This is a genomic window from Sulfuricella sp. T08, from assembly GCF_000971475.1.
Classification (GTDB): Bacteria; Pseudomonadota; Gammaproteobacteria; order Burkholderiales; family Sulfuricellaceae; genus Sulfuricella.
This window is the reverse complement of the sequence record NZ_DF967522.1, coordinates 85,403-142,830: the sequence shown is the minus strand read 5'-3', so window position 1 is coordinate 142,830 and position 57,428 is coordinate 85,403. Positions and strand designations below refer to the sequence as shown.

Annotated in this window: 58 protein-coding genes and 1 riboswitch; of the genes, 48 read left to right on the top strand and 10 right to left on the bottom strand. The window is 54.5% G+C overall.

All coding sequences use genetic code 11. The annotated features are described in order from the left end of the window. Positions 1-184 precede the first annotated feature (184 nt). Both SCT_RS01095 and SCT_RS01090 read left to right on the top strand, forming a co-directional pair. Positions 185-814, top strand: coding sequence for a cytochrome c (locus SCT_RS01095; protein ID WP_088178617.1), 630 nt, complete (start codon positions 185-187; stop codon positions 812-814). 98 nt (positions 815-912) lie between these two features. Continuing rightward, a complete protein-coding gene (locus tag SCT_RS01090; RefSeq protein ID WP_059417928.1) occupies positions 913-1,626 on the top strand; it encodes a c-type cytochrome in 714 nt (237 codons plus the stop codon). 13 nt (positions 1,627-1,639) lie between these two features. Here SCT_RS01090 and SCT_RS01085 read toward each other — a convergent pair whose 3' ends face one another. The 6 genes from SCT_RS01085 to SCT_RS01060 all read right to left on the bottom strand — a co-directional run bounded on the left by SCT_RS01085 (position 1,640) and on the right by SCT_RS01060 (position 8,440). Beyond that, complete coding sequence (locus tag SCT_RS01085; RefSeq protein ID WP_059417927.1) at positions 1,640-2,794, bottom strand: hypothetical protein; 1,155 nt, start codon at positions 2,792-2,794, stop codon at positions 1,640-1,642. A gap of 277 nt (positions 2,795-3,071) precedes the next feature. After that, positions 3,072-4,334 carry a VWA-like domain-containing protein gene (locus tag SCT_RS01080; protein WP_059417924.1) on the bottom strand — a complete coding sequence of 421 codons (1,263 nt, stop codon included), beginning with the start codon at positions 4,332-4,334 and terminating at the stop codon, positions 3,072-3,074. Positions 4,335-4,344: 10 nt separating this feature from the next. Then, positions 4,345-5,391: an AAA family ATPase gene (locus tag SCT_RS01075; RefSeq protein ID WP_059417922.1), complete on the bottom strand. Its 1,047-nt coding sequence runs from the start codon at positions 5,389-5,391 to the stop codon at positions 4,345-4,347. A 281-nt stretch (positions 5,392-5,672) separates the two neighbouring features. Beyond that, complete coding sequence (gene hemL, locus SCT_RS01070; RefSeq protein WP_059417920.1) at positions 5,673-6,962, bottom strand: glutamate-1-semialdehyde 2,1-aminomutase; 1,290 nt, start codon at positions 6,960-6,962, stop codon at positions 5,673-5,675. Positions 6,963-6,972: 10 nt separating this feature from the next. Then, entirely contained in the window at positions 6,973-7,617 is a 645-nt protein-coding gene (gene thiE / locus SCT_RS01065; protein WP_059417918.1) for a thiamine phosphate synthase, read from the bottom strand. Further along, positions 7,601-8,440 (bottom strand): hydroxymethylpyrimidine/phosphomethylpyrimidine kinase, encoded by an 840-nt coding sequence (locus SCT_RS01060; RefSeq protein ID WP_059418289.1) that lies wholly within the window; start codon positions 8,438-8,440, stop codon positions 7,601-7,603. The genes thiE and SCT_RS01060 overlap by 17 nt, the downstream gene beginning before the upstream one ends. A 295-nt stretch (positions 8,441-8,735) precedes the next feature. On the opposite strand from SCT_RS01060, the gene SCT_RS01055 reads away from it, so the two are divergent. The 5 genes from SCT_RS01055 (at position 8,736) to SCT_RS01035 (ending at position 17,979) form a co-directional block, all read left to right on the top strand. Next, complete coding sequence (locus SCT_RS01055) at positions 8,736-9,101, top strand: PleD family two-component system response regulator (protein ID WP_059418284.1); 366 nt, start codon at positions 8,736-8,738, stop codon at positions 9,099-9,101. A gap of 11 nt (positions 9,102-9,112) precedes the next feature. Beyond that, positions 9,113-9,478, top strand: a complete 366-nt coding sequence (locus SCT_RS01050; protein ID WP_059417910.1) for a PleD family two-component system response regulator — start codon at positions 9,113-9,115, stop codon at positions 9,476-9,478. 44 nt (positions 9,479-9,522) lie between these two features. Beyond that, the gene (locus tag SCT_RS01045; RefSeq protein WP_059417908.1) at positions 9,523-10,041 is read left to right on the top strand and encodes a chemotaxis protein CheW; all 519 of its coding nucleotides are present in this window, start codon (positions 9,523-9,525) and stop codon (positions 10,039-10,041) included. A gap of 71 nt (positions 10,042-10,112) precedes the next feature. Further along, on the top strand, positions 10,113-12,263 hold the full coding sequence (locus tag SCT_RS01040) for a methyl-accepting chemotaxis protein (RefSeq protein ID WP_059417906.1): 2,151 nt from the start codon (positions 10,113-10,115) through the stop codon (positions 12,261-12,263). Between the two features lie 13 nt (positions 12,264-12,276). Continuing rightward, complete coding sequence (locus SCT_RS01035) at positions 12,277-17,979, top strand: Hpt domain-containing protein (protein WP_059417904.1); 5,703 nt, start codon at positions 12,277-12,279, stop codon at positions 17,977-17,979. On the opposite strand, the gene SCT_RS01030 is transcribed toward SCT_RS01035, so the two are convergent. Next, on the bottom strand, positions 17,960-18,787 hold the full coding sequence (locus SCT_RS01030; protein ID WP_059417902.1) for an undecaprenyl-diphosphate phosphatase: 828 nt from the start codon (positions 18,785-18,787) through the stop codon (positions 17,960-17,962). The genes SCT_RS01035 and SCT_RS01030 overlap by 20 nt on opposite strands. Positions 18,788-18,790: 3 nt before the next feature. Then, positions 18,791-20,662: a phosphomethylpyrimidine synthase ThiC gene (gene thiC / locus SCT_RS01025; RefSeq protein WP_059417899.1), complete on the bottom strand. Its 1,872-nt coding sequence runs from the start codon at positions 20,660-20,662 to the stop codon at positions 18,791-18,793. Positions 20,663-20,835: 173 nt separating this feature from the next. Further along, a riboswitch (TPP riboswitch) is annotated at positions 20,836-20,939 on the bottom strand. A 68-nt stretch (positions 20,940-21,007) separates the two neighbouring features. Between thiC and SCT_RS01020 the strand changes: the two genes are divergently transcribed. Together SCT_RS01020 and SCT_RS01015 are read left to right on the top strand one after the other, a co-directional pair. Then, positions 21,008-21,667 carry a protein-L-isoaspartate O-methyltransferase gene (locus tag SCT_RS01020; RefSeq protein ID WP_059418281.1) on the top strand — a complete coding sequence of 220 codons (660 nt, stop codon included), beginning with the start codon at positions 21,008-21,010 and terminating at the stop codon, positions 21,665-21,667. Between the two features lie 84 nt (positions 21,668-21,751). Next, positions 21,752-23,086 (top strand): TolC family outer membrane protein, encoded by a 1,335-nt coding sequence (locus SCT_RS01015; protein ID WP_082098119.1) that lies wholly within the window; start codon positions 21,752-21,754, stop codon positions 23,084-23,086. A 145-nt stretch (positions 23,087-23,231) separates the two neighbouring features. Here the strand turns inward: SCT_RS01015 and waaA are convergent, their stop codons facing one another. Both waaA and waaC read right to left on the bottom strand, forming a co-directional pair. Further along, a complete protein-coding gene (waaA, locus tag SCT_RS01010; protein WP_059417897.1) occupies positions 23,232-24,533 on the bottom strand; it encodes a lipid IV(A) 3-deoxy-D-manno-octulosonic acid transferase in 1,302 nt (433 codons plus the stop codon). Then, entirely contained in the window at positions 24,530-25,573 is a 1,044-nt protein-coding gene (gene waaC, locus SCT_RS01005) for a lipopolysaccharide heptosyltransferase I (protein WP_082098118.1), read from the bottom strand. The genes waaA and waaC overlap by 4 nt, the downstream gene beginning before the upstream one ends. Positions 25,574-25,891: 318 nt before the next feature. Here waaC and SCT_RS01000 point away from each other — a divergent pair, with 318 nt between their 5' ends. From SCT_RS01000 to SCT_RS00810, 39 genes are all read left to right on the top strand, one after another. After that, entirely contained in the window at positions 25,892-26,653 is a 762-nt protein-coding gene (locus SCT_RS01000; protein WP_059417894.1) for a glycosyltransferase family 2 protein, read from the top strand. Further along, complete coding sequence (locus tag SCT_RS00995; protein ID WP_059417892.1) at positions 26,650-27,669, top strand: NAD-dependent epimerase; 1,020 nt, start codon at positions 26,650-26,652, stop codon at positions 27,667-27,669. Before SCT_RS01000 ends, SCT_RS00995 begins: the two co-directional genes overlap by 4 nt. Beyond that, positions 27,666-28,736: a dTDP-glucose 4,6-dehydratase gene (rfbB, locus tag SCT_RS00990; RefSeq protein WP_059417890.1), complete on the top strand. Its 1,071-nt coding sequence runs from the start codon at positions 27,666-27,668 to the stop codon at positions 28,734-28,736. Before SCT_RS00995 ends, rfbB begins: the two co-directional genes overlap by 4 nt. Next, complete coding sequence (rfbA, locus tag SCT_RS00985) at positions 28,733-29,608, top strand: glucose-1-phosphate thymidylyltransferase RfbA (RefSeq protein WP_059417887.1); 876 nt, start codon at positions 28,733-28,735, stop codon at positions 29,606-29,608. The genes rfbB and rfbA overlap by 4 nt, the downstream gene beginning before the upstream one ends. After that, positions 29,608-30,153: a dTDP-4-dehydrorhamnose 3,5-epimerase gene (gene rfbC / locus SCT_RS00980; protein ID WP_059417885.1), complete on the top strand. Its 546-nt coding sequence runs from the start codon at positions 29,608-29,610 to the stop codon at positions 30,151-30,153. Before rfbA ends, rfbC (SCT_RS00980) begins: the two co-directional genes overlap by 1 nt. A 174-nt stretch (positions 30,154-30,327) precedes the next feature. After that, complete coding sequence (locus SCT_RS00975; protein WP_059417881.1) at positions 30,328-30,732, top strand: nucleotidyltransferase domain-containing protein; 405 nt, start codon at positions 30,328-30,330, stop codon at positions 30,730-30,732. Beyond that, positions 30,722-31,135 carry a DUF86 domain-containing protein gene (locus tag SCT_RS00970; protein ID WP_059417879.1) on the top strand — a complete coding sequence of 138 codons (414 nt, stop codon included), beginning with the start codon at positions 30,722-30,724 and terminating at the stop codon, positions 31,133-31,135. Before SCT_RS00975 ends, SCT_RS00970 begins: the two co-directional genes overlap by 11 nt. 10 nt (positions 31,136-31,145) lie before the next feature. Then, positions 31,146-31,463 (top strand): nucleotidyltransferase domain-containing protein, encoded by a 318-nt coding sequence (locus SCT_RS00965; RefSeq protein ID WP_059417877.1) that lies wholly within the window; start codon positions 31,146-31,148, stop codon positions 31,461-31,463. After that, positions 31,460-31,924 carry a hypothetical protein gene (locus tag SCT_RS00960; protein WP_059417875.1) on the top strand — a complete coding sequence of 155 codons (465 nt, stop codon included), beginning with the start codon at positions 31,460-31,462 and terminating at the stop codon, positions 31,922-31,924. Before SCT_RS00965 ends, SCT_RS00960 begins: the two co-directional genes overlap by 4 nt. 23 nt (positions 31,925-31,947) lie before the next feature. Then, entirely contained in the window at positions 31,948-32,265 is a 318-nt protein-coding gene (locus SCT_RS00955) for a nucleotidyltransferase domain-containing protein (RefSeq protein ID WP_059417873.1), read from the top strand. Further along, a complete protein-coding gene (locus SCT_RS00950) occupies positions 32,258-32,644 on the top strand; it encodes an HI0074 family nucleotidyltransferase substrate-binding subunit (protein WP_082098117.1) in 387 nt (128 codons plus the stop codon). The genes SCT_RS00955 and SCT_RS00950 overlap by 8 nt, the downstream gene beginning before the upstream one ends. 12 nt (positions 32,645-32,656) lie before the next feature. Then, positions 32,657-33,664 (top strand): dTDP-4-dehydrorhamnose reductase, encoded by a 1,008-nt coding sequence (rfbD, locus tag SCT_RS00945; RefSeq protein ID WP_059417869.1) that lies wholly within the window; start codon positions 32,657-32,659, stop codon positions 33,662-33,664. Between the two features lie 201 nt (positions 33,665-33,865). Further along, on the top strand, positions 33,866-34,120 hold the full coding sequence (locus SCT_RS00940; protein ID WP_059417867.1) for a type II toxin-antitoxin system Phd/YefM family antitoxin: 255 nt from the start codon (positions 33,866-33,868) through the stop codon (positions 34,118-34,120). Next, a complete protein-coding gene (locus tag SCT_RS00935) occupies positions 34,117-34,395 on the top strand; it encodes a type II toxin-antitoxin system RelE/ParE family toxin (RefSeq protein WP_059417865.1) in 279 nt (92 codons plus the stop codon). The genes SCT_RS00940 and SCT_RS00935 overlap by 4 nt, the downstream gene beginning before the upstream one ends. Before the next feature lie 90 nt (positions 34,396-34,485). Continuing rightward, positions 34,486-34,785 (top strand): nucleotidyltransferase domain-containing protein, encoded by a 300-nt coding sequence (locus SCT_RS00930; RefSeq protein ID WP_202812093.1) that lies wholly within the window; start codon positions 34,486-34,488, stop codon positions 34,783-34,785. 101 nt (positions 34,786-34,886) lie between these two features. Next, positions 34,887-35,135, top strand: coding sequence for a DUF4160 domain-containing protein (locus SCT_RS00925; RefSeq protein WP_059417862.1), 249 nt, complete (start codon positions 34,887-34,889; stop codon positions 35,133-35,135). 12 nt (positions 35,136-35,147) lie between these two features. Next, a complete protein-coding gene (locus SCT_RS00920; RefSeq protein ID WP_059417860.1) occupies positions 35,148-35,423 on the top strand; it encodes a DUF2442 domain-containing protein in 276 nt (91 codons plus the stop codon). Positions 35,424-35,651: 228 nt separating this feature from the next. Next, positions 35,652-35,927 (top strand): UDP binding domain-containing protein, encoded by a 276-nt coding sequence (locus SCT_RS00915; protein ID WP_059417857.1) that lies wholly within the window; start codon positions 35,652-35,654, stop codon positions 35,925-35,927. Between the two features lie 165 nt (positions 35,928-36,092). Continuing rightward, the gene (locus SCT_RS00910) at positions 36,093-36,929 is read left to right on the top strand and encodes a Wzz/FepE/Etk N-terminal domain-containing protein (protein WP_059417856.1); all 837 of its coding nucleotides are present in this window, start codon (positions 36,093-36,095) and stop codon (positions 36,927-36,929) included. Positions 36,930-37,497: 568 nt separating this feature from the next. Then, positions 37,498-38,268: a glucose-1-phosphate cytidylyltransferase gene (gene rfbF / locus SCT_RS00905; RefSeq protein ID WP_059417854.1), complete on the top strand. Its 771-nt coding sequence runs from the start codon at positions 37,498-37,500 to the stop codon at positions 38,266-38,268. Then, a complete protein-coding gene (gene rfbG / locus SCT_RS00900; RefSeq protein WP_237759540.1) occupies positions 38,232-39,332 on the top strand; it encodes a CDP-glucose 4,6-dehydratase in 1,101 nt (366 codons plus the stop codon). The genes rfbF and rfbG overlap by 37 nt, the downstream gene beginning before the upstream one ends. 2 nt (positions 39,333-39,334) lie before the next feature. Continuing rightward, entirely contained in the window at positions 39,335-39,898 is a 564-nt protein-coding gene (rfbC, locus tag SCT_RS00895; RefSeq protein WP_059417850.1) for a dTDP-4-dehydrorhamnose 3,5-epimerase, read from the top strand. After that, positions 39,895-41,121, top strand: coding sequence for a class I SAM-dependent methyltransferase (locus SCT_RS00890; protein ID WP_059417848.1), 1,227 nt, complete (start codon positions 39,895-39,897; stop codon positions 41,119-41,121). Before rfbC (SCT_RS00895) ends, SCT_RS00890 begins: the two co-directional genes overlap by 4 nt. Positions 41,122-41,148: 27 nt before the next feature. Then, a complete protein-coding gene (locus SCT_RS00885; RefSeq protein WP_059417845.1) occupies positions 41,149-41,694 on the top strand; it encodes an ORF6N domain-containing protein in 546 nt (181 codons plus the stop codon). Between the two features lie 119 nt (positions 41,695-41,813). Then, positions 41,814-42,674: an NAD(P)-dependent oxidoreductase gene (locus tag SCT_RS00880; RefSeq protein ID WP_202812092.1), complete on the top strand. Its 861-nt coding sequence runs from the start codon at positions 41,814-41,816 to the stop codon at positions 42,672-42,674. After that, the gene (locus SCT_RS00875; protein WP_059417843.1) at positions 42,671-43,735 is read left to right on the top strand and encodes a class I SAM-dependent methyltransferase; all 1,065 of its coding nucleotides are present in this window, start codon (positions 42,671-42,673) and stop codon (positions 43,733-43,735) included. The genes SCT_RS00880 and SCT_RS00875 overlap by 4 nt, the downstream gene beginning before the upstream one ends. Beyond that, the gene (locus SCT_RS00870; RefSeq protein ID WP_059417841.1) at positions 43,725-44,459 is read left to right on the top strand and encodes a cephalosporin hydroxylase family protein; all 735 of its coding nucleotides are present in this window, start codon (positions 43,725-43,727) and stop codon (positions 44,457-44,459) included. The genes SCT_RS00875 and SCT_RS00870 overlap by 11 nt, the downstream gene beginning before the upstream one ends. Before the next feature lie 30 nt (positions 44,460-44,489). Then, positions 44,490-45,977 (top strand): oligosaccharide flippase family protein, encoded by a 1,488-nt coding sequence (locus SCT_RS00865; RefSeq protein WP_059417839.1) that lies wholly within the window; start codon positions 44,490-44,492, stop codon positions 45,975-45,977. Then, positions 45,978-46,898, top strand: a complete 921-nt coding sequence (locus SCT_RS00860) for a glycosyltransferase family 2 protein (protein WP_059417837.1) — start codon at positions 45,978-45,980, stop codon at positions 46,896-46,898. It abuts the gene before it with no gap. 150 nt (positions 46,899-47,048) lie between these two features. After that, complete coding sequence (locus tag SCT_RS00855; protein WP_059417835.1) at positions 47,049-48,275, top strand: oligosaccharide repeat unit polymerase; 1,227 nt, start codon at positions 47,049-47,051, stop codon at positions 48,273-48,275. Then, on the top strand, positions 48,272-49,486 hold the full coding sequence (locus SCT_RS00850; RefSeq protein WP_059417834.1) for a glycosyltransferase family 4 protein: 1,215 nt from the start codon (positions 48,272-48,274) through the stop codon (positions 49,484-49,486). Before SCT_RS00855 ends, SCT_RS00850 begins: the two co-directional genes overlap by 4 nt. Positions 49,487-49,665: 179 nt before the next feature. Further along, positions 49,666-50,826, top strand: a complete 1,161-nt coding sequence (locus SCT_RS00845) for a glycosyltransferase (protein ID WP_059417832.1) — start codon at positions 49,666-49,668, stop codon at positions 50,824-50,826. 10 nt (positions 50,827-50,836) lie between these two features. Beyond that, positions 50,837-52,066: a glycosyltransferase family 4 protein gene (locus tag SCT_RS00840; protein ID WP_059418261.1), complete on the top strand. Its 1,230-nt coding sequence runs from the start codon at positions 50,837-50,839 to the stop codon at positions 52,064-52,066. A gap of 11 nt (positions 52,067-52,077) precedes the next feature. After that, on the top strand, positions 52,078-52,917 hold the full coding sequence (locus SCT_RS00835; RefSeq protein ID WP_237759539.1) for an SDR family oxidoreductase: 840 nt from the start codon (positions 52,078-52,080) through the stop codon (positions 52,915-52,917). A 14-nt stretch (positions 52,918-52,931) separates the two neighbouring features. Continuing rightward, a complete protein-coding gene (locus SCT_RS00830; RefSeq protein ID WP_059417828.1) occupies positions 52,932-53,942 on the top strand; it encodes a polysaccharide biosynthesis protein in 1,011 nt (336 codons plus the stop codon). Then, positions 53,935-55,065, top strand: a complete 1,131-nt coding sequence (gene wecB, locus SCT_RS00825; protein WP_059417826.1) for a non-hydrolyzing UDP-N-acetylglucosamine 2-epimerase — start codon at positions 53,935-53,937, stop codon at positions 55,063-55,065. The genes SCT_RS00830 and wecB overlap by 8 nt, the downstream gene beginning before the upstream one ends. Positions 55,066-55,096: 31 nt before the next feature. Further along, complete coding sequence (locus SCT_RS00820; RefSeq protein ID WP_059417825.1) at positions 55,097-55,531, top strand: hypothetical protein; 435 nt, start codon at positions 55,097-55,099, stop codon at positions 55,529-55,531. A 14-nt stretch (positions 55,532-55,545) separates the two neighbouring features. Continuing rightward, a complete protein-coding gene (locus tag SCT_RS00815; protein ID WP_059417823.1) occupies positions 55,546-56,106 on the top strand; it encodes a sugar transferase in 561 nt (186 codons plus the stop codon). Between the two features lie 168 nt (positions 56,107-56,274). Then, positions 56,275-57,428 (top strand): polysaccharide biosynthesis protein (locus tag SCT_RS00810; protein WP_237759538.1); only part of this gene is annotated, 1,154 nt, incomplete at its 3' end.

Sequence of the window (57,428 nt, the reverse complement as noted above, 5' to 3'; positions counted from 1 at the left end):
TAGAGAATGGGTGGCGCGAGCCACCCTTTTTTTGTCAGTTAGGGTCCCCATTCAAGCAATGTGCACACCGTTTTTCAGAGCCGTTTATGAGCGGTTGGGTTCAATGCATTGTTTTAAGGTAAAATAATTACTAATAATTCCTGATTTTTAGAAGCATTGCGGCGGTTATTAGGGGGAATGAAACGTGAAAAAGTTCGTAATTCTCGCAGCGATGGTTGGTTTAACGGCATCCTGGTGGGTAATGGCCGCTCCCCCCAAGGGCGACCCGGAAAAGGGCAAGCAGATTGCTTCTCAAGTCTGCCTGGCCTGTCATGGCGTAGATGGCAACGGCACCGAGCCGACCAACCCGGAATTTCCCAAGCTGGCGGGCAAGCAGCCAGAATACCTTCTCAAACAGCTCAAGGATTTCAGGTCGGGCAAGCGCAAGAACGAGATCATGGCCGGCATGGTGGCGAACCTGACTCCCGATGACATGGCCAACCTTGCCCTCTATTACGCAGGCCAGAAAGCCAAGCCTGGCGTGGTCAAAAACCCTGCCCTGGTGGCCCAGGGGAAAAAGATTTACATGGATGGCAATCCGGATGCCGGCGTGCCGGCCTGTGCCGGCTGCCACGAAGTGGATGCCTTGGGGTATGGCTTTTTCCCCCACCTCGCAGGACAGCATACCGAGTACACTTTGTTGCAGCTAAAGCGTTTCAATACCGGCGAGCGCGATAACGACAAAGGGCTGGCGATGCAGTCGGTAACGGCTAAAATGACAGAGCAGGAAATGAGGGCCGTGGCGGAGTATCTTGCGGGTGTCCAATTAAAATAAGCGAAACCATTTAGCCCCATGCCAGTTAAAGAGTGTCGGCTAATCTGCGCGTCCTGCCGGACCGCACGGGGCATTAATCGTAGACAAGGAAACCGATAATGAAAAAACTTAGCTTCCTGGCGCTGGCATTGACTTTGGCACTGGCCATACCTGTCTTGGCCGGTGCGCCTCAGCAGCCCAAGGCGCCGGGGATCGAATCCAAGGACTATGTCTGGAATGAACCGGCTGGTGAAAAGGCCGAAATCCTCAAATTGAAGGGCGACGCCGAGCGCGGCCGTAACGCCTACCGCGTTTGCCAAGGCTGCCACAAGCCGAATGGCGCCGGACTGTCGGACGGGACCTACCCGCAGTTGGCGGGCCAGCACGCTACCGTGCTGATCAAGCAGATGGCCGACGTGCGCGATGGGCGCAGGGAAAACCCAAAGATGTTCCCATTCGCCGGCAAGCACATCATCGACATGCAGGAAATCGCCGATGTCGCCATTTACCTGCAGAACATGAAAATTCCGCACGACAACGGCAAAGGTCCGGGCACCAGCCTGGATCGCGGCAAAGCGCTATACAAGAACGACTGCCAGGTCTGCCACGGTGAAAACGGCGAGGGCAACGAGAAGAAGTTTTACCCTGTTCTGGCGGGGCAGCATTACAAATACATGCTGCGCCAGATCATGAATATCCGCGATGGAAAGCGCGGGAACGCCAACCCCAAGATGGTGAAAGTGGTGCAGAATTACGCCGACCCGGACATGGAAGCAGTGGTGGACTATATGTCCCGGCTTTCCATGCCGGAGCGCAGCGCCGCCAAGAGGTGATTTATTCCCTGAATTAGCGCCGCCGTCTCGGGTGGGCGGCGTTGAAAGGCTGTCCCCTCAACACGGCCAGTTGCTGCAGGATGGGGATAGCAACCGGTTCCAGCTTCTTGCGCATCAAGGTGCCGGCGGCGGTTGTTCGCGCCAGCACCGGCGTGGCCACCTGCGCATCCATGCGCGCCAGCGCCAGCATTGCGCTCACCTCCCCGGCTAATTCAGGTGCGGTGTTCAGAAGCTCGCACAGTTCTGCCGATTGAGCCTTTCCGACCTCCGCCGCCGCATCGGCAAGAATCGCTTCCATTGAGTTCCCATTGCAACCTGCTTGCCGTATCGTGGCAAAATAGGCTGCAATCGCGTTCAACAGGGCGACGACAACGTCCTGATTTTCCGGGCGACGCAATACTTCCTCGCTAGTCTGGAGGAAGGCTTGGCCCGGCCCGGATAGAAATCGCTCCAACTGACGGGCGTAAGTATTGCCCTGTGCAATTAGGGGTGTTAGCTTTGCCCGTTGTGCCTCCCAATCGGCGCGTGGAGCGTGCTGTTCCGGCAGATCGTCTGGCATGCGCTCGAGAAAGCCGATGTAATAGGCATTGTCGTAGGCGCCTTTTTTCCACAGGCGCTGTCGGGCTGCCGCATCGGTCAATCCCGGTTGGAGCACGATCCGCACGGTGTCGATGATGATATGTGGTTCGTTTTCGAAGGGTAGATGTTCGATCAGGTATTCTGCCAGAACTTTGCCCATTTTCCCTTGTACGACACATTCTCTCTCCAGCATGCGGCGGGCGTTGTCAGCGGTCGGCATGGCCCACCAGGCGAAGCGCGCCAGTTCGTCGGTGAGGCCGTTGGAATAGGCGACTGATACCACCGCCTCGGGTTCGCCGAGTAGCAGCAGGCGATCCAGTCCCTTGTCGCGCGCCTGTCCCATGCGCGTCCAGCGCTGTATATATACCGGATAGCCGCCAGGCGAGCCGATGGCGTGGCCCGCAAGCAGTTCGCGTACCCGGCGCAGGTACTGGTCGCTGCGCCCGACCGGATGCAATTTGACCGCTGCTTCGCCACGTGGGGACAAGCCGAGAACCGTCATGTTGGCTTCGTCGATGCGGATTGCCTGGATTTCTCCTGCAAGCAGTACGTTGAGACGCAGGGCGTCTTCGGGAGTGAGTTCGGACATGGGTAGGCTAGGGTGTGTTAACACTAATTTCGCGTCTGCGACGGGGGCGATTTGGGATGCAGCCCGCGAAGCAAGACACGACGTGGTGCAAGCCACCACAAGTGGCTTGCGACAAAGGGGGGCGCCCAAATCGCCCCCGTCCCGTAGGGTTGCTGCGAGAAAAGCGCGTCTGCGTCGTTGCAAGGCTTGCGAATGGAACAACCATTCGCCGCGCCTTGCGCCTAGCATCCATCGCTTTCTCGCAGCAACGCAGGCGTGAAATTAGTGTTAACACGCCCTAATTCAGTTGAATGCGTTGTCCCCATGGCACCGGTGCCTTGCCTTTGACCAGCCAGATTACGGGGTAATGAGGCTCTGATGGCGGGAAATCGCCCTCGGCATCGGTAAAATAAAGCAACAAGTCGGGCGATCGCCCCTGTTGCTCGACCCATTTGAATACTGGTCGGAAGTCGGTGCCGCCACCACCCTTAAATTCCTTGGGCAGCTTGAATTCCTCCCAGGGTTCGAAGACCCACGGACCCCCGTCGGCAAGAGCGGTGTCGCAGGCATGCAGGGTGACCCGGGCACGCAACTGGCCTTTGAGCGTGTTAATTTCGGCCAGAAATTCGTTCAGTTCCTCGGTGTTGACCGAGCCGCTGGTGTCGAGCGCAACCACGATATCAGCCTGGGAACTTCTCAGGGAGGGCAGGATCATCTGCCCTTCACGCCGCGAAGGGCGCATGTAGCTGTAATCATCCCGGGCAACCTGGGTCATGTAGCGTGCAAGCAGCATGCGCCAGGGGAGCTTTGGTTGCAGCAGTTCGCCCACCATGCGCGCCAGCAACCCACCGAGTTTGCCGGCCTGCTGCGCCTGCTGGGCAGCGCCGGCGAGGCGCTGCTGCCACTGCGCGCTCAGCTCCTCGCGTTCTGCCGCAGTCAGCGGCTTGGGCTGGGGTGCGCCGCCAGACTGATCATCCTTCTGCTGACCTTGCGAACTGCCGCCGGACTGGGATTGGTTTTGCGGATCGGATTGCTGGTCTTGCTGGCTTTGGCCGCCTTCGCGCTGCTCGTCCCCCTTTTGCTGGCCGCTGCTGGTTGGGTCTATGTCCTCGCCGTCATAGATGTGCTGATCCATCGGTTCATCGGTGTTGTTCTCATCGATGCAGGGGTAGATCTCTTCTGCAGTCATGCCTTCGTAAAGATCCAGAACTAGGGCGCCGGGCGGTGCCCTGAGGCCATCCTTGATCAGCAGGGGGTTGATGGCAAAGTCGCAGGCGACGTCCCAGCGCTGTTTGATGCGATGCTGGCGCCGCGCGAAATGGGACAGTGCGCAGTGCAGCGCCTCGTGCGCCAGTACGAACTGGGTTTCGTCCAGGCTCAGCGCCTGGATGTATTCCGGGTTGTAATAGAAGTTGCGGGCATCGGTGGCCGTGGTGCGGCACCATTTTGGATTGGCGGCGATCATCGGCAGGCGCAGGGCGAGAGCGCCGATAAATGGCTTGTCCAGGATCAGCCGGGTGCGAGCGGCAGCCAGCTTGGTTTCGAGATCTCCCCCTGCCATGACGGTGACCTTACATTTCGTACAGCATCAGGTCAGAGACGGCATTCGCCCACTTGGAGAACTGGGGTACGGCGAACAGGTTCTGGCCGACGGCGCGGTGCATGTCGGACACCAGCATGATGCCCATTTCCTTGAGCGGGAAACGGCTGGCGTAGTCGAGGATGTGGCCGTAAATATCGCGGGCATTGGCGTTACTTTTGGCGCGGATCGCCCGTCCTACCAGGGCGGAGGCGACGGCATACTGCAGGTCTATTTCGCGCGGTACGGCGACTTCTTCGCCGCGCAGGATCGCGTCCAGATCCGGCATCCGGTCGAGATTTTCGATGAAGGCGTTGAGTTCAAGGCCGGCTGCCGGGCCGACGCAGGCTTGCAGAGTGGGCAGCAATAACTCCGGGTGATCGCCGAATTTTTGCAGTGCGCGGTGGGAAAATTCCCACGAACGCGGGCTGGGGAAGGCGACGGGGTTGTGCGCCGGGTCAAAATCGAACAGCAGTTCGGGACGAAAGCGCAGAAAGCCGATCAGGCGCTCGTCGATTTTGTTGGCGTAAGCCCAGGCGACCCAGTCGTCGAGATTGGCCTCAACCTCGAAATGAGAAAATCGGTTGGCCAGCGGTGCCGGCATGGTATAGGTGACGCCACGGTCGCCCTGACGGTTGCCGGCAGCAAAAATCGCCCAGCTTTCCGGGATTTGATAGGCGCCCAGGCGTCGATCGAGAATCAGCTGGTAGGCTGCCGCGGAAACACTGGGCGGGGCCGAGGTGATTTCATCCAGAAACAGGATGCCTTGAGGACCATGCCTCTTGGTATCGGGCAGCATCGAGGGGATCGCCCATTCAACACGATCCTCGATTCGAAATGGGATGCCGCGCAGGTCGGAGGGCTCCATTTGCGACAGTCGTATATCTATCATCGGTACGCCGTGGCGTGCCGCAACCTGAGCGATGATCTGGGATTTTCCCACGCCCGGGGGACCCCATAACATGACGGGTGTGTGATGCCCATCCTGGGCGCTAAGAAATTCGCGATCCAGAATGATGGAGAGTTGGGCCGGACGCATGGTGCATTCCTCAATTTAGACTAAGTTTAATTATATCGGAGTTCGAGAGCAAAATACTATACACAGACCTGCTATGTGTGGCGTGCAGAGGTTCACTTCAAGGGGGGCTATGCCACAAACCACGAAGCATTGACTTGATCACCTTATGGTATGACTTCTCTCATACATCACTGCACCGGCACGAAGTCCTGTTTCCCGCCTTGTATTTGGTGATGATCGGATTGCGGCACCGCTTAATCGGTAGTCGGTGTAATCGTAGCAAGAGGCATGAGCTGGTATCGTCAAAGCCGGGACATTTCCCCAAACACTTCGTCTGCGGCTTGCAAGGTTTTCCCGATTTCCACGTCGGTGTGGGCAGCCGAAACGAATCCTGCCTCGAATGCGGAAGGCGCAAGATAGATGCCTTTATCCAGCATGGCGTGGAAGAAATGATTGAAGGCGGTCTTGTCGCATTCCATCACTTCGGCATAGCTGGTCGGGGGCGTGGCACGGAAGTAGACGCCGAACATGCCGCCGACGGACTGTGCCGAAAAAGTTACTCTATGCTTCTTGGCTGCCGCGGTCAGGCCATCGATTAGCTTGTGGGTTGCTGCAGCCAGTCTGTCGTAGAAGCCCGGGGCCTGCACCAGCCTGAGCGTGGTCAGCCCTGCCGCTACCGCCACCGGATTGCCGGACAGGGTGCCTGCCTGGTAGACGGGGCCAAGCGGAGCGAGCTTCTGCATGATGTCGCGGCGGCCACCGAATGCCCCGACCGGCATGCCGCCACCGATCACCTTGCCGAGCGTGGTCAGGTCGGGAACGATGCCGAACAGGCCTTGGGCGCACTTCGGCCCAACGCGGAAACCGGTCATCACTTCGTCGAAAATCAGTACGCTGCCGTGCCGGGTGCACAGTTCGCGCAGCGCCTTGAGGAACTCGGGCTTGGGTGCGACCAGGTTCATGTTGCCGGCCACCGGTTCAACGATCACTGCGGCAATTTCGTTGCCGATTTTCCCGAAAGTTTCTACCAGTGCGGCGCTGTCGTTGTAGGCCAGCACCAGGGTATGCGCCGCAGTTTCTGCCGGCACTCCGCCGGAGCTGGGTTGGCCGAAGGTGAGTGCGCCAGAGCCGGCCTTGACCAGTAGTGAGTCGGCGTGGCCGTGGTAACAGCCTTCGAACTTGATGATCTTGGAGCGGCCGGTGTATCCCCGCGCCAGGCGGATGGCGCTCATGGTGGCCTCGGTGCCGGAGCTGACCAGGCGTACCTGATCCATGCCGGGTAGCAGCGTGCACAAAGCTTCGGCCATTTCCAGTTCCAGCGCGGTGGGCGCGCCGAAGCTCAAGCCATTGGCGGCGGTTTCCTGCACAGCCTTGATCACCTCGGGGTGGGCGTGGCCGAGGATCATTGGTCCCCAGGAGCCGACGTAATCGATATACGCCTGGCCATCCTCATCCCAGACGGTGGCACCTGCGCCGCGCTTGAAAAACACCGGCGTGCCGCCGACCGAGCCGAAAGCGCGTACAGGCGAATTGACGCCACCGGGGATGAACTGCTGGGATTTCTCGAAAAGCTGCTGGTTGCGTGAGGTCATGGTTATTACCTTAGTGCAATGTATGGTGGATTGATTTTTCGAATAACACGGCAAAACGGCTGGCGGCAGCCCTGATATCATCGCTGTCGAATAGCGCAGAGATAACAGCCACGGCGTCGGTGCCGGCTTCGATCAGGGGGGTGACGTTATCCGCGGTAATGCCGCCGATGGCAACGAGCGGTATGTTCAGGCTCCGTTTAGCTTCGTGCAAAAGAGTTAAAGGTGCCGCAGCCGCGTCGGGTTTGGTCGGCGACGGGAAGAAACTGCCGAAGGCAACATAATTTGCGCCATGGGCTTCGGCATCGAGCGCCCGTTGCAAGTCATTATAACAAGATACGCCGATGATTTTATCCGGGCCGAGGATCAGCCGGGCTTCACGCACACCGCCGTCGTCCTTGCCCAGATGTACCCCGTCCGCTCCGGTCAGGTCGGTGAGGCGAATGTCGTCATTGATGATCAGCGGTACATGGAATTGTTTGCACAGCGCTAATAATTCGCTGGCCTGCTCGTGGCGCAATCCAACATCGCCCCCCTTGTTGCGGTATTGCACCAGGTGAGCACCGCCGGACAAGGCCTGTCTGACCTGTTGCACCAGACCTTCGGTGTCGGCGCACTCGGGGGTGATGGCATACAGGCCGCTAATCGCGGGCGGCATCTTCTTCCTCTCGCGCCCAGAAAAGACGGTCGGGAATGTTTTGCCCCATGCCCGGGTGGAAGCCGGCTTTCAATGCTTGCCAGGTGAATTCCTGCGCCTCCTTCACCGCTTCCGGAATATCCAGGCCGTGGGCGATCGAGGCGGCGATCGCTGAGGCCAGGGTGCAGCCCGACCCGTGGTAGCTGCCGGGCAGACGGGACCAGCTGTCGCTACGCAACACGCCGCTTTCGCCGTAGAGGGTATTTACCACTTGGGGTGTGTTTTCATGGGTGCCGGTAATCAGCACGAATTCGCAGCCCATTTCGATTATGCGCCGGGCACATTCGGCGAGATCGGGTTCGGCATCACCATCATCGTCATCGAGCTGTGCGATACGCCTTGCTTCCAGGCTGTTGGGCGTGAGCAGGGTGGTTTGGGGGATGAGCATTTCCTGCAAGGCAGTGAGTATGTCATCGCCAGCCAACTCGTCTCCCCGGCCAGAGGCTAGTACCGGATCCAATATCAGCGGGATATCCGGGTAATCAGCAACCACCTCGGCAATGGCGGCAACATTTTCAACGCTGCCGATCAGGCCAACCTTGAAAACCCCCACCGGCATGTCTTCCAGTACGCAGCGCGCCTGGTCGGCAACCCATTCGGCCTCCATGGCCATCACGTCCTCCACGCCCAAGGTGTCTTGCACCGTGATGGCGGTGACCACTGACAGGGGATGGCATCCCATGCTGGATAAGGTCAGGATGTCAGCTTGCAGGCCGGCGCCCCCACTCGGATCGGAAGCGGCAAAAGTAAGGACGATCGGGGGTGTTTCGCGCGTGTTTGCCATGAGTACGGACATTGTCATGCTGGAAAAAATCGAGTGGTACCTACGGTGGTAGAGGTTGATCGAAAGACAGTATCTTAACCTAAATTGACATGGAGATTCCCGGCATTTTGCCGAATGAGTTATGGTAAGGCGCTTTACCTGAAGAGAATTTATTATACAATGCTCCAAAATAGTGTCTTCATATAAACTCAAAGGCTGATACCATTACCCGGACAGGGTGGATAGTCTTGGGTAATAAAAAGCTTGGAGGAGGCGAGTGAGCGGAGAAACACAAACCCTTGCGGGAACCAAGGTGATGGTGATTGATGACAGTAATACCATTCGCCGCAGTGCCGAGATTTTTCTGGTGAAGGCCGGTTGTGAGGTTATCCTCGCAGAAGATGGGTTTGACGCTCTATCCAAGATTGCCGATCACCAACCCGATGTCATTTTCGTTGACATCATGATGCCGCGCCTGGATGGCTACCAGACTTGTGCGCTGATCAAGAAAAACCCAAAATTCAAAGTCACTCCCGTTATCATGCTATCCAGCAAGGATGGTTTGTTCGACCGCGCTCGAGGCAGGATGGTGGGATCCGATGAGTATTTGACCAAACCTTTTACCAAGGAAAGTCTGCTTAAAACCGTGGGTCAGTACATGGCTCAGCGCAGTGTCAGCTAGAGAGGGAACAAATGGCTATCAATAAGATTATGGTCGTGGATGATTCGCCTACCGAAAGATTTTTTCTTGGTGGCTTGCTGACTAAACAGGGCTACCAGGTGGTTACCGCCGAAAGTGGCGAGGAGGCAATCACCAAGGCCAAGCAGGAAAAGCCTGATCTGATCATCATGGATGTGGTGATGCCGGGCCTGAATGGCTTCCAGGCGACACGGGCAATCTCCAAGGATGAAGAAACCAAGCATATTCCTGTCATCATGTGCACCACCAAGGGGCAGGAAACCGATAAGGTATGGGGAATGCGGCAGGGCGCGAAGGATTACATCGTTAAACCGGTGAACCAGGATGAACTGCTGAAAAAAATTACGGCACTCGGTTGATCTCCATGTCAACGTACGTTGCTTGGAGCTTACAAGGATAGCAGATGGCAAGAAAAATCAGCCTGCGAGCATTTCATGAGAGCGTGATGGCCAAGCTGCAGAGCTTGGCATCTAGCGATAAGGCCAACCCCTCCAAGCTGGGTGTCCAGATTGGCTCGCAATTCTGGCTGGTCAATCTTTCCGATATCAGCGAGGCGTTGCCTATTCCAAAGCTGACGCCCGTCCCCCTGGCGCAGTCATGGTTTTGCGGTGTGGCTAATTTTCGCGGCAATCTCTATAGCATTGTTGATTTTTCCCATTTTCTCGGCGGCATACCAACACAATTTGGAGTGGATTGTCGCCTGCTTCTGGTCCACCAGAAATTTTCTGTCAATTGCGGAATCGTCGTCAGCCGCATGCTGGGATTGCGCAATCCCGAGAAAATGCAACGGGTGGAAATAGATGGGGAGGCTCCGCTCTGGGTTGCTGCCGAATATCATGATGAAACCGGACGGAGGTGGCAGGAACTGAACATGCAGGTATTGACCGGTCACGCCCAGTTCTTGAATGTGGGCCTGTCATAAGAGTGTTCGACGGGTACTATGAACGATCATTTCTGTGAGTTGCAAATAAAACTAGGGATGGAGATTTAAGCATGGGATTCAAGTTGCCAAGTTTCAACTTTTTCAAGGGGAAGCCTGGACAGGCTGCTCCGACCGGACCGACGACGAAGTTGGGGCTGAATACCACCTTGGTGATGAAAGGCCTCCAGAAGATGGTCGGCGATACGGGGCAGCCACTGCCGCTTATCGGCGAAAAACCCATGAAGCAGCAGTTGAAGATACTGGGTTCCGCGTGGGCCGTTGCTGTGCTTTTCTCTTTTTCTCCGCTGGTCTGGTACGGTGCGAACCTGTATATCCTGAATCAGCATACAAGTATTTCGACAGAAATGCAGATGTTGTCGCAACGGATCGCGAAGGGCGCACAACAGGCGGCGCAGGGTAGTCCTGTCGCTTTTGCCCAGTTGAAAGAAGCCGACCAGGGCTTTTCTAGAGACATCAAAAATCTGACCCAGGGTGGTGATGGTGTGCTCGCATCATCGTCCGCTGTCCAACCCCTGCTGCAAGAGATGAACAAGCTGTGGGCTAAAATGCGTACAGACATCAGCCAGATTCTAACCCAGGAGAAAAAGCTGGCGGTATTGAGTAACAGTGTTATGGGTATTAATGCCAGTGACGAGACCTTGCTTGAATTATCCGAGCAACTATCGAGCCGGGTGCTTCAGTCGGGTACTGGAGCGCGGGAGGCTGCTGCTGCCCGGGAGTTAGGGATGCTGGCAGAGCGGATTGTGAAGGTTGCCAATGCCTTGCAGTCGAGTGCCAATATCGATCCGGAAAACGCTCTTGCATTGGGCCAGGATATCAGTGCTTACAGGAAGATTGTGGCGGGCTTGCTGAACGGGAGTGACGAACTGCACCTGGGTTCCGTTAAGGATCTAGAGGCGAGGAAAACACTGGAAGAAATTAATGATACGTTCCGGGATTTTGCGGTCCACGTCGATAATATCCTGAAAGAAATTAAGGGTCTGGTTGAGGCAAAAAATGCTCAGCGTTCCTTGTTTAAAGATGGCGACAAGATGCTGGACTTCTCCAGCAAGCTGACTGAGAGTTACAACAAGAATGCCAGCAGCGGTGTGCTGGAAGCATTGCTGACCGTCATCTTTGGCAGCTCTGCATTATTGCTTGCCGTACTCTTTTCAAAGGTGATGCTGGATGATGCCAAGCGTAAGGCGGCCATCAGCGAGCAGGAAAACAAACGAAACCAGGAGGCGATTCTGCGGCTGCTCAATGAAATGGGCGATCTGGCGGAAGGTGACCTGACCGTGAGGGCGCGAGTGACCGAGGATATCACCGGCGCTATCGCGGACTCGATCAACTACGCAATTGACGAGTTGCGATCGCTGGTGGTCGGGGTGAACAAGGCGACAGAGCAGGTGGCACGCGCTTCCCAAGAGGCGCAGGGCACCTCCGAGCATCTGCTGCAGGCTTCGGAAAAGCAGTCGCGTGAAATTGAGGAAACCAGTACTGCGGTGCTGCAGATGGCGGACTCCATTAACGAGGTGTCTGCCAACGCAGCCGAGTCGGCGAAAGTGGCGCAGCAATCCCTGCAGGCCGCGGACAAGGGTGCCGTGGCGGTGCAAAACTCCATTGCCGGCATGAACGAGATTCGCGGCCAGATTCAGGAAACGGCAAAACGGATCAAGCGGCTGGGTGAAAGCTCCCAGGAGATTAGCGAGATCGTGGAGCTGATTTCCGACATTACCGAACAAACCAACATTCTGGCACTGAACGCGGCGATTCAAGCGGCTTCCGCCGGTGAGGCGGGGCGCGGCTTCACCGTGGTGGCGGAAGAGGTGCAGCGGTTGGCGGAACGTTCGGGCGAGGCAACCAAACAGATCGGCGCGATTGTGAAGACCATTCAGACCGATACCCACGATGCGGTGGCAGCTATGGAGCAGAGTACTCAGGGTGTGGTGGAAGGCGCCAAGCTGTCAGATGCGGCGGGCCAGGCTCTGTCCGAGATCGAGCGGGTTACGCGCAGCCTGGCGGATCTGATCGATACTATCTCCAGAGCGACCCAGGCGCAGGCGGAGGCCGCTAGCAAAGTGGCAACGAACATGCAGGATATTCAGAACATTACCAACCAGACTACGGACGGTACCAAGCAGACCGCCGCTTCTGTTGGTCAGTTGACCGAACTGGCTGCCGAGCTGAAAGGCTCGGTGGCAGGTTTCAAACTTGCATAGGTAATCGAAGAGCATGGCCACCGAGTTGGACATCGGCCCACTGAGCTGGGTCAAAGGCGAAATCGACCAGGCATTGGACCAGGCCAAGCAGAATCTGGCGGGATTCTTTGGCAACCCCGACGATCTTTCTCCGCTACGCTATTGCCTGACTCACCTGCATCAGGTGAACGGCGCCATCCTGATGGTCGGCCTGGAAGGGGCTGCGCGCGTTAGCGGTGAAATCGAAAAGCTGGTGGCCGCTCTGGAGAAGCAGGAGGTTACTCCATCCGCCGCCAATATCGAAGTCCTTAACCAGGCCATTGCTGCGCTCTCCAAGTATCTCTCCAGTCTGCTTGATGGCGAGCCGGATGTGCCGCTCAGGCTCTACCCTGTGTATAAAAGTTTGCGCCAGGCACGTAACTCCTCGGATTTTGCCGAAAGCGACTTGTTTTTCCCGGATCTGTCCGCGCGCGCACCGAAGGATGTCAATGCGAAGCCAGTGAGTGAGGCCGAACTGCAAGTGCTGGCCAAGGCTGAGCGTGCGCGCTTTCAGGGGGGGCTGCTTAAATTCCTTCGCACGCCGGGCGACCCGGCGGGAATGGAGGCGATGCGCGAGGCATTGCTGGTCATCGAACGAGCTCAGAGCTTGCCGGCGCAACGAACCTTCTGGTGGTCCGCGGGGGCTCTGATAGAAGGTTTGCTCAACAAGGGTTTGAGTCCCGACTTCGAAGCCAAGCGCCTGCTTGGCAGGATTGATCAGCAGATTCGCAAGCTGGCAGAATCCTCGTCCAAGGTGGCGGAACACCTGCTGCGCGATCTGCTATACCGGGTGGCATGTAGTCAGCCGGTGAGCGAGCGGATCAAGCAGGTCAAGCATGCATTCGATCTGGATAGCTGTTTGCCGCAGGCGGCCACTGCTGCAGCGGTCGATGCAACTCGGCTCCAGCCCCTGCTTCGGGAACTGAAGGAGCTGCTGACGCCGGTCAAGGAGTTGTGGTTGAAATTCACAACGGGCCATAAAGAAAGCCTGAAAAATTTGCAGGAGCCCTTAGGTCGGCTGGTAGAAAAAAGTCTGGTGCTGGATAACCGCCCTTTGCATGGTCTGCTCTTGCAGACGCAAGCGCTCGCAGCAACTCAACCGGGGCAGGACAGTGCCGGGGAAATACTAGCGATAGAAGTGGCTACGGCTCTGCTGCTGGCGGAGAATGTGCTGGAAAACTTTGCCCAGTTCAATGATGAAATGGCAACGCAGCTGGAAATCCAGACCAAGCGTATGTCGGCTGTTTTAAGTGGCCGCCCGGAGGAAATCGATGCAGCGGGAATCCCGCACCTTGGCGACATCAGCCGCAAAGCCCAGGAAAAACTCCTGTTGGCTCAGGTTGCGCATGAAATTCAGGTAAATCTGCGACGGATTGAGGAAGTGCTGGATGTGTTCTTCAGGGACACGACCAAGCGCGAGGGTATTCCCTCTCTCGAATCCGTCCTGAAGCAGATATCCGGTGCCCTGACAATTCTCGACCTTGGAAAGGCGGACAAGCTGCTTGGTATCTGCCATTCCAGTATCCAGCGCTTTGCCGATCCAGCTTATGAGCCGAGCCCGCAGGAGCTGGAGGGGGTGGCTGAAGGCCTGAGCAGCCTGGGTTTTTACATCGAAGAAGTTCAGTATGGACGTGCAGATGCGGAAAATATTATTAGCCGGACTCTGTCTCGCCTGACGGGAGAGCCGGAGGAAAAAACGGCTGCACCTCAAGAAGAAATCGAGGAAACTCGTGCGGATGAAAGTATCGAAGCCAGTCTGTATAAGCAAAAACAACTGGCGCAGGAAAGCTTCCAGGAGTGGCAGGCTAACCCCGAGGATTTGGCAGCACGCCAGAAGCTGGAAAAATCGCTGAACGGACTGGCTCATGACGCCGATCTGGTGGCTGATTTGGAACTGAAGGAACAGGCCGCCACAGCGAGGCGTCTGCTCGATGAAGAGCAGGGAGTGCCCGCTCCCGGGCTGGCGAGCGCGGTTGCTGCCCTGGTCGAGACCAAAATACCCGTAGCGCCATCGCAAGAAACCGAACGTTTGCTGGACGCCTCCGAGGAAGCGGTCGACGCGGAAATGCTCGAGATTTACCTGGAAGAAGCGACCGAGGTACTGGCTACTGTCAGCGAGAATTTGCAGGCCTGCCATGAGCAGCCTCGCGACCGCGAGGCCCTAAACACGATCCGTCGTGGCTTTCACACCCTGAAAGGCAGTGGACGCATGGTCGGTCTGACGGATCTGGGGGAGGTTGCATGGGCGGTCGAACAGGTGATGAACAAATGGCTGCAGGATGAGAGAGGCGCAACACCCGCACTGCTGAATTTTATCGAGCAGGCATGCACTGCGTTCGGGCAATGGGTGGGGCAACTGCAGAGCAAAGGCTCGGTGGTTGTCGAGGCCGATGCCCTGATGGCCTCGGCAGAGCAGTTAAAGAGCTGTGAGGAAATGGCTGAAGTTGTGCCGCAGGTCAGTGCAATGCCAGCTGCCGTCGAGGAGGAACTCGCTCCCGCAGAGGAGTCTTCTGAACCCGCGGAAGAAATTAGCTTGCCAAGCTTCGATGTGGTTGAGGAGGGTACAGCCGAAATTGGCATTCCAGTCATGGAAGAGCCTCTCACCTTCGAACCGCAGCCTGAAGAGGCGGTGACGGAAACTGTCGAGCCGGTCGAGGAAATCAGTTTGCCGGTTATGGACTTCGATTTCATCGAAGAAGCGGCTTCCGAAATGGCTGCACCTGCTGTTGAAGAATCTCCAGGGGCAGAAGCGTTGCCTGCTGAAGAGATTATGCTTGAAGCTCCGGAGCTGGATGAAGAAATTAGCCAGCCTACCTTCGAAGCCATTGAAAAGGATGAAATAGAGGCGCCAGTCATTGAGGAGCATACTTCTGTGGTCCCTGATTTGGGGGCGGACGAGATAGCACCTGAGTTGTTGCCAGAATCCGAGATTGTGATTGGCGATGTCACCCTGCCGAGTGCGCTTTTCGACATTTTCATGAGCGAAGCCAAGCAGCGGGTTGCGGTTCTGCGGGAAGAACTGGCGCGTCTGGAAGATCAGCCGGACATGCCGATTCGGGAAGATTTCATGCGCGCAGCCCATACCCTGTGCGGCATTTCCCGCACCGTGGGATTTCCGGCATCGGCCCAGCTTAGTTTTGAACTGGAGGAATGGCTCAGGGAAATGCTGGAGCACCCACGGCCGGCCAATGGGAAGCAGGTCAAAGTGACCGGTGACGCCGTCATCGCGCTGAATAAGATGGTGCAGACGGTCGAAGACCAAAAAATGCCGAAACCGGCAAAGCAGGTAGTGCGTTCGCTGCAAGCGTTGGTTAAAAAATCGCGTGCGGACGGCGAAAAGGCCGCATCATCGGCTCTGGCAGGGCGCGCGACAGCAGCATTCGTGAAGCCAGCCGAAATCGTGGAGCCAATTGCCTCATTCCCCGAGGTGGAGAGGCGAGCCGAAGTGGTTCGGACAGCGGCGTTTGAGGTGCCGATGCCGACATCCCGCGATGACATCGATTTGGATATCCTGCCCCTGTTTCTGGAGGAAGCGCAGGACCTGTATCCGCTGGTTGGTACTCAGGTACGTACTTGGCGGGAGAAACCTGCGGACGGGCAGACGCCGCAAGATCTGCAGAGGTCGCTGCATACCTTCAAGGGCAGTGCCCGTATGGCCGGCGCGTTGCAGTTGGGTGACCTGGTACACAACATGGAAACCCGGGTGGTTGATTCAACGGAGGCAGGGGCTCCGGCTGCCTCCTTGTTCGATGAACTCTTCACCTATTTTGACAAGATCGGCGACTTGCTGGACCGCCTGCAGGCTGGGCCAGAAGCTCCAATATCTGCGGAAATCGAGGCGGGTCAACCGGATATCCAGCCGCTTCCATCATCGGTAAAACCTGGCGCGCAACATTTGCGGGTGCGTGCAGATATTCTGGACCGGCTGGTCAACGAAGCGGGTGAGATCAGCATTGCGCGCTCCCGTGTCGAAGGCGAGATGCAGGGCTTCAAGCAGTCGTTGCTAGAGTTGACGGAAAACGTCATCCGCCTGCGCAACCAGGTGCGCGAAATTGAAATCCAGGCGGAAAGCCGGATGCAGTCCCAGGCAAATCAGACCGGCGGCGTTGCAGAGACGTTCGATCCGCTTGAGTTCGACCGATTTACCCGTTTTCAGGAGTTGACCCGCTTCCTGGCCGAGAGCGTAAACGACGTCGCTACGGTGCAGCAGAGCTTGCTGAAGAGTTTGGGTGAAGCCGATGCTGCGTTGCTGCAGCAGGCACGGCAGAACCGTGAATTGCAGCAAGAACTGATGCACATCCGGATGGTGCCGCTATCCAGCATTACTGATCGGCTCCATCGCATCGTGCGGCAAACAGCCAGGGAATTGGACAAAAAGGCGAGCCTGGAGATAAAGGGCGGAGACGTGGAGCTGGACCGAAGTGTGCTGGAAAAAATGACGGCACCATTCGAACATCTGCTGCGGAATTCGCTCGCTCATGGCGTGGAAAGTGCTGCAGACAGGATTCGTGCCGGCAAGCCGGAAGCCGGGGCTATCCGCATCGAGGCGCGCCAGGAGGGTAATGAAATTGTGCTGACCCTGGGGGATGATGGGGCCGGATTCAATATGGAAGCGATTCGTAAACACGCAGTCCAAATCGGCAAGCTCGAGGCAGACAGCGATATGCCCCCCGCCCGGCTGGTCGACATGATCTTCGAGCCCGGATTTTCCACCGCCCAGGAGGTGACCCAAGTTGCCGGGCGTGGTGTTGGTCTGGATGTGGTGCGCAGCGAAATCGCCGGTCTCGGCGGACGTGTCGAGGCTGTTCCCGGAGAGCATGGCGGCGCAAATTTCAGCATTTATTTGCCACTTACCCTTGCCGTAGCACAGGCCGTATTGGTACGTACCGGCGAAAAAATTTATGCCTTGCCATCGGCGATGGTGGAGCAGGTTAAGGAGTTCAAAACAGCCGGATTGGAGGAGATTCAGCGGAAAGGTGAGATTGAGTGGCAGAACAACCGCTATCCGCTGTTCTATCTGCCGCGACTCCTGGGCGATCAGGAGCAGATGCCAGAGAAGCATCGTTACGCCATGACGCTGCTGCTCAGGAGCGGTAGCCAACGTGTCGCAGTGCAAGTGGATGAGATTCTGGGCAACCAGGAAATCGTTATCAAGAATATCGGGCCGCAGCTTGCCCGCGTACCGGGTGTTGCAGGGGCGACGGTGCTGGGTAATGGCCAGGTCGCGCTGATTATCAACCCTGCGCCGCTGGTGCAGCGCATTGCTATGCAGGTTCCCTCCACCGGTGCGGTGGCGCCCATGGTGCCGATAGTGGAAGCCGTTGTGCCGACCATCATGGTGGTCGACGATTCCCTGACGGTGCGCAAGATCACCACCCGTCTGCTGGCGAAGGAAGGTTATCAGGTGGTGACTGCCAAGGATGGCGTGGACGCCTTGCAGCACTTGCAGGAGATTCTGCCAGACGTCATGCTGGTGGATATCGAAATGCCGCGCATGGACGGTTTCGAATTGACCAAGAATGTGCGCAGCGACCCAAAGACTGCGCATATTCCGATCATCATGATCACCTCGCGGACTGCGGAAAAGCACCGCAACTACGCTATGGAGCTGGGCGTCAACGCCTACCTGGGCAAACCTTTCCAGGAAGATGAGTTGCTGGGCCACATCGCCGGATTCATCAAGAAACCGACCAGCTGACCACACCGGTGTAGGCGGTCAGCAGTACGATAATGCCGAAACCGATGCGGTACCAGGCAAAGGCAGAAAAGTCGTGGCGGCTGATGTAGCGCAACAACCCCTTTACCGCGAAGAAAGCGCTGATAAATGAGGCCACCCCGCCCACCGCGAACATTCCCAGATCATCCACATTCAGCAGGTGCCGGTATTTGATCAATTCGTAAGCGGTAGCGGCAAATAGCGTCGGGATCGCCAGGAAGAAAGAAAATTCGGTGGCTGCCTGGCGCGAAAGACCGAAGAACAGCCCGCCAATGATGGTCGCACCCGAGCGAGAGGTGCCGGGGATCAGTGCCAGTGACTGCGCCAGCCCGACTTTCAGCGCATCGCGCCAACCCATGTCATCGACCCTCTCGACGCTGATTACATGCTTGCGTCGTTCCGCCCACAGAATCAACAGTCCCCCGACAATGAAGGCCAACGCTACCGGCACCGGCTTGAACAGAAATTGCTTGATCTTGCTGGCGAACAGCAGGCCGAGAATTGCTGCGGGCATGAAGGCCACAGCCAGATTGAACACAAAGCGGCGGGCCTCCTCTGTTCCCTTCCGCAGGCCCGAGGCAACGTCAAACAGCCGGGAACGGAATTCCCAGCATACCGCGAGGATCGCCGCAAACTGGATGACGATCTCGAACATTTTGCCCTTGTCGTCGTTGAAATCGAGCAGGTCGCCCACCAGGATCAGGTGACCGGTGCTGGAAACCGGCAGGAACTCGGTGAGACCCTCGACGATGCCGAGGATCAGGGCTTTGAGCAGAAGTACGGAATCCATTTATCAGGCTTTCTGGTAGAGTTTGGCGCCGGTATTTACGAACTCCACCGACTTTTCCTGCATCCCTTTTTCCAGTGCCTCGTTTTCAGAGACGCCCTGAGCCGCCGCATAGTCGCGTACATCCTGGGATATCTTCATCGAGCAGAATTGCGGACCGCACATCGAGCAGAAGTGGGCGACCTTGGCCGAGTCCTTGGGCAGGGTTTCGTCGTGGAATTCGCGTGCCTTGTCGGGGTCGAGGCCGAGGTTGAACTGATCGTCCCAGCGGAATTCGAAGCGCGCTTTTGAAACCGCGTTGTCGCGGATTTGCGCTCCGGGGTGGCCCTTGGCGAGGTCGGCAGCGTGTGCGGCGATCTTGTAGGTGATGATGCCGACGCGCACGTCTTCCTTATCGGGCAGGCCGAGGTGTTCCTTGGGCGTGACGTAGCACAGCATGGCACAGCCATACCAGCCGATCATGGCGGCGCCGATGCCGGAGGTGATGTGGTCGTAGCCGGGAGCGATATCGGTAGTGAGCGGCCCCAGCGTATAGAATGGGGCTTCTTCGCAGTGCTTGAGCTGGAGCTCCATGTTCTCCTTGATCATGTGCATCGGCACGTGGCCGGGGCCTTCGATCATGGTCTGGACATCGTGCTTCCAGGCGATCTTGGTGAGTTCTCCCAGTGTTACCAGCTCGGCGAACTGCGCTTCGTCATTGGCGTCATACAGTGAACCCGGACGCAGGCCGTCACCGAGGCTGAAGCTGACGTCGTAAACCTTCATGATCTCGCAGATATCTTCGAAGTGGGTGTAGAGGAAATTTTCCTTGTGGTGCGCTAAACACCATTTGGCGAGGATGGAGCCGCCACGCGAGACAATGCCGGTCATGCGCTTGGCGGTCATCGGCACGTAGGCGAGTCGCACCCCGGCGTGGATGGTGAAGTAGTCCACACCTTGCTCGGCCTGTTCGATCAGGGTGTCGCGGAATATCTCCCAGGTCAGATCCTCGGCCTTGCCGTTTACTTTCTCCAGCGCCTGGTAGATCGGCACGGTGCCGATAGGAACCGGTGAGTTGCGGATGATCCATTCGCGGGTTTCATGGATGTTCTTGCCAGTTGATAGGTCCATGACTGTGTCTGCACCCCAGCGGATGCCCCACACCATTTTTTCCACTTCGTCGTGGATCGAGGAAGCAAGGGCGGAGTTGCCTATGTTGGCGTTGATCTTGGTGAGGAAATTGCGACCGAGAATCACCGGCTCGAGTTCGGGATGGTTGATATTGGCCGGGATGATGGCGCGGCCACGGGCAATCTCGTCGCGCACGAACTCCGGCGTAATGATTTTTGGGATGGATGCGCCGAAACTTTCGCCGGGGTGTTGACGGGTGATCAGGTCGGAAAGGTTGTCGCGGCGCTGGTTCTCGCGAATGGCGACAAATTCCATTTCAGGGGTAATGATGCCCTTGCGCGCGTAGTGCATCTGGCTGACGTTCATGCCGGATTTGGCGCGGCGCGGGGTGCGGTGCAGGTTGAAGCGCATGTCTGCCAGGCTGGGATCATCCAGGCGCTTTTGGCCATAAGCTGAAGTCAATCCGGGTAGATTCTCGGTGTCGTCGCGTGATTCGATCCAGGGTGCGCGGATGGCTGGCAACCCTTGGCGGATGTCGATTCTGACTGCCGGATCGGTGTATGCCCCCGAGGTGTCGTACACATAAATCGGCGGGTTTTTTTCTGCGCCCATGCTGGCCGGGGTGTCGGACAGGCTGATTTCGCGCATCGGTACGCGGATGTCGGAGCGAGAACCTTGCACGTACACCTTGCAGGAATTGGCGAAGGGTTGTACCGCAGCTTCGTCGACGCGAGCGGTCTGGTTCAGGAATGTTGGGTTGGCGTTCATGATGGTACTCCTTGGAAAATCGCGAGGAGCATTGTGCCCCGCAAGGGGACTCCGACGTTTCACCCGCAAGGGGTAGGCCGTGGTTGTTGTCGCTTTAGCAGCTATACAACCACGCTCTACGGCCTGATCCTACACGCCCCTTCGGGTCACATAGGACGAGATTCCGTGAAGATCGTCTGGCAACAATACTTCCCTACGACGGCATTACCCGTATCAGGTTCAGAGGGTATTTCTCACCGGCTTCAGGTTGTTTAAGCGCGGACCCCTAGCAAAGTGTGTGAAACTAATGGAAATGTGGAATAATTGCAAGTATTAGCATAACCTTAATTTCGGAGGGATATGAACATGGACATTGAACAGGCCCGTTTTAATATGGTGGAGCAGCAGATTCGTCCATGGGATGTACTGGATCAGGATGTGCTGGACTTGCTGCGCCAGGTTCGGCGCGAGGATTTTGTTTCCGAACAATACCGCGAGCTGGCTTTTTCCGACATGGAAATTCCCCTCGGCCACGGTGAAGCGATGCTGTCGCCCAAGCTTGAGGCAAGAATCCTGCAGGAAGTTGGCGTGAAAGCCACGGACCAAGTGCTGGAAGTGGGCACCGGCAGCGGATACATGACCGCCTTGCTGGCGCGCATGGCCCACAGGGGCTTAGTGCATAGTGTGGAAATCATCCCTGAATTCTCCTCGCGAGCCATGGCTATACTTAGGGAGCATGGCATCACAAATATTACCCTGGAGGTGGGGGATGCCGCCCGTGGATGGAAACAGGGCGGACCCTATGACGTGATTGTGCTTACTGGTTCGGTTCCAGTATTGCCGGAGGCGTTTCAGGCAGATCTGAAAGTTGGCGGCAGACTGTTTGCCGTGGTTGGGGAGTCACCGGTCATGGAGGCCCAATTGATTACCTGCGTTGCCAAAGGCGTGTATCGCACGACCAATTTATTCGAGACCAGCGTCCCGCCTCTGAAGAACGCAATGCAGCCCCAGCGCTTCGTATTTTAAAAAGTTTCTTTGCTGCCAATCAACTGGCTGACCTGTCGGTCAGTATGTGTTGGCCGCTGTCGTCGTTGTTCTGAGGAATAGAAAATGAAGTCTCGCGTGACATTCCGCTTACCGGGCATCAGGATGAAATCCTTGCCTCTCGCGCTTCTTGTGCTGCTCGCCAGCCCTGCCTATGCCGCCAATCTGGTAGAGGTGTATCGCGAGGCGCAGCAGCAGGATGCGGCGTATGCCTCGGCGCGTGCCGCCTATGAAGCTGGCCAGGAAAAGGCGCCACAGGGCTTGGCTTTGCTGCTCCCAACAGCGAGCCTGAGCGCGGATACCACCGGCAACCGGGTGGACCGCGGCGGCACTACCACTGACTTCAATTCCCACAGCTACAGCCTTTCCCTTAGCCAGCCCGTCTACCGCAAACAGAATTTCGCGCAGTACGAGCAATCCAAAAGCCAGGTTGCTCAGGCCGAAGCGCAGTTTGCCATCGCCCGGCAGGACCTGATCGTCAGAGTCGCACAGGCCTATTTTGACGTTCTGCTCGCCCAGGACAATGTTGCCTTGGCCGGCGCACAGAAGGCCGCCATCGGCGAGCAACTGGAAATGGCCAAGCGCAACTTCGAGGTTGGCACAGTCACCATTACCGATACTCACGAGGCCCAGGCGCGATACGATCTCACTACGGCTCAGGAAATTGCCGCGCAGAACGACCTCGAAATCAAGAATCGCGCTTTGCAACTGATCCTCGGCAAAATTCCGGCGCACCTCAATGCGTTGAACAACAAGCTTCCTCTTGTCCTGCCCGAGCCCAATGATATGACGAAATGGGTCGAGCAGGCCGAACAGCAAAGTCCGCAGATCGCTATCCAGCGCGCTGCACTTGAAATTGCCAGCCAGGAAGTTGAAAGAAATCGTGGCGGCCACTATCCCACCCTTGATCTAGTGGCGTCCTATCGGGACAGCACCAACGCCAGCCTGAGTTTTGGTGTTGGCGGCGAGATTAAGAGTTCGGCGATCGCCCTCCAACTCAACCTGCCAATCTACCAGGGCGGAGCGGTGAACTCGCGGGTGCGCGAAGCCTTGGCCAACAAGGAAAAAGCCCGCCAGGATCTGGAACTGGGCAATCGACAGGCCGCATTGCAGACCCGTCAGGCTTTTCTTGGTGTGACCAGTGGCTTGGCTCAGGTGAAGGCTTTGGAACAGGCGCTGGTTTCGAGCCAGAGCTCTCTCGACTCCACCCGGCTGGGCCAGGAAGTGGGGGTGCGTACCAACGTGGACGTGCTCAATGCCCAGCAGCAGCTTTACACTGCCAAGCGTGATTTGTCCCAGGCACGCTACAATTACATTCTCAGCCAGCTCAAGCTCAAGTCTGCGGTAGGCGCGCTGCAAGACGAGGATGTCGAACAGGTCAATCGCTGGCTGGCTGGGTGAGTGAGGGGTGATGAGCGCATGTAGGTTGGGTTAGGCGCGGCTTTTTGCGACGTAACCCAACAAACCCAAACTTCCTTCTAAAGGTGGATTTTGAGGTTTTAGGTTTGTTGGGTTACGCGATGAAGCCGCTAACCCAACCTACATATCACCCCTCACCCAAAAATGTTTCTATCAAAGCCACCAACCGTTCCGTTGCTCCGCGATGTCTGTCGGAAAACGCAAGTGTCGCAACCGACATGGCTTTGATTTTCTCCGGCGCCTTTAGCAAATCCCCAACCGTTAGCACCAATTCATCGGCATTGGCTACGCGTAACGCGGCGCCAGCCTGAACGGCAAGTTCGGAGATTTCCGCAAAGTTGAAAGTGTGGGGGCCGATCAGGACCGGCTTGCCCATCGCTGCCGCTTCGATCAGATTCTGGCCACCGAGCGGCAGCAGACTGCCGCCGACGAAAGCGATATCGCAGGCAGCGTAATAGGCAAACATCTCTCCCATGCTGTCGCCCAATAGGACTTGGGTTTCCGGGGCGACAGGCTGGTCTTGCGAGTTGGGCGACAAGTCGCCCATCCCTGCGAACCCCAGTTCAGAGCGGCGTTGAAAACGGATGTTGCGCTGCGTCAGCATATTCGCCACTAGGTTGAAGCGCTGTGGATGGCGCGGCACGATGACGATGAGCAGGTTGGGGATGTCGATTTTTGCAAACGCTTCCATAATCAGCACTTCCTCGCCTTCCCTCGTGCTGGCGGCAAGGAACACCGGGCGTGTAGTCCCGAACTGTTCCCGCAGGTTTTGTCCCAGGTCGATCGCGCCTTGCGGTACGGCCACATCGAACTTGAGGTTGCCGGTGATTTTCACCGCAGGTGCGCCCAATTCGAGCAATCGGCGTGCATCCGTCTCGGTCTGGGCGGCAATCGCCGACAGTGCTTGCAAGCTGACACGGCTGAGGCTTTTAAAGCGGCCATATTTGCGCGCCGATTTTTCCGACATCCGCGCGTTGACCAGCAATAGCGGCACCCCGACTTCCTTGCAGGTTTGCACCAGGTTGAACCAGATTTCGGTTTCCATCAGCAGCCCGATTTTTGGCTTGAAGTGGCGGAGAAAGCGTTTTGCCGCAAACAGAAAATCATAGGGCAGGTAGCATTGCAGCACGTGATCGCCGAACAGCTGACGGCCGGTTTCCCGGCCAGTGGGTGTCATATGGGTGAGCAGGATACGGTGCCCCGGATAGCGTGCCTGCAATTGGGTGACCAGCGGCACGGCGGCACGGGTTTCTCCCACTGATACGGCGTGCAGCCAGATCAGTGGAGCGGCCGGCTTGCTGCGATAAAAACCAAAACGCTCGCCGATATGGCGCAGGTATTCGGGCTGGCGCCGGGATCGCCATAACAGGTGGAACAGAATGTAGGGCAACAGCAGGTAAAGCAGCAGGGTATAAAGGCGGCGAATCAAAGCAAGCGCCCTTCACGTTTGCTTCCTCTCCCCTCTGGGGAGAGGGTTGGGGTGAGGGGCGGCACCTGAGTGCTTGTAGATAATTTGACCATGCAATTCAGGGCGTCGATCACGCTTTCCGTGTCGGGCGGGGTGCCCGCTCTGCCCAGGTTGATGGCCTGTCCGGAAGAAACATGAAGGCCGGTCAGGCCGGGTTCGGAGGCGCAGTAAATGGCGATGGTCGGCACGTTTAGTGCCGCCGCCAGATGGACCAGGCCGGTGTCCACGCCGACCACTGCGACGGAGTGTGAAAGCAGCGTTGCGGCTTGTCCGAGGGTGAGCGCAGGAGGAACAACGCTCGGTGAGATTTCTCCCTCCAGCCGCTGGCTGCGCAGCTTTTCTGACGCGCTGCCCCAGGGCAAAATGCAGGCAATTCCCTTGTTGGCAAGGGAAGCGCCCAATGCTATCCAGTCGGCTTCTGGCCAGAGCTTGTCGTCGCGGCTGGTGGCGTGCAAAAGGACGACGAAGGGCGTTGTCGGCAGCCAGGGCAGGGAAAGGGATGGTGCCGCGATGCCATAGTTCACCGGGTCATCGGGGGAATAGCCGAAGGTGAGGCCGGCCAGCAGGCGATTTCGCATAACCGCGGGCTGATTTTTTTCGACCCTCAGTGTTTTGTCATAGAACAGCGCAGCCAGTGGTTCGCGGGCGCTTTGTCTGTCGAATCCGCAGTGGGCGCCTTGGGCAAGGCGGGTAATGACTGCGCTTTTGATCAGCCCTTGGGTGTCGAGCACTACGTCATATGTCTTGCCGCGCAGGTGTTTGATGAAGGCCGATATCTCTGCGTGTACGCTGCGGCTGAACAGGTTTTTGCGCCAGCGCCGCACGGCGACGGGAATGATTTCCTTCACGCCCGGATGCAGGGCTGGAATACCGGCGAAGGATTCTTCCACCACCCAGTCGATTTCGGCTTCCGGGAAATGGGCGCGAATGTCGCTGACCACGGGCAGGTTGTGGATCACATCCCCCATCGAGGAGGTTTTGACGAGCAATATCTTCGGCATCGCGGTATTTTAGCCTAGAATATGGGCTTGAGGACTCGCTAATGGATAAGTTGGACATACGTTGCTGCATATTCGGGATGGATGCAAGGCGCGAGGTGCAGCGAATGGTTGTTCCATTCGCAAGCCTTGCAACGCCGCAGACGCCCGAATACGCGACAACCCTTCGGGCTGGGGCTGGTTGGGGTGCATTCCGGTGTTGCGAGCCGCTTGTTGTGAATGGCACAACGGCGCGTCTCGCGCCTAGGACTGCACCCCAACCAGCCCCAGCGTATGCCCAACTTATCCATTAGCGAGTCCTTATTTCGGCAGATAGTGCGGATGCAGCAGAACCCCCCCTTGTCGGTGGTCATCATTGCCCTGAATGCGGCAAGCCAGATCGAGGCTTGCCTGAAAAGCGCCGCTTTCGTTGATGAAGTCGTGGTGGTCGATTCCGGCAGCCGGGATGATACCCGGGAAATCGCGTTAAAATATGGCGCTCGGGTGCTGCACCAGGACTGGCTCGGATTTGGCCGGCAAAAACAATTTGCGGTCGAACAGGCCAGCCATGACTGGGTGCTGTGTCTGGATGCGGACGAGCGGATCAGCGACCCGCTACGCGCAAGCATAGTGGAGGCGCTGCAGGCGCCGCGCTTTCGAGCCTATCGGATGCCGCGCTGCAATCGCTTCATGGGCCGCTGGCTCAGGCATGGCGAGGGCTATCCCGACTGGAGTCTGCGCCTGTTTGATCGACGCGTTGCCAACTGGAGCGAGGACGTGGTTCACGAAAAAGTGCTTACCGATTCACCGGTTGGCAGTTTGCTGGGTGATTTGCTGCATGAGTCGCAGGAAAGCCTCGCCGCCTATCTGGAAAAACAGAATCGCTATACCAGTCTGCAGGCGGACGAGTTGTGCAGGCGAGGAAAACAGGTTTCATTCGGACGATTGGTGGCCAGTCCGTTGCTTAGATTTGTGAAGTTCTATTTTCTCCGGCTCGGCTTTCTCGATGGCTTTCCGGGGTTGGTGCATATCGCTATAGGATGTTTCAACAGTTTTGTGAAATACGCGAAACTGTATGAATTGAACAAAAAGGGGAAATCTTGAAAGTTTTAATTACCGGCGTGGCCGGCTTTATCGGCATGCATGTTGCCCAGCGTTTGCTGGCGCAGGGTGTCGAGGTGGTCGGCATCGACAACCTCAACGATTACTACGATGTCCAGTTGAAGGAAGATCGCCTGAAGCAGCTCATGCCGCTCCCGGGCTTCCGCTTCGTCAGGCTGGACATGGCCGAGCGCGCTGCAATGGAAGCGCTGTTCGCCACGGAAAAATTTCAGCGCGTCGTCAATCTTGCGGCACAGCCCGGCGTACGCTATTCGATAATAAATCCCCATGCCTACGTCAACACCAACATCGTGGGTTTCTTGAACGTGCTCGAAGGCTGCCGCCATAATGGTGTGGAGCACCTGGTTTACGCCAGCAGCTCCAGCGTCTATGGTTCCAATACGCATATGCCGTTCAGCGTGCATGACAACGTCGATCACCCGGTTAGCCTCTACGCCGCCACCAAAAAATCCAACGAACTGATGGCCCACACCTACAGTCACCTTTATCGTTTGCCGACCACCGGGCTGAGATTTTTCACCGTTTACGGGCCTTGGGGCCGGCCGGATATGTCGCCTTCCCTGTTTGCCAGCGCGATTCTTGAAGATCGGCCGATCGACGTATTCAACCAGGGCAAGATGCAGCGCGATTTCACCTATATTGACGACATCGTAGAGGGCGTGGTGCGGGTACTGGATAAAGTTGCGGAACCCAACCCGTCATTCGACCGGGATGCCCCCGATACCGCCAGCAGCGATGCGCCTTACCGGATCTACAATATCGGCAACCATGAGCCGGTGGAGTTGATGACATTCATCGAAACCATCGAAAGCGCCTGCGGCAAGAAGGCCGTCAAGAACATGCTGCCGATGCAGGATGGCGATGTGGTCGCCACTTATGCGGATATCGAGGAACTGAGCCAGGCGGTTGGCTTTGCACCGCACACGCCGTTGAGCGAAGGGGTAGCGAAGTTTGCCACTTGGTTCAAGGGTTACTACGGGGAGCGCGCGACAAAATGATCCTGGTTACCGGCGGTGCGGGCTTTATTGGCTCGAATTTTATCCTGGACTGGATTTCAGCTACCAGTGAATCAGTCGTCAATCTGGATAAACTGACCTATGCCGGCAACCTGGAAAATCTCGCCAATCTGAAAGACGATCCTCGGCATGCTTTCGTCCAGGGCGACATCAACGACCGAACACTGGTGGCCAAGCTGCTGAGCCAACACCAGCCCCGCGCCATAATTCATTTCGCCGCGGAAAGCCACGTCGACCGATCCATCCACGGCCCTGGCGAATTCATCCAGACCAACATCAACGGCACCTTCAGCCTGCTGGAAGAAGTGCGGGCTTACTGGCAGGTGTTGCAAGGTGAAGAAAAAGCCGCATTCCGCTTCCTTCACGTTTCCACCGACGAGGTGTACGGTTCGCTTGGTGCTAACGATCCGCCGTTCACTGAAACCACGGCATATGCGCCGAATAGCCCCTACTCCGCCTCCAAGGCGGCGTCCGATCACCTGGTGCGGGCTTACCATCACACCTACGGGCTACCAACGCTGACCACCAACTGCTCGAACAATTACGGTGCATACCAGTTCCCGGAAAAGCTGATTCCCCTGATCATCCTTAATGCCCTGAACGGCAAGCCATTGCCGATTTACGGTGACGGAATGAATGTGCGCGACTGGCTTTACGTAGGTGATCATTGCGCCGCAATCCGTACCGTGCTGAGCGGTGGCCGGTTGGGCGAAACCTATAACATCGGCGGCTGGAACGAGAAAACCAACCTCGATGTGGTGAACACCGTGTGCGCAATTCTCGACGAGCTGAAGCCCGCTGCTGACAGCAAACCCTATGCTTCCCTGATCACTTATGTGAAGGATCGTCCCGGCCACGATCGCCGCTATGCCATCGACGCGCGCAAAATCGAGCGCGAGCTGGGCTGGAAGCCGATGGAAACCTTCGAGACCGGCATCCGTGAAACCGTGGCATGGTACCTCGACAACATGGGCTGGGTGGAGAGCATCGTCAGCGGCGAATACCAGAAATGGATGAAAGCGAATTACCAGAATCGGGAGGTTCCATGAAAGGAATTGTCCTCGCCGGGGGCTCCGGCACACGCCTGCATCCGGTCACCCTGGCGGTTTCCAAACAGTTGCTGCCGGTGTACGACAAGCCGATGATTTATTACCCCCTGTCCACGCTGATGCTGGCCGGGATACGCGACATCCTGATCATTTCCACGCCTCAGGATACGCCGCGCTTCGAGCAATTGCTGGGCGATGGTGCGCGCTGGGGTCTCAACATCCGCTACGCGGTGCAGCCTGAGCCGGAGGGCATTGCCCAGGCGTTCATTATCGGCGCGGATTTCATTGGCGATGAACCGTGTGCCCTGGTGCTGGGCGACAATATCTTTTACGGCCACGAATTGGCGGATGATTTGCAGGCCGCGGCGAAAAAGGACAGCGGGGCGACGGTATTCGCCTACCCGGTGCAAGACCCCGAACGCTATGGCGTGGTGGAATTTGATCAAGCCGGCCAGGCTCTTTCCATTGAGGAAAAACCACTCAAGCCGAAATCCCGCTATGCGGTGACCGGCCTGTATTTCTATGATAATCGAGTGGTGGAAATAGCGCGGTCGCTCAAGCCTTCTCCCCGAGGCGAGCTGGAGATTACCGACGTCAACAGGCTATACCTGAGCCAGGGGCGGCTGGAAGTGGCGGTCATGGGCCGCGGCATGGCCTGGCTCGATACCGGTACGCACGAATCCCTCCTGGAGGCATCTCAGTTCATCGAGACGATTGAAAAGCGCCAAGGCCTCAAGATCGCCTGCCCGGAAGAGATCGCTTACCGCATGGGCTATATTTCAGCGGAGCAACTGGAAAAACTGGCTATCCCATTGAGCAAAAATGGCTATGGGCGTTATTTGCAGGGGCTGCTGCAGGAAAGACTATTCTGATGAAGGTTATTCGGAGCACCATCCCTGATGTATTGATCCTCGAACCCAAAGTGTATGGCGACGAGCGCGGCTTTTTTTTCGAGAGCTACAATGAGAAAGTACTGGCGGAGGTGGCGGGGATTACGGCACATTTCGTTCAGGACAACCACTCCCGCTCGGCAAAAAATGTGCTGCGCGGCCTTCATTACCAGATCAAACAGCCGCAGGGAAAACTGGTGCGAGTGATTGCAGGCGAGGTGTTCGATGTTGCGGTGGATGTCCGCAAGAGCTCGCCCACCTTCGGGAAATGGGCGGGGTTCAACCTGTCGGCGGAAAACAAGCGCATGGCCTGGATTCCCCCGGGTTTCGCGCATGGCTTTCTGGTGTTGTCCGACTATGCTGAATTCTTGTATAAAACCACTGATTACTGGGCGCCTGAGCATGAACGCTGCATTGTCTGGAATGATCCGGACTTGGGTATACAGTGGCCGCTTGAAAACTCGCCAGTGCTTTCTGCGAAGGACTCGTTGGGCTCCCGTTTGCCAGATGCTGAAGTGTTTGCCTGAGTCCCTCTCATCAATCCTCTCCCGCTCGCAGGAGAGGAGGAAAACGTGAACGGCGCTGGTTTTGATTGGCGTTGGTTGTGATTTATAAGATGCAGATAGTATTATTGTGAGCGACCAACTATAAGCCTTTTTTGGAAAAGGCCATTTGGTGTTTCCCTAGGCGTCTCATACCCGATGAATAAATTGCAGTCCCAAATTATCGAAATGCTTCTTAATAGTCTGCCCGGCGTATTGGCGGTTTATCGTTTTGGTAGCTGGGGAACTCAGCAGGAGCGAAGGGAGAGCGATATCGATTTGGCGGTGTTGCCATTACAGCCCTTGCCCCCCCTTGTCCGCTGGGAAACAGCCCAAAAATTGGCGAAAATGCTTTCACGTGACGTGGATTTGGTAGATTTGCGAGCAGCATCAACAGTGATGAGGTCGCAGGTTGTGGCGCAAGGAGAGCGGCTCTATTGTCGCGATGAGGCTGTGGTTGGATTATTTGAGACCACGGTTTTTTCGGAATATGCCAGATTAAATGAAGAGCGGCGCGAAATCCTGGCGGATATCCGGGCAAGGGGAAGCGTGTATGCCGGATGACGTTTTGCTCAACAAGGCTGGAATTATTGAGCGGTGCCTTGCACGAATCGACGAAGAATATCGAGACCACGAAAATGAACTCGATACAGACTTCACGCGGCAGGACTCGATCATCCTTAATTTGCAGCGTGCTTGCGAGGCGGCTATCGATGCGGCAATGCATATTGTCCGTCTGAGGCGCCTCGGGGTTCCCCAGGAAAGTCGGGATGCCTTCGTTATGCTACATCAGGCGGGGATTCTGCCGAGCGATCTGTCCGAACATCTCCAGGCGATGGTTGGGTTTCGTAATATCGCAGTGCACGATTACCGGAAGCTTAATCTCGATATTCTACGAAGCATCCTGCAGCACCGCATTTCCGACTTCTTGGAGTTTTCGAAGATCATTCTGAAAATTGCTTTATGAAAGCAAAGATATGAGATTGCAGCCAAAAGAAGTGGATGCCATCGTGCAAGCTGCTCGCGATGCCTTCGCCCCCGGAACGGCGGTGTTTCTCTTCGGCTCGCGGTTGCAGGACGCGGCGCGCGGCGGTGACATTGATCTCCTGGTAGAAACGCCGGAGGCCATGTCGCCAGCTGAACTGGTGCAGCGCCGCACCCGTTTCGTATCCCGTATTTATCGAGCACTCGATGAGCAGCGCATCGATGTCGTGATTGCCACACGGGGCCAGAAAGACTCGCGTGCGGTGGTGGCTATGGCGAAACGTGATGGCCTGAAGGTGGCACAGGTATGAGTGCGACGGACAAGATCAAGGCGGCGATCTGGGAGGCGGATCGCCACGTGGAAACGCTCGCTGAAGCGCTTGCCGAGTGGGATCGTTCGCCAGCCACCTCATGGGAGGTGTTAGAGGCTGATCGTGTCAGGGTACGGATTGTCGACCAACTTCTTTTCCGCTTCATCAAATTGCAGGACACGGTAGGGGAGCGCCTGATTCCGGCAACACTCTCCATTCTGCGCGAGCCTTTTGAAGAGTGGCCCATGCGCGACCGGCTTAACCGCCTGGAAAAGATGGGTTACCTCAATGTTGAAAACTGGCTGGACTGGCGCGAGGTTCGCAACCGCATGGCTCACGAATATCCTGACCAGCCAGAGGTTCGTTTCGCCGCGCTAATGGCGGCAATTGACGCAGCCCGGTCTCTGGCCGCGCAGTACCAGGATTGGCTAGGCCGTCTGGGCGCCGCTGGATTGACGTGAAAATCCTTTAGAGGAATGGTGCCATGTTGCATGGTGATAAAGAACGTGAACTGGAAATCAAAGCAATGCTAAGACGGCAATTACAAAAAGCCGGGCCAATGCTGCTTGGTCATAAAGTATTCCTCTTTGGCTCCCGCGCCATGGGGGATGCCGGCCCCCGTTCAGACTTTGATGTGGGAGTGTTTGGGGGAGAACCCTTGCCCCTGCGCGATTACTTCGCGATCGAAGATATGCTCGACGCGTTGCCTACGCTCTACAAGATCGATTGGGTGGACTTCAATCGTGTCAGCCCGGAGTTTAGAGAATGGGCCATGAAGCAGATTGAGTTTCTGTATGAATAAGATGTGGATTCTGGCGGATTTTGAGAATGCGCTGATCCAGTTGCGTTCAGCATTGTCCCAACCCGCGAACTGCGATCTGCTAAGAGCAGGATGCATTCAGTATTTCGAGTTTACCTTCGAACTTGCCTGGAAGGCGATCAAAGCCGCATCTCGGGATGCCGGCCTTCCGGAATGCCTGTCTCCCAAGGCTTGCCTGAAGCAGGCCTTTGCAAGCGGCTGGGTCGATAGCGAAGAGGTTTGGCTTGAAATGCTGGAGGCCCGCAACAGGATGTCCCACACTTACAAGGTCAAGGATGCCTTGACTGTCTACGATTCCCTACCAAGTTTTATCCCGCCGCTGATGGGACTATGCTCGGCACTGAAAACGGCGAGCACCTGACGGAAGGGCGACATGAAAATTCTTCTAACGGGCAAGAATGGCCAAGTCGGGTGGGAACTGCAGCGCACCTTGGCCATTTTGGGCGACGTGGTCGCCGTCGATCGCCAGGGCATGGATCTGGCGAACCCCGACTCGATCCGAAACGCCATCCGAACAATCCGGCCGGATTTGATTGTCAACGCCGCTGCCTATACCGCCGTCGACAAAGCGGAGAGTGAGCCTGAACTGGCCATGGCGATCAACGGCATCGCGCCTGGCATCATGGCGGAAGAGGCCAGGCAGCTTGGTGCCGCAATGGTTCACTATTCCACCGACTATGTGTTCGACGGCACAAAAACATCACCTTACACCGAGGAAGATATTCCCAACCCGATCAGCGTTTACGGCAAAACCAAGCTTGCTGGCGAACAGGCGGTCCAGGCAGCGGGCATCCCGCACCTGATCTTCCGGACCAGTTGGGTGTATGGCCTGCGCGGCAGGAACTTCCTGCTGACCATCCTGCGGCTGGCCAAAGAACGGGACGAATTGAAGATCGTCGACGACCAGATCGGCGCCCCCACCTGGAGTCGGATGATCGCCGAGGCCACGGCGATCATTCTCGCCCAGTGCCTTTCCCTCCCCCCTTTGGAAATTGAAGATAGTGGACGACCAGATAGGCGCCCCCTCCTGGAGCCGGATGATCGCCCAGTGCCTTTTCCCCCCTTTAGGAAAGGGGGGCAGGGGGGATTTGCCCCAGTGCTGAGCGATCGCGGAGGTCTTTATCACCTCACGGCAGCCGGCCGGACTTCCTGGTACGGGTTTGCTAAAGCCATCCTTGAATCCGTGTCGCCTCAAGGAAACAACCTCTCACCCCTCATCCCTCATCCCTCACCGAACTTGATTCCCATCGCCACGTCCGAATATCCTTTGCCTGCCCCAAGGCCCCTGTATTCCATGTTGTCTTCCGCCAAGCTAAATCGGTCATTTGGTGTGGCATTGCCTGCCTGGGATGCTTCTTTAACGCTTTGCATGGAGGAATGACTGAATGGAGTCATCATCATCGTTAGTAACCTCTTATGCTTCGGGTTACCAACAATTTTAGGTGCGTCCCCTTTTCGCTCCTTCGCGCGGTTGCTTTTTATTTGAGCCAATTCGCGGGTATTCAATGGGTGAATGGGTGAAATTGTAAAGACCTGTTTGACGTGCTATTGTTAGTGCTTTAAACGTCTATAGGGGGCCATCATGACACATGTGATCTTGGCGGAAACGACAGCGAGCGTTTCTGAGTTGAAGAAGAACCCTATGGGTACCGTCGCGGCTGGCGATGGCTTTCCGGTTGCGATCCTCAACCGCAACGAACCGGCTTTTTACTGTGTCCCGGCGAAAGCCTACGAGGCGCTTATGGACAAGTTGGAAGACATGGAGCTTAACGCTATCGCCGATGCTCGCATGCGTGATGGAAAGGCAACAGTGAGAGTGACGCTGGATGAACTATGAATTTGGAATTCCATCCGGACGCGCTGGAAGAATGGGGCAAACTAGATAGATCGGTGCGCGACCAGTTCAAGAAGAAGTTGGAAGAACGGTTGGCAAATCCACGTGTTCCGGCTTCAAAACTGTCCGGACAGAAAGACAGATTCAAAATCAAACTTCGGAATGTGGGTTATCGATTGGTTTATGACGTCCGCGATACCAAACTTGTTGTTGTGGTCGTTGCAGTTGGAAAGCGCGAACGCAATGCAGTCTATAAAGCAGCCGCGAAGCGGTCATGAATTCAATTGCTACGCCGGTCAAAGATCGAAGGGTCTAACTCCAATTGTTCCCGATCGTTATTTCGAAGCTTCGGGGAAAGTTCAAAAAGCATGCGCCTGACTGACTACCAAATCCAAGCTATTCGCCAACTTGCTCGCCAAGTGGCGGGAAGCCAATCCCGCGTGCGAGTTTTTGGTTCCAGGCTTGATGACGCTGCGCGCGGCGGAGATCTTGACCTTATGCTTGAATTACCGGAACCCGTAGACAACCCCGCACTTATGGCCGCGCAGATGTCCGCTCAAGTGTCGCGCATCATGCACGGACGCAAAGTAGACGTACTGCTCTGCGCACCCAACCTCATGCGCCTGCCCATTCATGACATGGCATTCAAAGAAGGGGAATTGCTATGACTGAGATGGTCGGGGAAGACCTCAAATCGGCCGAGCGCGATGAACTGGTCAAGAAGCATGGCTACAAATCTTTCGACTATTATTTATGAATAGGGAACGGGATGCCTGAAATCTGCCGCTTCCTTGGCATTGTCATCAGCATGTATTTTGACGAGCACAATCCGCCGCATTTCCATGTCCGGTATAATGAATACCGTGCCGTCATTGCGATACGAAACGGGAATCTGCTGGACGGCCATTTGCCCGCCAGAGTTAGAGGCCTGGTCGAGGAATGGGCTGAGCAACATGGCGATGAACTGCTGTCCATGTGGGACTCGAAGGAATTCCACAAGGTGGAGCCGCTGGTCTGATGGAGGTGAAAAATGGTTGGTGTTCAGCAAGCAAAATATGCCGGTCAATACAAAGTCTGGCTGAAATTCAACGATGGCAAAGAGGGTGTAGTGGATCTCGCCGACATTCCGGGACGTTATCCAGCCGCAGCACCGCTTGTCGATGAAAGTGTGTTTTCCGCCTTCTACCTTGACGAATGGCCTACGCTGGCATGGTCATGCGGATTTGACCTTTCGCCAGAGCTTCTGTACGAGCGGTTGACGGGCAAGCCCCCCGTCTGGCTTGCTCAAATTGCCGTTGCAGCATAGACATTTTTGATGAATTCTGAATCTAAAATCTACATTACCGGTCACCGTGGCCTAGTCGGCTCCGCCCTCTGCGCCGCCCTGCAAACCCTCTCTCAAGGCCCCGCGTGCCGGACGAGCTCAATGAAGATATTGCATGGCGAATTGGCCGTGCGTTCGCAGCAGAGTTAAACCCGCGCACAGTCCCCCACCGCTAGCCACATCAAAGGCGCCACGGCCAACGCGCTTGGCTTGGCTTTCAAGGAAAACTGCCTGGACCTGCGCAATTCCAAGGTATATGACCTAATCAGGGAGCTTGAGAACTATGGGGTGAACGTTTCCGTCCACGAACCGGTTGCCGACCCGATTGAGCCCAATGCCGAGTATGGTATTATGCGCACTCTGTGGAGAGTGGGGGTACTTCCGGTTGCCGATGCGATTGTGCTGACCGTGGCTCACCAGAGATTTGTGTTGTTGCCTTTGCGTGATTATTTGGCGATTACAAAGGGGAAAAGCTATGTTTCATAGACGTCAATCGAAATTCGATGCCAACGTCCTTAACGGCATAGGATTCTCAGCATGGCGGCTGTGAATTGTAATTTATGGGCCTCGATTTTTAGTCATGCCAATGCCTTTTTGACTACGACCAGCACAGTCTGTGTTTAACTGAGATAAGAAAACCAATTGGGAAATATGCAGGATACTAACCGACAATCACCACCGGCAGACGATGAAATCAACCTGATCGCCCTTTGGCGCGTACTCGCCAGGCGCAAGGCGCTTGTTCTGGTCATGCCTGTGCTGTCGCTACTGGTGGCCGCCGTGTATCTTCTGATCACCCCGGCCATCTTCGAAAGCCGGGCGGTCATCCAAGTCGGACAAGTCGGACAAGTCGGACAAGTCGGACAAGTCGGACAAGTCGGACAAGTCGAGGTACCCGCCGTTCTGGTGCAGCGGCTCAAAGAGCAATACCGTGTAGACGACAAAGACCCGGCTACCGGGATGCCCAGGGTCGCGGACATCAGCCTGGACAAGAAAGGCGCCAGCAGTGCAATCACCATCCTGGCGCAAGGCTACAACGCAGCGGAGGCACAAAAACACCTCACCCAAGTGATGCAAGCCTTGCTGGCCGAGCACACAAAACTCTACAACCAGGCTATGAATGTCCAGCGCAAGCATTTGCAGTCGCTGGACAAGCGGATGCAGGCTCTGAATGAGTACATTGGAAAATTGTCTTTACATATCGAGGCCGTGCGCAAGCAAGATCCCGCCCAAGCCGCCATTCTCGCCATCGAAAAAGGCAAGCTGCTCACCGAAGCACCGAAGCTGGAGGCCGAATACGCCGCCCTGCAACTGGCCATGAGTGACATTCAGTCGCAGCCGACCAAACTGCTGCGAGAGCCCACTTTGCCTAACGGCCAGACCAAACCCAAGTCGAAATTTGTGCTTGTGCTCGCGCTTGTGCTTGGTTTTATGTTGGGCATAATCGTCGCCTTTATTGCCGAATCCCTGGCTAAGGCGCGGCAGTAGTTACGAGAATCGACAGTTTGAATATCGAAAAAGGCCGCCACGCGGCTAGGCTATCCCGTCCCGAGTTGCGGGGGAGCGTTATCAACCGCTTCCACGATGGCGCAATGGGGCTTAACGTACTTTAATGAATATTTTGGTAGGTATTTGGATGCTATCCATCCTAAAGGCATGCGGGCTTCGTGTCGCAAGAAGCTATTCGCTTTATAGTGACGACATGGCCGATGCATGTCTTTGATTTGATGAATCTGCCATATGAGCGATTTTCTTCACTGCGTACCCCTAACTCTTCACCCTTGATTAATATTGGTTGTGGCACGGATCAAACGATCCGAGAGGTAGCCGAACTAGTGAAATAAGTCGTGGGGTTTGCATGGAGCATCGTTTTCGATGAAAGCAAACCTGATGGAGCCCCACGAAAATTGCTGGATATAGGCAGGTTGGAGGCGCTAGGTTGGAAACCTTCGATGGGCTTCAAGAAAGGCCTTGGCCAATTTATGAAGAATTCATGTCAGGTATAATGTGAAGCTCCCGAGAGGCAATGATTTTATTTTAGATGAATGAATAGGTTATGAAAGCAGTTATTCTTGCTGGTGGGCTCGGAACGCGTATTAGCGAAGAGACTTCGGTACGGCCAAAACCCATGGTCGAAATTGGTGGCAAACCGATTCTTTGGCACATTATGAAAACTTACTCCAGCCATGGCGTCAATGACTTTATCATTTGCCTTGGTTACAAGGGGTACTTGATCAAAGAATACTTTGCCAACTACTTCCTGCACATGTCGGACGTCACTTTCGATATGGCGCACAACAAGATGGAAGTGCATCAACGAAATGCCGAGCCGTGGCGGGTGACATTGGTGGATACAGGCGAAAACACTTTGACCGGCGGCCGTATCAAACGCGTTGCCGCATATCTGGATGAGGGGGAAGATTTTTGTTGTACCTATGGCGATGGCGTGGGCGATGTGGATATTACCCGACTGCTGGAGTTTCATCGCAGCCAGGGCACTCTCGCCACACTGACAGCCACTCAGCCACCCGGCCGTTTCGGGGCCTTGGGCCTTAATGGGCATCAAGTAACCAGCTTCCAGGAGAAGCCTCATGGCGATGGCGGCTGGATCAATGGCGGTTTCTTTGTGCTCTCGCCCAAGGTGCTGGATTACATCGAAGGTGACCAGACTATCTGGGAGCGCGATCCAATGGAAAGACTGGCCGCAGAGGGCCAGATGTCCGCCTATCTCCATCATGGCTTCTGGCAGCCGATGGATACCCTGCGTGACAAGAATCACCTGGAAGAACTATGGGAAAGCGGAAAGGCGCCATGGAAAATATGGTGATCGACGATACATTCTGGGCAGGGAGAAGGGTTTTCCTCACCGGCCATACCGGCTTCAAGGGGGGATGGCTGGCGCTATGGTTGCAGCGGCTTGGAGCTGAGGTGCATGGATTTTCGTTGGTACCACCCACTACCCCCAGTTTTTTCGAGACCGCACAAGTCGCAAAGACGCTGGCAAGCGATACTCGGGGCGACATTCGGGATTATCCTGCTTTTGAAGGCGCGCTTAAAAAAGCGAATCCGGAAGTCATCTTCCATCTGGCCGCCCAACCCCTCGTCCGAGCCTCATACCGTGAACCGCTGGAAACTCTCGCAACCAACGTCATGGGCACCGCCCACCTGCTTCAAGCCGCCCGGCAAGTCGATGGGTTGCGGGCCATTGTCGTCATCACCACGGACAAATGCTACGAAAACCGCGAATGGGTGTATCCCTACCGCGAGAATGACCCTCTTGGCGGCCATGATCCCTACAGCGCAAGCAAGGCATGCGCTGAAATTGTGGCAGCCTCCTATCGAGCTAGTTTCTTCGGCAAAGAGAGTGCCGCTGCGGTTGCCACCGCCCGTGCCGGTAATGTTATCGGCGGGGGGGACTGGGCCGAAGATCGCCTTGTCCCGGATTGCATCCGGGCTTTCAGCCGTGGTCAGAGCGTAGAGTTGCGCTATCCAGAGGCCGTGCGTCCTTGGCAACACGTTCTTGAACCGCTCTCCGGCTACCTGATGTTGGCGGAAGCGTTATGTGGAGAATCTGCACCCTACTACGCAGAAGCCTGGAACTTCGGGCCAGACGCAAGCGGAGATGCCACGGTAGGGGAAATCGCCCAACGAGTGGCCGGGTTCTGGGGCAACGGCAAAGTTATTCTGCCGACCTCCCATAATCAACCCCATGAGGCCGGACTGCTGCGCCTGGACATTACCAAGGCGCGAAGTCATCTGCACTGGAACCCCCGCTGGTCGATTGACCGCGCGCTGGAAGAAACCGTTTCCTGGTACAAGGCCTGGCATTCCGGTAAAGACATGTATGCCTATACCCTTGCTCAAATTGACACCTTCAACGGTGGGTTTTAAACATGTCATCTCGCTTTGATTTTTTGTCTACGCCTCTGGCTGCCCTGACAGTCATCCTTCGGCGACCGTATGAAGATGCTCGTGGTTCATTTGCCCGCTTATTTTGTGCAGAAGAATTTCGGGAAATCGGTTTGTCCAAACCCATTGCACAGATCAACCATTCCGTCACCCGCCAAAAAGGAGCTGTGCGCGGCCTGCATTTCCAGTATGCGCCCCACGCGGAAACCAAGATTGTTTCTTGCCTCAAGGGCAAAATTTTTGATGTGGCGGTGGATCTTCGCCCGGATTCCCCGACCTTCCTTCACTGGCATGGTGAAATCCTCTCCGCGGATAACCGCCAAGCCCTATGCATCCCGGAGGGGTTCGCCCACGGATTTCAGACTCTGGAAGAGGATTCCGAATTGCTTTACTTTCATACTGATTACTATGACCCAACTGCAGAAGGTGCGTTAAACGTGACCGACCCTCGGCTTGGAATTGCCTGGCCGCTGCCCATCACCGAACTGTCTGAGCGCGATCGTACTCATCCCTTCATTGGCTCGGAATTCGTGGGGGTGTGCTTATGAAATGCCGTCACTGTGGCGCCGAACTTGTCTTGCCGCTTATCGACCTTGGCAGCGCGCCGCCCTCCAATGCCTACCTGACTGAGCAGACCTTGCATGCCCCGGAAAAGTATTTTCCCTTGCGAGTGCTGGCCTGTACTGAATGTTGGCTGGTGCAAACAGAGGATTATGCAGGAGCGGATGAACTTTTTTCTGCCGACTATGCGTATTTCAGCTCCTTCTCGACGACCTGGCTCAAGCATGCCGAGCAATATGTTACAGACATGGTGCAGCGCTTCAGTTTGGACGCGACCTCACATATTGTCGAGGTAGCGGCAAATGATGGTTACTTATTACAATATGCCAAGGCGCGTGGTATTCCTTGCCTGGGAGTGGAGCCAACCACGAGCACAGCCAACGCAGCACGCGCTAAAGGCATTGAAATTGTTGAAGAGTTCTTTGGCGTTCGTCTCGCCCGCGACCTTGTGATTCAAGGAAAGCAGGCTGATCTGACAGCTGCCAACAATGTGCTTGCCCACGTGCCGGATATAAATGATTTCGTTGCTGGTTTCGCCACACTCCTCAAACCGACCGGGGTGTCTACTTTCGAATTTCCGCACTTGCTACGCCTGGTGTCCGAAAATCAGTTCGATACCATCTACCACGAGCACTACTCCTACCTTTCATTGACGGCGGTGAAGCGCATCTTCGAGCACAACGGGTTGAGCGTATTCGATGTGGAGGAGTTGCCCACCCACGGCGGCAGCTTGCGTGTTTATGCGCAACGTGCGGACCTGGGGGTGCGAGTAGCCAGTCCGAATGTGGCCGCGATATTGGCGCGCGAAGCCGCGGCAGGCATGGCCTCAGCAGAGTTTTACGCCGGCTTCCAAACCAGGGCGAATCAGGTTAAGAACGACTTTCTGGTCTTCTTGATTGAAGCCAAGCGAGCAGGCAAAACCGTGGCCGGATATGGCGCTGCGGCTAAGGGCAACACCTTGCTTAATTACGCTGGCGTGCGCCCTGATTTATTCCCTTATGTCGTGGATCGCAACCCCGCCAAGCAAGAGAAATTCTTGCCCGGCTGCCGTATTCCGATTGTTGCTGAAGCGCATTTAAAGCGAACTCGACCGGACTACGTGGTGATTCTGCCTTGGAACCTGCGGGGTGAAGTCATGGAGCAATTGGCCTATATTCGCGAATGGGGCGGACAATTCGTGACGGCAGTGCCGAATATTAAAATTGCTTAAAGCAGAGACCACAGAGGATGACTTGATATGAGTGATCTAGTAAAAATCGAGAACCTAAAAAATCTGATTATCGAGGTAAGAGAGAAAACTGTTTTACTCGATACCGATGTGGCAGTGATTTATGGGGTTGAGACGAAAAGAATCAACGAGGCCGTAAAAAACAACCCCGATAAATTTCCGCTGGATTATATGTTCGAGCTTAATGAGGCGGAGTTTGCAGATTTGCGGTCGAAATTTTCGACCGCAAAATTTACAAAAACGAGAGTTCCACCTAAAGCCTTCACTGAAAAAGGCTTGTACATGATCGCCACAATACTAAAGAGTAAGCAAGCCATAGAGGCAACATTTTCCATCATAGAGACCTTCTCTAAAATCAGAGAGTTGTCCAGAAGCATAAAAGAGTTATCAACCGTTCAAGACAAAGCCGAGCAGAAATCACTCATGCAAAAAAGCGGCGAGCTAATCGCTGAAATTTTCGATGACGACTTGCAAACGAGCGACACAGAAACATCGATCGAACTGAACTTCGCTGTTTTGAAATTCAAGCACACGATAAAGAAGAAAAATAAATGATGAAAATCTGCGCCTTAAGGAACGCCTACGAAATAACTTTCCCGTTCGTGGTGAGCTTGTCGAACCATGAGCGGCCCTTCGACAGCCTCAGGGCGAACGTAGGGGGTGAGTAAAAGGAAGTGAATCTCAAATTCCCCTTGAAAATTGCCGTTACCGGCGCCAGCGGCTTCATCGGGCGTTACGTGCTGGAAGAACTTGAGCGACATCAGGTTGAGGTCGTCGCCGTAACTCGTGATGCAACCCGCCTGGCGGGGTTGGGTATGGCGGGTCGTATTGTTGAGATGGACATTGCCGCTCTTGGCGCGAACTGCTTTGATCGACTTGGCAGGCCAGATGTATTGATCCACCTCGCTTGGGACGGTTTGCCAAATTACAAATCGCTGCATCACTTCGAAACCGAGCTGCCACGGCAATTTCGTTTTCTCAAGGCTATGGTCGAGGCGGGGTTGCCGTCATTATTGGTAACGGGCACTTGCTTCGAATACGGCATGCAGTCCGGCCCGCTGGTGGAAGAATTGGTGACGCTGCCCGGTAATCCTTATGGTTATGCCAAGGATGCTTTGCGGCGTCAATTGGAATTTTTAAAGTCTGTCAAACCATTTAACTTAACCTGGGCAAGGCTTTTCTATATGTATGGGGAGGGGCAGCCAAAGCATTCTCTCTATCCACAACTCAAGGACGCAGTATTGCGTGGGGAGAGAGTATTCAATATGTCAGGCGGCGAACAATTGCGTGACTACCTCCCTGTTGAAGATGTTGCCCGCCAGATTGCGCGTTTGGCGTTAGCGAAATGCAATGTCGGGCCAATCAATATTTGTTCGGGGAAGCCAGTCTCAGTGCGCAAACTGGTAGAGCAATGGCTGTTGGAAAATAACTGGGAAATGGAGCTCAATCTTGGCTATTATCCTTACCCCGACTACGAGCCCCTGGCCTTCTGGGGCGATCGGCATCGTTTGGATTCCATTCTGGAAGAGCAATGAAATATCGTGAGTTATTCAAGGTAGAGGAGCTGCCGGTTTTCCAGAACAAGATGTTTCCTGACCAGATGTCGGCACTGGTCTGCCCTAAAGGGGATATGACACTGGTTCAGGATCTGGATACAGGCTTGGTCTTCAATGCCTCATTTGATGCCGGCCTGCTCGAATACGATGCGGACTACCAAAATGAACAGGCCTGTTCAGAAGTCTTTCAGAAGCACCTGGAAGATGTGAAGGAGATTATCCGGCGGCATTTTTCCGGAAAATCCCTCATAGAGGTGGGTTGCGGCAAGGGCTATTTTCTTGAATATCTGCACCAGGCAGGTTATGAGATCACCGGGATTGACCCGGCCTACGAGGGCGAGAATCCAAAAGTAATTAAAGCGCGTTTTGAGGCAAGCCTAGGAATGTCCGCTGAAGGCATTGTTTTACGGCATGTCCTGGAGCATATTTCAAACCCGCTTGCTTTCCTTTTCGCGATTGCGCAGGCAAACGGGGGGAAGGGGCAAATCTATATCGAAGTGCCCTGCCTTGAGTGGATCTGCGAACACCGAGCATGGTTCGATATTTTTTATGAGCATGTAAATTATTTTCGCCTCGCAGACTTTCACCGTATGTTTGGTAAGGTTCACGAGGGCGGGCATGTTTTTGGTGGCCAATACCTGTATGTCGTCGCGGAATTGGCTACTTTGCAAAAGCCCATGTTCGACCCCCGTGATGTTTTTGCATTCCCAACTGACTTTTTGGCTGACATTGCGCACGTAGCCGCAATGGCCAAAGGAAAGCGAAATGCAATCTGGGGTGGCGCTTCCAAAGGCGTGATATTCGCACTATACATGCAGCGTGCCGGAGTAAATGTTGACCTGGTAATTGACATTAATCCGGCCAAACAAGCCAAATTCATGGCGGGCAGCGGGCTAAAAATATCCTCGCCAAAGGAGGGTTTGAAGGCATTGCAAGGAGGTGATAACGTCTTCGTAATGAACTCCAATTACCTCCAGGAAATTGTTGCACTAACAAACAACCAATTTAATTACATTCAGGTGGACCGCCATGAGCTTTGAAAAAGAAGTAAAAGAACGAGTTAATGCTATTGGGCAAAATGAAAAATTAAAATCCTGCGCCCATAATTTTCTGGAGGCATCGCTACAGCCACAATATTCGTACAATTTCTCCTGGTTGGGCAGGCCGATTATTCAATATCCCCAAGACATGATTGCCATACAGGAAATCATCTGGGAAATAAAGCCCGATCTTATTATTGAGACCGGCATCGCGCACGGCGGCTCCCTGATCTTCTCTGCGGCAATGCTGGAACTGGTTGCCGCTTGTACAGGCAGCGAAGGAGAAGTGCTCGGTATCGACATTGATATACGCCCACATAACCGCAAGGCCATTGAAGAACACCCAATGTACAAGCGCATCAGTATGCTTGAGGGTTCGAGCATTGCCCAGGAGATTGTTGCCCAAGTCGTTGAAAAAGCAAAAGGCAAAAAACGCGTTCTTGTTTGTCTTGATTCCAATCATACCCATGACCATGTACTCGCAGAGTTGGAAGCTTATGCAGCGCTGACTACGGTTGGAAGTTATTGTGTGGTGTTTGACACGGTAGTGGAAGATATGCCGAAGGAGTTGGCCGGGAATCGTCCGTGGGGGCCGGGGAATAATCCTAAAACTGCGGTGTTCGAATATTTGAAAACACACCCGGAATTTGAAATTGACCGGGATATTCAGAACAAGATTTTGATTACGGTTGCGCCAGATGGCTATTTGAAGCGGGTTCGCTAAGCCCATTTGTCGGGTGCAACCTCAACCTGAATGTCGCTGAAGAAAAACGTCCTCGCCAATTACCTCGGTCAGGGGTGGTCAGCCCTGATGGGCCTCGCCTTTGTGCCTCTGTATATTAAATATCTTGGTATGGAGGCATATGGGCTGATAGGTGTGTTTGCCATCTTGCAGGCATGGCTATCCTTGCTGGATATGGGCATGACTCCTACCCTGAGCAGGGAAATGGCGCGTTATACGGCTGGTGCTCATACCGCCCAATCTATACGCGATCTATTGCGCAGCTTGGAAGTAATTTGCCTTGCAATAGCAATGTTAATCGTGATAGTGGTTTGGCTCTCTGCTACTTGGTTTTCGGTCAATTGGCTACAGGCGGAAAAACTGCCCGTTGAAGAGGTTGCCCAAGCGATCGCAATTATTGGCTTTGTCGTTGCATTACGCTTTGTGGAAAGCCTCTACCGTGGGGCGATTTTAGGCTTGCAAAAGCAGGTGTGGCTAAGTGCAGTTGGTTCGGGGCTAGCTACATTGCGTGGGGGTGGTGCGGTTTGCGTACTGGTGTGGGTGAAGCCAAGTATTGAAGCGTTCTTTATTTGGCAGGGCCTGGTGTCAGTGATAACTATTTTGGCTTTTGTTTTTGCTGTGTATCGTTATTTGCCGCCCTCAGTTCAGGCGGCGAAATTCTCATGGCTTCAATTGAAAAACATTTGGCGATTCGCAGGTGGAATGATGGCAACCACCCTGCTGGTATTGCTGTTGATGCAGGTAGATAAAATCATTCTTTCTCGTATGTTGAGCCTGGAAATGTTCGGCTATTACACCTTGGCTGGAACCGCTGCAGCAGTGCTCTCCCTGCTAACTATACCAATTACTCAAGCCTATTATCCCCGCTTTACCGAATTGGTGGCTAAAGGAGACACTGGGGGACTGATCAAAATTTACCACCAAAGCGCACAGCTTATTAGTGTACTCATCGTACCTGCTGCGCTCATTTTGGTGTTCTTTGGCGAAAAAATTCTGTTGCTGTGGACAGGTAATGCAGTCTTGGCAGATAAAACTGCCCCATTACTTGTTTTATTGGCATTGGGAATGATGCTCAATAGCCTGATGGGCATCCCTTACATGCTCACCCTTGCTTATGGTTGGCCGGGGTTTGCTGTGCGCCAGAATTTTGTTGCAGTCATCATATTGATACCTGCCATTCTTTGGGCAACCCCACGCTATGGAGCAATTGGGGCGGCTTGGATATGGGTGATACTTAATGCCGGCTATGTGTTGATAGCTGCACATTATTTATATCGGCGGCTATTAAAATCAGAGAAATGGCATTGGTATCTATATGATGTTGTTTACCCTACATTGGGTGCATTGATTATGGCAATCATTTTTTGGTTGATTTGGCCTCATTCCATGTCGGAATTGACAGAGTGGATTTGGCTTTTAGTGGTTGGATGTGCAATGGTTTTTTCCGCCAGTTTTTCTGCACCCATATTGCGCAACCGACTTCTTAAAAGGCTTGGTTAAGTGAATCAAGTAGAACCATTGGTAAGCGTCTGTATCCCGACTTACAATCGTGCAAAAAAGCTTGAGCGCGCAGTTCAGTCGTTAGTGAAAAGCGGCTATAAGAACCTGGAGATAATAATTTCAGACAATGCCTCGTCCGATGAAACACAGCGTGTTTGCAGTGCTTTGCGTGCATCCGACAGTCGAGTGAAGTACTTCCGGCATGCCGAAAATCAGGGGCCGACCGAGAACTTTAAATTCGCTAAAAATCAGGCTACCGGGAAATATTTTTTGTGGCATGGCGACGACGATTATCTCGATCCTGATTACATTAGAACATGTGTTGATGAGCTGGAACGAGATCCATCGCTGGTACTCGTGTCAGGCCTTGCTGCTTATCACGGTGGTGACAATGCGCTCACCCACTATGGCAACGTGATCCAATCTGATTCGGATTTACCGTTGATGCGAGTACTAAAATATCTCTGGCTCGTAGGCGATAATTCCATATTCTGTGGCGCTTATCGTGTCGATCGAGTTAGGGACTGCAGGATGCCGAATTGTCTGGCAGGGGACTGGGTATGGATGGCTAGTGTTCTTCTCAGAGGAAAAGCCAAGATTGTTCCTGCTGTTCATGTCCATAGAGATTTCGAGGATAGTACGTCGTCTTCTATTGCACGCATCGTTTCTGTCATTGGAGCGCCGCGTTGGCATGCCAGATTTCCCTGGATTGCCCAGAGCCTGAATGTTGCCAATCAACTGATTTTTCAGTCGAACGAATATAAAGTGGCATCATTGACTAGAAAAATAAGTAATTATATGTTGATTTATGGTGTTCTCGTTGTAAAGGGTTTAATAATGAATTTGCGCATACTTGGAGCGAAGATACCCTTTGTTAGAAAGATATATAGGGAATATTTCAAGAAACCCTTGGTCGGATAGGGTTTGTTTGCTCTTTTGAAATGGTGAATTAAAATTATAATTTTATTTGGGGCATTATTTTTTCTGGCCACGCTGGCTGGGATTCTCTTAGGCAGGCGTAACGCTGGGGTACTATCGTGGGGTTGTTTAGTCCCTGCCTACTTCTTGTTCATGTTGCTTATTTTTCCTTTGATCAATTATGTCAGCGGCAGCTATGAATATTATATTGTCGTGCCGACGGAAGAAGATATCGAACGACTCTACATATTGTGTACTCTTGGGATCGTGACTTTTGTCGTAACTTATGTTTTGACAAGTCTAAATAGGACTTTCGTTATCATGCGAAACGTATCGGAGAGGTATTCTCGCTTTGTGGCATTGGTTTTTTCCCATAAGCCAAGTGTTTTGTTTTTTATATTTTTGGCTTCAGTAGCCACGCTGTGGTCGATGGCTTACGGCTACTTTGGCCTAACCAATCGAGATTCCGCTGAAGTAGGTTCTGCTGGAGGTGTAATTAGTATAATTTCTTCCCTGCTTGCCTATGTGAATATCATTCTATGGTCGATTTTTTTTCAAAGTGGCAGAAAGGAAAGATCCCTGGCTTTGCCCGGGTTATCGTTATTCCTGTTATTGTTATTTGCCCTCTTTGCGAACTCTAAAGGGGCACTTCTTTTTCCATTTATTCAAGTTGTTCTTGCATATTATTTTGTTCGAAACAGAGTGCCTGTCGTAGCTATTTTCGTTCTAGCTGTTTTTTTCTTCGGTTTCGCATACCCGGTTGTTCAAGGGTTTAGATATGCGGTCTATTTTGATCTTTCGGACAAAACCCCGTTTTCTTTTCTTCCAGCCTTGTCCGACTATTTCCTTGGTTTTGCTTGGCTCGATCCGGCCGCTACTCCAGACGGAGAGCGGTCGCTTAGTATCGGTCGCGGGCTGTTTTCCTATCTTGCCTATATATTTAAGCAAGCCGGTGACGCCGTACCGTATCTCAACGGCAGCACCTATTACGAGGGTATAGAAACGTTTGTCCCAAGGCTCTTTTGGCCGGATAAAGTGGACATGAGCACTGGACATTGGACCGGCCAGCTGTTTGATCATGTTGCGCTTGACGATCCGATCACTAATGTCTCCCCTACCTATATGGGTGAGTTTTATATGAATAACGGGATTTTTGGACTAGTGATGGGAATGGCATTGCTTGGAGCGTTTGCCAGGCTGATTGATGAGTGGGTCTTCAAGGCATCCGGAAACTGGCTGAAGGTCGTATTTGTTTTGAACATACTTTGGCTCGAGGCGTTTGTTGGAACGACGTTGCTGGTGTTTATAAAGGTGTTTTTAACATTTGTTTTGTGTGTCTATATGCTGTCGATTTTTGCGAAGCGGACAAGCGCGGCATGAAAAGGGTGGCTTTGGTTACTCAAAATTTGTCCTTTGATGGCGGCGTCAAAACAGTTGTGGCGTTTCTACGCGATGTCATTAGATCTTCTGACAGATACGATGCGAAGATTATTTCGTTAGCGTCGAGTTCTTCCGACTCAAATAGTTGCCGCTTGTTCTCTCCTGGGACGTGGTTTAGTGGGGCCTCTGTTACTGAGCATGATTGGCCGCCAGACGAGTACTTTCATGTCGGAGCAAATTTCAGCGAGTTCGAATTCCAACGGTACAAACCCAGGAGGATTCTGTCAGCACTCCTTGCGGATTGCGATGTGATTCAAGTGGTAAGCGGCAGTCCTGCTCTAGGTCTTGCGGTTTCTGGATTAGGTAAGCCCGTGGTTCTACAAGTAGCAACCCGGGCTACCGTCGAACGGCGAATGCAGGAGATTCAAGGGCGTGGATTTGCTGCCGCTTGGCGCCGTCGCATGACGAAGATAACTGACAAACTTGATGACTGCGCGATCCGTCAGGCAGATGCAGTGATGGTGGAAAATCCATGGATGATGGAATATTGCCAAGGTGTGGCGAACGGGTATGGCACCCAGATAAAGTATGCGCCCCCAGGTATCGACACGGGAGTTTTCAGCCCTTCGCCTTCAGGCCGTGTGCTATCGGAAAACTCGCCCTATATCCTATCTGTCGGAAGGATGCAGGATCCGAGAAAGAATATTGGTCTATTACTTGATGCATACCGCCTGCTAACGTACCGCATGCAGGACGCACCACGCCTTGTACTCGCCGGGGCGACCCCGCCCCCGGACAAATTTTGGAAATGCGCCAAGGATTATGGCTTAAATTCAAAAATAGATTTCGTCCATGGGCCCACTTTTCCTGAATTAATCCGACTTTACCAAGAAGCTACTTGCTTCGCACTTCCATCTGACGAAGAGGGATTTGGCATGGTCGTGATCGAATCAATGGGCTGCGCGGTGCCTGTTGTCTCTACACGAAGTGGCGGCCCGGATGGGATTATCGATGATGGCGTAGATGGCTATCTCGTGCCTTTGGGGGACGCGCAAATTTTGGCTGATCGTCTTCAAAGACTGTGTTCTGAACCTGATCTAAATGTTCGCATGGGGAATTTGGCTCGGAAAAAGGTGGAGAATGAATATGACATTAGCGTGGCTGGTGCAAGATTTCTGGAGACTTATGATGAACTGGTGTTTAAGTACTAAGATACCGTGATGATGCAAAATAATATGAAGCAAGCGCATGTTTGTGTGGATTCTTTCGGCGCCATCGCCACTGTGAGTGGCTGATACTCAGCCCCTAATAGTTCCCGATATCACCGCTTACCCTAGAGCTTGGCTTAAGGCTAGACAGAAATTTCAGTAATTATGACCCAAGGAAAAAATTGCAAAACCAACTCCATATAGTTGCAAATACCGCTGTGACCTCCGGCGGTGAGGGGTTGGCGGCACTGCGCTATGCCGAATCCATCGCGCGGGCTGGGTGTGTGGTTACGCTGCTATCGAAAGATATTTCGGATCAGCAAAATTGTGAATCTCAAGGGATGGGAGTGTTGAAGCTACAGGTTGCGCCGACTCGGCATAATTTACTGTTTGAATTGCCTGCTCAATATGGTTTTATTCGGAGATTTTGTGAGCAAAATAAAATTGATCTGATCCATATTCATGGAATGTGGTCTCCATTCTTGGCTGTTGCTGCGCTGGTTGCGCGCAGGATGAGCATCCCCCTTGTTATCTCGCCGCATGGTTGTCTAGAGCCCTGGGCGCTTGGATATAAGATCCGAAAGAAGTGGCTCGCCTTGAAGACCTATCAAGGCGCGGCTCTGCGTTCGGCATCCTTGTTTGTTGCAACAGCGGATCAAGAGGTAAATAGCATTCGACGGTTAGATTTGAGCCAACCTGTTGCGGTAATTCCGAATGGTGTTGATATTGGACTGCCCCCCCGACGTGTTGCGCATGAGGCGGTCAAGACGATTCTCTTTCTCTCCCGCGTTCATCCCAAAAAAGGATTGCTTGATTTGGTTGAGGCTTGGGCGAGAGTGCGCCAATCGGGGTGGCGGATTACTATTGCGGGGGGCGACGAGGAAGGTTATCGCGCCAAGGTAGAGGCTCTGATCCGGGCTAAGGGGCTTCAGTCTGATTTTGAATTTGTCGGCTTTGTTGACGGTGCTCGTAAGCAGGCTTGCTTCGACGCAGCCGACATTTTTGTTTTGCCAACCTATTCCGAGAACTTCGGTATCGCCGTCGCCGAGGCGTTGGCCAACGAATTACCCGTAATCACCACCACTGGTGCACCATGGCGGGATTTGGTGGAACATCGTTGCGGTTGGTGGGTGGAGCCGGGCGTACAGGGAGTGTCTGCCGCGTTGATTGAAGCGCTGGAGAGTGATCCGGAAGAGTTGAGGAGGATGGGGCAGCGTGGGCGCCAGCTCGTAATTGATAAGTACTCTTGGAATAAGATTGGATCCACTGCATTGGAGGTGAGCGAGTGGCTGTTGGATGCATCGCGATCAAAACCTGAAGCCGTCCAAGAATATGGGCAGTGATGACAGGCAAATGAAAATTTTGATTGTCAGTCAGTATTTCTGGCCGGAATGTTTCCGCATCAACGAGGTTGCCAAATCCTTGCTGGGAAAGGGCGTCGTGGTTGAGGTGCTGACGGGTCAGCCGAACTATCCTCGCGGGAAGATATTTTCTGGGTACCGTGCATGGGGATGTCAGCGAGAAACCTATCAAGGCATTAAAATCAATCGCATTCCACTACTGCCAAGGGGGAGGGGTGGATGGCGTTTGGCGTTGAACTACATGTCCTTTGTGGTTTCGGGGTTAGTATTTGCGCCCTGGATGTTGCGTAAAAAGAAATTTGATGTGATCTTCGTCTACGCGCTATCGCCAATACTTCAAGCTATTCCCGCGCTTTTCCTTGGAAGGATAAAGGGATGCCCAGTGGTATTGTGGGTGCAGGATCTATGGCCGGAGAGTTTGTCGGCAACTGGTTATATCCGTAACAAGACTGTGCTCAAACTGGTCGAGCGGGTAGTATGCTTCATCTACCGGCATACCGATCTGCTCTTGGTGCAGTCGAAGGCTTTCGAAGATCCAGTTCGTGTTTTGGCGTCGGGCACTCCTATCGCGTATTACCCGAATTCTGTGGATGACACATTCGCCGTTCCGGCCAAGGGTGAGCTCCCCATGGTTGATGGGCTGGATGAAGGGTTCTCGGTCATGTTCGCCGGCAACATCGGTAGCGCGCAGGCGGTCGAGGTGATTGTGGAGGCGGCCTCGTTACTGGAAGAATATGCGGATATCCATTTTGTCGTACTGGGGGAGGGGAGTCGCTGGGAGTGGATGCGAGAGGAGGTTCGGAATCGTGAACTTAACAACTTGCATCTGCCCGGCAGGTTTCCGGTCGAGACCATGCCCGGTTTCATGCAGAAGGCATCCGCGCTACTGGTGACACTGGCGGATCAGGAGATATTCAAGGCCACTATTCCCAGTAAAGTGCAGGCATACCTGGCTGCGGGACGACCAATCTTGGCATGTCTCAATGGAGAAGGGGCTAACCTGATCACGGAGGCCGGTGCAGGGCTAGCGGTGCCAGCCGAAAACGCGCGAGCCTTGGCGGATGCCATTCTGCAAATGTACCGTATGCCGCCAGAAGAACGGGAGGCGATGGGTACGCGAGGTCGGTTATACTATGCAGAGCATTTTTCGCATGATAGGTTGATCGATCAATTGATCACGCATTTGTGGTCTGAGTGTGGCCATCAAGAGAGAGCCAAATGAGGATATTAGTATTGGGTGCCAGCGGCATGCTCGGAAATGCGATGATCCGGGTGTTGAGTGAGGCGGCCGATTGGCAGGTTCATGGGACGGTTCGTTCGGAGAGTTCGAAGCGGTTCTTTCGTGCCGATATCGCCGAACGATTGCTGTCAGGCATAGATGTCGAACAGTACGACTCGCTGATTCAAGCTATCATTCGAGTTCGTCCGGATGTGGTGATCAATTGTGTAGGCTTGATCAAACAACTGGCTGAAGCGGAAGACCCGCTACAGGTGATACCGATCAATGCGTTGTTGCCACATAGATTGGCCAGATTGTGTGAATTATCAGGCGCGCGGTTGGTGCATATGAGCACGGATTGTGTCTTCGCCGGAGACAAGGGTGGTTATCACGAATCCGACCCATCGGATGCCAAGGACCTTTATGGCAGATCGAAATTCCTCGGAGAAGTGGCTTATCCGCATACCGTTACGCTGCGCACTTCTATCATAGGACATGAGTTGCAAAGTACGCATGGCCTGGTTGGCTGGTTCCTGTCTCAGCAAGGCCGCTGTAAGGGATTTACACGAGCGATATTCTCCGGATTGCCCACCGTTGTTCTGGCGCAGATCGTCCGTGATGTGGTGATTCCGCGCACCAATTTGTCCGGCGTATATCATGTCGCCTCACAGCCCATTTCCAAGTACGATTTGCTAAAGCTCATCACCGATGTGTACGGCAAAATGATTGAAATTACCCCCAGCGATCAGTTGGTAATCGACCGTTCGCTCAATTCGGACCGTTTCCGTGATGCCACGGGTTATGTGGCGCCGAATTGGCAAGAATTGATCGAGTTGATGCACGCATATAAATAGATCTGGATTGAATAATGTTCAAAGACAAAGTATTGATGATCACAGGCGGGACGGGCTCTTTCGGGAACACCGTGCTCAAGCGCTTTCTTTCGACGGAAGTGCGGGAGATTCGCATTTTCAGTCGGGACGAAAAAAAGCAGGAAGAGATGCGCATTGCGCTGAACAACAGCAAGCTGAAGTTTTATATCGGCGACGTCCGTGACTACGATAGCACCTATCAGGCGATGAAAGGCGTGGACTATGTGTTCCACGCGGCGGCGTTGAAACAGGTTCCCTCTTGCGAGTTCTATCCGATGGAGGCGGTACGAACCAATATCATGGGTACAGAAAATGTGATGAACGCGGCGACCGCAAATGGCGTCAAGCGCTTGGTGGTGCTCAGTACGGACAAAGCGGTATATCCCATCAATGCGATGGGCATCTCCAAAGCGATGACGGAGAAACTGATGGTTGCCAAGTCACGCATGCAGATCGAAGGTGAGACGGTATTCTGCGCGACGCGCTACGGAAATGTCATGGCCTCGCGCGGTTCGGTCATTCCCTTGTTCGTGTCACAGCTCAAAGAGGGCAAGCCGTTGACAGTGACCGACCCGAACATGACGCGCTTCTTGATGTCGTTGGAAGATTCCGTGGATCTGGTGCTCTATGCCTACGAGCATGGTCAGCAAGGTGACATTTTCGTGCAGAAGGCGCCAGCCTCGACCGTTGCGGACCTTGCGCAAGCGCTCAAGGAAGTTTTTGAGAAAGACAATGAGGTCCGGATCATTGGTACTCGCCATGGCGAGAAGCTGTATGAATCGCTCATCTCGCGTGAAGAGATGGCGCACGCCAAGGATATGGGCGACTATTACCGCATCCCGGCGGACAACCGCGACCTCAATTACGCAAAGTTCTTCAGCGAGGGTGAGGAAGCGGTCTCACATCAGGATGACTATACCTCGCACAATACCGAGCGCTTGAACGTCGAACAAGTCAAAGCGCTGCTGCTGAAGCTGGATTTCATTCAGGATGAACTTAATGCTTAAAGTCATGACCATCGTCGGGACCCGCCCCGAGCTGATCAAAATGTCGAGGGTGATCGCAGAGTTCGACCTGCACACTAAACACGTTCTGGTGCATACCGGACAAAACTATAATTACGAACTGAACCAGCTGTTCTTCGAAGATCTGGGTATCCGCAAGCCGGATCATTTTCTCGAGGCCGTGGGCGAGAACGCGGCACAGACTATCGCGCGTGTGATCGAAAAATCCGACGGGGTCATGGAAAAAGAGCAACCCGATGCTGTCATGCTGTACGGCGATACCAACTCCTGTCTTGCCGTCATCGCGGCGAAGCGACGCAAGATACCGGTGTTCCATATGGAGGCAGGCAATCGTTGCTTCGATCAACGCGTACCAGAAGAACTGAATCGCAAGGTGCTGGATCATCTGAGCGACATCAATCTAGTGCTGACCGAACACGCGCGCCGTTACCTGATCGCAGAGGGCATTCGTCCCGAGACCATCATCAAGACCGGCTCGCATATGCGCGAGGTGCTGGACTATTACATGCCGAAGATACAGAAGTCGGATGTGTTGGCGCGAATGGGGCTGGAGGCGGACAAATTCTTCCTTGTCAGCGCGCACCGCGAAGAGAATGTGGATACGCCGCAGAACTTGCTGGATATGCTCGAGACGTTGAACGCACTGGCCGAGCAATATGATATTCCTGTGATCGTTTCTACCCACCCTCGTACCAAAAAGCGCTTGGACGCTTTGGAATTGGGAAAGCTCAACCCGCATATCCAGTTCCTCAAGCCTTTCGGATTCTGCGATTACATCAAATTGCAAATGGAGGCACTCTGCGTTGTGTCCGACAGCGGCACCATCACCGAAGAAGGCTCGTTGCTTAACCTGCCAGCGATCACCATTCGTAACGCACATGAGCGCCCCGAGGGCATGGATGTCGGTACTCTCATCATGAGTGGGTTGAAAAAAGAGCGCGTGCTGGATGCGGTAAGGGTGATTATTGCGCAGCACGACAAGCATAAGCGTGTGATGAGGCCAGTGGAAGATTATGAGGCAGGTGCTGTATCCAAGCAGTTGCTGCGCGTCGTGTTGAGCTATACCGATTATGTGAATCGCACGGTGTGGTCAAAATTAACATAACCTCCAATAAGCTTCTCGTAACCGGTGCTTTATGCTGAGCTGGTTGCATAAAGGGTGCCGTTGCCATTCGGCGCAATCCATAACCATCGCAGCCTGGTTGCACTTCGATAATCTGATTGATTTGATTGTTATTTGCCTGGAGCACCCCGCAGCAGCCAATCAGACATTTCTGGTCTCGGATAGGGAAGACCTTTCCACTACTGAGTTGTTACGCCGGATGGTGGCGGCACTCAATGTGCAGGCGCGTTTGATACCAGTGCCCCAGAAATTGCTTGAGATGGGTTTTAAGGCTGTCGGAAAAAGCGATTTGGCCCAACGGCTGTGTGGCTCTTTGCGAGTGGATAATACGAAGGCATGTACAATGCTGGATTGGAAGTCATTGATTTCGGTTGATGAAGGGCTGAGACGGACAGCACAGGGGTTTCGCGCCCTCCTTCGGGCGAGCAATGACGTGGTTGTTTGGTGAACTTCTAGGTTTGCATGAAAAGACTGTTTGATTTGATCGTGGGTACTTGCGCTGCGCTTGTTTTGTTGTTGCCGATTGTGCTGGTGGCGTTGCTGGTCAAGTTGACTTCCAAGGGGCCGGCTCTTTACTGGTCTGACAGGGTGGGGCGTCATAACAAGATTTTTCGTATGCCCAAGTTCCGCACCATGCGGGTGGGTACGCCAGCGGTGGCAACCCATTTGCTTGCAGACCCGGCGGCACACCTTACCCCGATTGGCGGCTTTCTGCGCAAGTCCAGTCTGGATGAATTGCCACAGCTGTGGAGTATTCTCAAAGGCGACATGAGCTTTGTCGGCCCTCGCCCGGCGCTTTTTAATCAGGAAGATCTGATTGCGCTACGCACGCACTACGGCGTGGATGAATTGGTGCCGGGCCTGACTGGCTGGGCGCAGATAAACGGGCGGGATGAGCTGCCGATTACCGAGAAGGTTAAGCTGGATGTGGCGTACTTGCAAAGGCGCTCGCTGGGGTTTGATGGGCTGATTTTGTGGCGGACGTTGATTAAAGTGCTTGCGAGGGATGGGGTGTCGCATTGAACTTCCTGCTGTCCCTTACAGGCTCGGTGGTTTAGTGCGCAGCTTGCTGGCGAATGGGAATGGCCCTTTGACAGTTGGAGTCCGGGTCAAGCCTAGAATGACGGTTTTCAATACAATATTGCTGTCTTATTTACATGAAAGGCAGGCTAGATTCTGAAAATAAAAAATATGAAGCTGTGGTTGGTGGTCGGCCACGATGTGGCGGCAACTTTGCTGGCGTGGGGTCTGGCTTATTGGCTGCGTTTCAACTTCGCTGTTCCCGAGCCCCACATGCAAACAATGTGGAATACGCTTGCTTGGGTCGTTCCTCTGCAGACATTTATTTTCTGGCGCTTTGGGCTTTATCGCGGGGTGTGGCGTTTTGCCAGCTTGCCGGATTTGAAGCGGATTATAGTTGCGGTAGGCGTGGCTGCATTGAGTGCACCGGTGGTGCTGTATATGGTGCATCTTCCGGTTCCAGTGCCGCGCTCGGTGCTGGTGTTGGATCCACTGCTGCTGGTGATGATCGTGGGGGGGAGCCGCTTTGTCTACCGATCATGGAAGGAGCACCACTTGTACCGGTTTGCCGATGTCGAGCGGAATCCGGTTATTGTACTGGGGGCGGGTGATGTGGCCGCGGGACTGGTCAAGGAATTGGCCCGCAGCAAGGAATGGCGGGTGGAGGGGTTGCTGGATGATGATCCCGCGATGGTTGGCCGATTGATCCAGGGGTTGAAGGTGCTGGGGCGGGTAGAAGAGTTGCCGAAGTGGGCGGAGCGGTACGATGTACAAGTTGCGATCATTGCCATGCCTGCGGCTTCGCACCAGGCGCGGCGTCGAGCCGTCGAGTTGTGCGGCTTGGCAGGAGTGAAGCCGATGACGGTGCCGGCGTTCGACGATCTTGCCAGCGGCAGGGTGACGTTGTCTCAGATCCGGCAGGTCGAACTTGACGACTTGTTGGGCCGGGATCCGGTGATGCTGGACGATAAGGGGCTGCATGGGTTACTGGAAGGCCGAACGGTGATGGTAACCGGCGCGGGCGGTTCGATTGGCTCGGAATTGTGTCGTCAGATCGCGCGTTTTGATCCGGCGACGCTGGTGCTGTTCGAGTTGAACGAATTTGTTTTGTATCGCATGGAACAGGAATTTGGGGAGCAATTCCCCAATTTGTGTTTGGTATGCGCCATTGGCGACGTGAAGGACGAGGCACGACTGAATCAAGTCATGAGCCAATACGCCCCCTCCGCTATTTTCCATGCCGCCGCTTACAAGCATGTGCCGCTGATGGAGCAGGAAAATGCCTGGCAGGCGGTGCGCAATAATGTACTTGGTACATACACCGT

Bases quoted from the DNA above. Each gene is read 5' to 3' on its own strand.
- SCT_RS00935 (WP_059417865.1), top strand. From the start codon at position 34,117: ATGAATTTGGAATTCCATCCGGACGCGCTGGAAGAATGGGGCAAACTA.
- SCT_RS00975 (WP_059417881.1), top strand. From the start codon at position 30,328: ATGAATAAATTGCAGTCCCAAATTATCGAAATGCTTCTTAATAGTCTG.
- SCT_RS01045 (WP_059417908.1), top strand. From the start codon at position 9,523: ATGGCAAGAAAAATCAGCCTGCGAGCATTTCATGAGAGCGTGATGGCC.
- SCT_RS00930 (WP_202812093.1), top strand. From the start codon at position 34,486: ATGCGCCTGACTGACTACCAAATCCAAGCTATTCGCCAACTTGCTCGC.
- rfbD (WP_059417869.1), top strand. From the start codon at position 32,657: ATGAAAATTCTTCTAACGGGCAAGAATGGCCAAGTCGGGTGGGAACTG.
- SCT_RS01055 (WP_059418284.1), top strand. From the start codon at position 8,736: ATGGTGATTGATGACAGTAATACCATTCGCCGCAGTGCCGAGATTTTT.
- rfbG (WP_237759540.1), top strand. From the start codon at position 38,232: ATGGGAAAGCGGAAAGGCGCCATGGAAAATATGGTGATCGACGATACA.
- SCT_RS00840 (WP_059418261.1), top strand. From the start codon at position 50,837: ATGAAAATTTTGATTGTCAGTCAGTATTTCTGGCCGGAATGTTTCCGC.
- SCT_RS01040 (WP_059417906.1), top strand. From the start codon at position 10,113: ATGGGATTCAAGTTGCCAAGTTTCAACTTTTTCAAGGGGAAGCCTGGA.
- rfbF (WP_059417854.1), top strand. From the start codon at position 37,498: ATGAAAGCAGTTATTCTTGCTGGTGGGCTCGGAACGCGTATTAGCGAA.
- SCT_RS00850 (WP_059417834.1), top strand. From the start codon at position 48,272: ATGAAAAGGGTGGCTTTGGTTACTCAAAATTTGTCCTTTGATGGCGGC.
- SCT_RS00890 (WP_059417848.1), top strand. From the start codon at position 39,895: ATGAAATGCCGTCACTGTGGCGCCGAACTTGTCTTGCCGCTTATCGAC.
- SCT_RS01000 (WP_059417894.1), top strand. From the start codon at position 25,892: ATGCAGCAGAACCCCCCCTTGTCGGTGGTCATCATTGCCCTGAATGCG.
- SCT_RS01060 (WP_059418289.1), bottom strand. From the start codon at position 8,440: ATGGCAAACACGCGCGAAACACCCCCGATCGTCCTTACTTTTGCCGCT.
- SCT_RS00950 (WP_082098117.1), top strand. From the start codon at position 32,258: ATGAATAAGATGTGGATTCTGGCGGATTTTGAGAATGCGCTGATCCAG.
- SCT_RS00875 (WP_059417843.1), top strand. From the start codon at position 42,671: ATGAAATATCGTGAGTTATTCAAGGTAGAGGAGCTGCCGGTTTTCCAG.
- SCT_RS01020 (WP_059418281.1), top strand. From the start codon at position 21,008: ATGGACATTGAACAGGCCCGTTTTAATATGGTGGAGCAGCAGATTCGT.
- waaC (WP_082098118.1), bottom strand. From the start codon at position 25,573: ATGCCGAAGATATTGCTCGTCAAAACCTCCTCGATGGGGGATGTGATC.
- SCT_RS00940 (WP_059417867.1), top strand. From the start codon at position 33,866: ATGACACATGTGATCTTGGCGGAAACGACAGCGAGCGTTTCTGAGTTG.
- SCT_RS01080 (WP_059417924.1), bottom strand. From the start codon at position 4,334: ATGGCAGGGGGAGATCTCGAAACCAAGCTGGCTGCCGCTCGCACCCGG.
- SCT_RS01035 (WP_059417904.1), top strand. From the start codon at position 12,277: ATGGCCACCGAGTTGGACATCGGCCCACTGAGCTGGGTCAAAGGCGAA.
- rfbC (WP_059417885.1), top strand. From the start codon at position 29,608: ATGAAGGTTATTCGGAGCACCATCCCTGATGTATTGATCCTCGAACCC.
- SCT_RS00965 (WP_059417877.1), top strand. From the start codon at position 31,146: ATGAGATTGCAGCCAAAAGAAGTGGATGCCATCGTGCAAGCTGCTCGC.
- SCT_RS00920 (WP_059417860.1), top strand. From the start codon at position 35,148: ATGGTTGGTGTTCAGCAAGCAAAATATGCCGGTCAATACAAAGTCTGG.
- SCT_RS00855 (WP_059417835.1), top strand. From the start codon at position 47,049: ATGTTGCTTATTTTTCCTTTGATCAATTATGTCAGCGGCAGCTATGAA.
- SCT_RS00925 (WP_059417862.1), top strand. From the start codon at position 34,887: ATGCCTGAAATCTGCCGCTTCCTTGGCATTGTCATCAGCATGTATTTT.
- hemL (WP_059417920.1), bottom strand. From the start codon at position 6,962: ATGACCTCACGCAACCAGCAGCTTTTCGAGAAATCCCAGCAGTTCATC.
- thiE (WP_059417918.1), bottom strand. From the start codon at position 7,617: ATGCCGCCCGCGATTAGCGGCCTGTATGCCATCACCCCCGAGTGCGCC.
- SCT_RS01075 (WP_059417922.1), bottom strand. From the start codon at position 5,391: ATGCGTCCGGCCCAACTCTCCATCATTCTGGATCGCGAATTTCTTAGC.
- rfbA (WP_059417887.1), top strand. From the start codon at position 28,733: ATGAAAGGAATTGTCCTCGCCGGGGGCTCCGGCACACGCCTGCATCCG.
- SCT_RS01085 (WP_059417927.1), bottom strand. From the start codon at position 2,794: ATGTCCGAACTCACTCCCGAAGACGCCCTGCGTCTCAACGTACTGCTT.
- SCT_RS00960 (WP_059417875.1), top strand. From the start codon at position 31,460: ATGAGTGCGACGGACAAGATCAAGGCGGCGATCTGGGAGGCGGATCGC.
- SCT_RS01030 (WP_059417902.1), bottom strand. From the start codon at position 18,787: ATGGATTCCGTACTTCTGCTCAAAGCCCTGATCCTCGGCATCGTCGAG.
- SCT_RS00910 (WP_059417856.1), top strand. From the start codon at position 36,093: ATGCAGGATACTAACCGACAATCACCACCGGCAGACGATGAAATCAAC.
- SCT_RS00970 (WP_059417879.1), top strand. From the start codon at position 30,722: ATGCCGGATGACGTTTTGCTCAACAAGGCTGGAATTATTGAGCGGTGC.
- wecB (WP_059417826.1), top strand. From the start codon at position 53,935: ATGCTTAAAGTCATGACCATCGTCGGGACCCGCCCCGAGCTGATCAAA.
- SCT_RS00830 (WP_059417828.1), top strand. From the start codon at position 52,932: ATGTTCAAAGACAAAGTATTGATGATCACAGGCGGGACGGGCTCTTTC.
- thiC (WP_059417899.1), bottom strand. From the start codon at position 20,662: ATGAACGCCAACCCAACATTCCTGAACCAGACCGCTCGCGTCGACGAA.
- SCT_RS00820 (WP_059417825.1), top strand. From the start codon at position 55,097: ATGCTGAGCTGGTTGCATAAAGGGTGCCGTTGCCATTCGGCGCAATCC.
- SCT_RS00955 (WP_059417873.1), top strand. From the start codon at position 31,948: ATGTTGCATGGTGATAAAGAACGTGAACTGGAAATCAAAGCAATGCTA.
- SCT_RS00815 (WP_059417823.1), top strand. From the start codon at position 55,546: ATGAAAAGACTGTTTGATTTGATCGTGGGTACTTGCGCTGCGCTTGTT.
- SCT_RS01015 (WP_082098119.1), top strand. From the start codon at position 21,752: ATGAAGTCTCGCGTGACATTCCGCTTACCGGGCATCAGGATGAAATCC.
- SCT_RS00865 (WP_059417839.1), top strand. From the start codon at position 44,490: ATGTCGCTGAAGAAAAACGTCCTCGCCAATTACCTCGGTCAGGGGTGG.
- rfbC (WP_059417850.1), top strand. From the start codon at position 39,335: ATGTCATCTCGCTTTGATTTTTTGTCTACGCCTCTGGCTGCCCTGACA.
- SCT_RS00870 (WP_059417841.1), top strand. From the start codon at position 43,725: ATGAGCTTTGAAAAAGAAGTAAAAGAACGAGTTAATGCTATTGGGCAA.
- rfbB (WP_059417890.1), top strand. From the start codon at position 27,666: ATGATCCTGGTTACCGGCGGTGCGGGCTTTATTGGCTCGAATTTTATC.
- SCT_RS01090 (WP_059417928.1), top strand. From the start codon at position 913: ATGAAAAAACTTAGCTTCCTGGCGCTGGCATTGACTTTGGCACTGGCC.
- SCT_RS00885 (WP_059417845.1), top strand. From the start codon at position 41,149: ATGAGTGATCTAGTAAAAATCGAGAACCTAAAAAATCTGATTATCGAG.
- SCT_RS01050 (WP_059417910.1), top strand. From the start codon at position 9,113: ATGGCTATCAATAAGATTATGGTCGTGGATGATTCGCCTACCGAAAGA.